Annotated in this window: 47 protein-coding genes (2 of these 47 only partly in view); 25 read left to right on the top strand and 22 right to left on the bottom strand. The window is 39.7% G+C overall.

Going from position 1 to position 57,671, the window contains the following annotated elements:
* From ilvA to H5089_RS10395, 5 genes are all read left to right on the top strand, one after another.
* Nucleotides 1-982: the 3' portion of a threonine ammonia-lyase, biosynthetic gene (ilvA, locus tag H5089_RS10415; protein WP_182712162.1), read on the top strand. 572 nt of this gene lie to the left of the window's left edge; only the last 982 of its 1,554 coding nucleotides appear in the window; its start codon lies beyond the left edge, outside the window; it ends in the stop codon at nt 980-982.
* A gap of 97 nt (nt 983-1,079) precedes the next feature.
* Nucleotides 1,080-2,114 carry an ABC transporter substrate-binding protein gene (locus H5089_RS10410; RefSeq protein ID WP_182712161.1) on the top strand — a complete coding sequence of 345 codons (1,035 nt, stop codon included), beginning with the start codon at nt 1,080-1,082 and terminating at the stop codon, nt 2,112-2,114.
* 60 nt (nt 2,115-2,174) lie between these two features.
* Nucleotides 2,175-3,350, top strand: coding sequence for a methyltransferase (locus H5089_RS10405; RefSeq protein ID WP_182712160.1), 1,176 nt, complete (start codon nt 2,175-2,177; stop codon nt 3,348-3,350).
* 30 nt (nt 3,351-3,380) lie between these two features.
* The gene (can, locus tag H5089_RS10400) at nt 3,381-4,043 is read left to right on the top strand and encodes a carbonate dehydratase (protein ID WP_002959903.1); all 663 of its coding nucleotides are present in this window, start codon (nt 3,381-3,383) and stop codon (nt 4,041-4,043) included.
* A 4-nt stretch (nt 4,044-4,047) separates the two neighbouring features.
* The gene (locus H5089_RS10395; protein ID WP_182696387.1) at nt 4,048-4,692 is read left to right on the top strand and encodes an NAD(P)H-binding protein; all 645 of its coding nucleotides are present in this window, start codon (nt 4,048-4,050) and stop codon (nt 4,690-4,692) included.
* 217 nt (nt 4,693-4,909) lie between these two features.
* Here H5089_RS10395 and H5089_RS10390 read toward each other — a convergent pair whose 3' ends face one another.
* Nucleotides 4,910-5,173: a ubiquinone biosynthesis accessory factor UbiK gene (locus H5089_RS10390; protein WP_002959905.1), complete on the bottom strand. Its 264-nt coding sequence runs from the start codon at nt 5,171-5,173 to the stop codon at nt 4,910-4,912.
* 161 nt (nt 5,174-5,334) lie between these two features.
* Here H5089_RS10390 and rep point away from each other — a divergent pair, with 161 nt between their 5' ends.
* Nucleotides 5,335-7,353 carry a DNA helicase Rep gene (gene rep / locus H5089_RS10385; protein ID WP_182693720.1) on the top strand — a complete coding sequence of 673 codons (2,019 nt, stop codon included), beginning with the start codon at nt 5,335-5,337 and terminating at the stop codon, nt 7,351-7,353.
* Nucleotides 7,354-7,368: 15 nt separating this feature from the next.
* On the opposite strand, the gene H5089_RS10380 is transcribed toward rep, so the two are convergent.
* The 3 genes from H5089_RS10380 to elbB all read right to left on the bottom strand — a co-directional run bounded on the left by H5089_RS10380 (nt 7,369) and on the right by elbB (nt 11,374).
* A complete protein-coding gene (locus tag H5089_RS10380; protein WP_182696385.1) occupies nt 7,369-9,933 on the bottom strand; it encodes a diguanylate cyclase domain-containing protein in 2,565 nt (854 codons plus the stop codon).
* 164 nt (nt 9,934-10,097) lie between these two features.
* Nucleotides 10,098-10,493 carry a cytochrome c5 family protein gene (locus tag H5089_RS10375; protein WP_002959908.1) on the bottom strand — a complete coding sequence of 132 codons (396 nt, stop codon included), beginning with the start codon at nt 10,491-10,493 and terminating at the stop codon, nt 10,098-10,100.
* A 233-nt stretch (nt 10,494-10,726) separates the two neighbouring features.
* Nucleotides 10,727-11,374 carry an isoprenoid biosynthesis glyoxalase ElbB gene (elbB, locus tag H5089_RS10370; protein ID WP_182696384.1) on the bottom strand — a complete coding sequence of 216 codons (648 nt, stop codon included), beginning with the start codon at nt 11,372-11,374 and terminating at the stop codon, nt 10,727-10,729.
* Between the two features lie 523 nt (nt 11,375-11,897).
* Between elbB and polA the strand changes: the two genes are divergently transcribed.
* The 3 genes from polA (at nt 11,898) to H5089_RS10355 (ending at nt 16,226) form a co-directional block, all read left to right on the top strand.
* A complete protein-coding gene (polA, locus tag H5089_RS10365; RefSeq protein ID WP_138488411.1) occupies nt 11,898-14,633 on the top strand; it encodes a DNA polymerase I in 2,736 nt (911 codons plus the stop codon).
* Nucleotides 14,634-15,123: 490 nt separating this feature from the next.
* Entirely contained in the window at nt 15,124-15,711 is a 588-nt protein-coding gene (locus H5089_RS10360) for a YceI family protein (RefSeq protein WP_182694000.1), read from the top strand.
* Nucleotides 15,708-16,226, top strand: a complete 519-nt coding sequence (locus H5089_RS10355) for a DUF1285 domain-containing protein (protein ID WP_182696383.1) — start codon at nt 15,708-15,710, stop codon at nt 16,224-16,226. The genes H5089_RS10360 and H5089_RS10355 overlap by 4 nt, the downstream gene beginning before the upstream one ends.
* A 9-nt stretch (nt 16,227-16,235) precedes the next feature.
* On the opposite strand, the gene yihA is transcribed toward H5089_RS10355, so the two are convergent.
* Nucleotides 16,236-16,904 (bottom strand): ribosome biogenesis GTP-binding protein YihA/YsxC, encoded by a 669-nt coding sequence (yihA, locus tag H5089_RS10350; RefSeq protein WP_007377272.1) that lies wholly within the window; start codon nt 16,902-16,904, stop codon nt 16,236-16,238.
* Between the two features lie 281 nt (nt 16,905-17,185).
* Here yihA and H5089_RS10345 point away from each other — a divergent pair, with 281 nt between their 5' ends.
* From H5089_RS10345 to H5089_RS10335, 3 genes are all read left to right on the top strand, one after another.
* The gene (locus H5089_RS10345) at nt 17,186-17,818 is read left to right on the top strand and encodes a cytochrome c (RefSeq protein WP_182682808.1); all 633 of its coding nucleotides are present in this window, start codon (nt 17,186-17,188) and stop codon (nt 17,816-17,818) included.
* Nucleotides 17,819-18,571: 753 nt separating this feature from the next.
* Nucleotides 18,572-19,156: a Der GTPase-activating protein YihI gene (yihI, locus tag H5089_RS10340; RefSeq protein WP_002959924.1), complete on the top strand. Its 585-nt coding sequence runs from the start codon at nt 18,572-18,574 to the stop codon at nt 19,154-19,156.
* A gap of 12 nt (nt 19,157-19,168) precedes the next feature.
* On the top strand, nt 19,169-19,684 hold the full coding sequence (locus H5089_RS10335; protein WP_002959926.1) for a DUF2489 domain-containing protein: 516 nt from the start codon (nt 19,169-19,171) through the stop codon (nt 19,682-19,684).
* Nucleotides 19,685-19,760: 76 nt separating this feature from the next.
* Here H5089_RS10335 and hemN read toward each other — a convergent pair whose 3' ends face one another.
* Together hemN and yjgA are read right to left on the bottom strand one after the other, a co-directional pair.
* Nucleotides 19,761-21,134, bottom strand: coding sequence for an oxygen-independent coproporphyrinogen III oxidase (gene hemN / locus H5089_RS10330; RefSeq protein WP_182712159.1), 1,374 nt, complete (start codon nt 21,132-21,134; stop codon nt 19,761-19,763).
* A 123-nt stretch (nt 21,135-21,257) separates the two neighbouring features.
* Nucleotides 21,258-21,791 (bottom strand): ribosome biogenesis factor YjgA, encoded by a 534-nt coding sequence (gene yjgA / locus H5089_RS10325; protein ID WP_002959930.1) that lies wholly within the window; start codon nt 21,789-21,791, stop codon nt 21,258-21,260.
* Between the two features lie 144 nt (nt 21,792-21,935).
* On the opposite strand from yjgA, the gene pmbA reads away from it, so the two are divergent.
* The 3 genes from pmbA (at nt 21,936) to H5089_RS10310 (ending at nt 26,335) form a co-directional block, all read left to right on the top strand.
* Nucleotides 21,936-23,285, top strand: coding sequence for a metalloprotease PmbA (pmbA, locus tag H5089_RS10320; protein ID WP_165742846.1), 1,350 nt, complete (start codon nt 21,936-21,938; stop codon nt 23,283-23,285).
* A 72-nt stretch (nt 23,286-23,357) separates the two neighbouring features.
* On the top strand, nt 23,358-23,837 hold the full coding sequence (locus H5089_RS10315) for a DUF721 domain-containing protein (protein ID WP_002959934.1): 480 nt from the start codon (nt 23,358-23,360) through the stop codon (nt 23,835-23,837).
* Nucleotides 23,838-24,259: 422 nt separating this feature from the next.
* Nucleotides 24,260-26,335 (top strand): M13 family metallopeptidase, encoded by a 2,076-nt coding sequence (locus tag H5089_RS10310; protein ID WP_154903909.1) that lies wholly within the window; start codon nt 24,260-24,262, stop codon nt 26,333-26,335.
* 36 nt (nt 26,336-26,371) lie between these two features.
* Here the strand turns inward: H5089_RS10310 and H5089_RS10305 are convergent, their stop codons facing one another.
* The 4 genes from H5089_RS10305 to H5089_RS10290 form a co-directional block, all read right to left on the bottom strand.
* Nucleotides 26,372-27,472, bottom strand: a complete 1,101-nt coding sequence (locus H5089_RS10305) for a phosphotransferase enzyme family protein (protein WP_182712158.1) — start codon at nt 27,470-27,472, stop codon at nt 26,372-26,374.
* 22 nt (nt 27,473-27,494) lie between these two features.
* On the bottom strand, nt 27,495-27,893 hold the full coding sequence (mutT, locus tag H5089_RS10300) for an 8-oxo-dGTP diphosphatase MutT (protein WP_007377262.1): 399 nt from the start codon (nt 27,891-27,893) through the stop codon (nt 27,495-27,497).
* A 68-nt stretch (nt 27,894-27,961) separates the two neighbouring features.
* On the bottom strand, nt 27,962-30,670 hold the full coding sequence (gene secA, locus H5089_RS10295) for a preprotein translocase subunit SecA (RefSeq protein ID WP_182672761.1): 2,709 nt from the start codon (nt 30,668-30,670) through the stop codon (nt 27,962-27,964).
* A gap of 371 nt (nt 30,671-31,041) precedes the next feature.
* Nucleotides 31,042-33,069, bottom strand: a complete 2,028-nt coding sequence (locus H5089_RS10290) for a methyl-accepting chemotaxis protein (protein WP_182712157.1) — start codon at nt 33,067-33,069, stop codon at nt 31,042-31,044.
* 116 nt (nt 33,070-33,185) lie between these two features.
* Between H5089_RS10290 and H5089_RS10285 the strand changes: the two genes are divergently transcribed.
* On the top strand, nt 33,186-33,956 hold the full coding sequence (locus H5089_RS10285; RefSeq protein WP_182682814.1) for an NADP-binding protein: 771 nt from the start codon (nt 33,186-33,188) through the stop codon (nt 33,954-33,956).
* Here the strand turns inward: H5089_RS10285 and hutH are convergent.
* The 3 genes from hutH to hutC form a co-directional block, all read right to left on the bottom strand.
* On the bottom strand, nt 33,953-35,488 hold the full coding sequence (gene hutH, locus H5089_RS10280) for a histidine ammonia-lyase (protein WP_182712156.1): 1,536 nt from the start codon (nt 35,486-35,488) through the stop codon (nt 33,953-33,955). The genes H5089_RS10285 and hutH overlap by 4 nt on opposite strands.
* Before the next feature lie 2 nt (nt 35,489-35,490).
* Complete coding sequence (gene hutU, locus H5089_RS10275) at nt 35,491-37,164, bottom strand: urocanate hydratase (RefSeq protein ID WP_182712155.1); 1,674 nt, start codon at nt 37,162-37,164, stop codon at nt 35,491-35,493.
* A 66-nt stretch (nt 37,165-37,230) separates the two neighbouring features.
* Nucleotides 37,231-37,938 carry a histidine utilization repressor gene (hutC, locus tag H5089_RS10270; RefSeq protein ID WP_002959947.1) on the bottom strand — a complete coding sequence of 236 codons (708 nt, stop codon included), beginning with the start codon at nt 37,936-37,938 and terminating at the stop codon, nt 37,231-37,233.
* 119 nt (nt 37,939-38,057) lie between these two features.
* On the opposite strand from hutC, the gene hutI reads away from it, so the two are divergent.
* Nucleotides 38,058-39,305 carry an imidazolonepropionase gene (gene hutI, locus H5089_RS10265; protein WP_182696196.1) on the top strand — a complete coding sequence of 416 codons (1,248 nt, stop codon included), beginning with the start codon at nt 38,058-38,060 and terminating at the stop codon, nt 39,303-39,305.
* A 120-nt stretch (nt 39,306-39,425) separates the two neighbouring features.
* On the top strand, nt 39,426-41,090 hold the full coding sequence (locus tag H5089_RS10260; RefSeq protein WP_182712177.1) for an EAL domain-containing protein: 1,665 nt from the start codon (nt 39,426-39,428) through the stop codon (nt 41,088-41,090).
* On the opposite strand, the gene H5089_RS10255 is transcribed toward H5089_RS10260, so the two are convergent.
* The gene (locus H5089_RS10255; RefSeq protein WP_182712154.1) at nt 41,087-42,136 is read right to left on the bottom strand and encodes a formimidoylglutamase; all 1,050 of its coding nucleotides are present in this window, start codon (nt 42,134-42,136) and stop codon (nt 41,087-41,089) included. The two genes, H5089_RS10260 and H5089_RS10255, sit on opposite strands and share 4 nt — an antisense overlap.
* A gap of 1 nt (nt 42,137) precedes the next feature.
* Nucleotides 42,138-42,635, bottom strand: coding sequence for a ribonuclease E activity regulator RraA (gene rraA / locus H5089_RS10250; protein ID WP_002959955.1), 498 nt, complete (start codon nt 42,633-42,635; stop codon nt 42,138-42,140).
* 201 nt (nt 42,636-42,836) lie between these two features.
* On the opposite strand from rraA, the gene H5089_RS10245 reads away from it, so the two are divergent.
* The 3 genes from H5089_RS10245 to H5089_RS10235 all read left to right on the top strand — a co-directional run bounded on the left by H5089_RS10245 (nt 42,837) and on the right by H5089_RS10235 (nt 46,394).
* Nucleotides 42,837-43,376, top strand: coding sequence for a phosphatase PAP2 family protein (locus H5089_RS10245; RefSeq protein WP_024596307.1), 540 nt, complete (start codon nt 42,837-42,839; stop codon nt 43,374-43,376).
* Nucleotides 43,373-44,404 carry an MJ1255/VC2487 family glycosyltransferase gene (locus H5089_RS10240; protein WP_002958362.1) on the top strand — a complete coding sequence of 344 codons (1,032 nt, stop codon included), beginning with the start codon at nt 43,373-43,375 and terminating at the stop codon, nt 44,402-44,404. Before H5089_RS10245 ends, H5089_RS10240 begins: the two co-directional genes overlap by 4 nt.
* 109 nt (nt 44,405-44,513) lie before the next feature.
* Nucleotides 44,514-46,394 (top strand): methyl-accepting chemotaxis protein, encoded by a 1,881-nt coding sequence (locus H5089_RS10235; RefSeq protein ID WP_165723718.1) that lies wholly within the window; start codon nt 44,514-44,516, stop codon nt 46,392-46,394.
* A 29-nt stretch (nt 46,395-46,423) separates the two neighbouring features.
* Here the strand turns inward: H5089_RS10235 and H5089_RS10230 are convergent, their stop codons facing one another.
* From H5089_RS10230 to priA, 5 genes are all read right to left on the bottom strand, one after another.
* The gene (locus tag H5089_RS10230) at nt 46,424-46,798 is read right to left on the bottom strand and encodes a gamma-butyrobetaine hydroxylase-like domain-containing protein (RefSeq protein WP_165723719.1); all 375 of its coding nucleotides are present in this window, start codon (nt 46,796-46,798) and stop codon (nt 46,424-46,426) included.
* Nucleotides 46,799-46,860: 62 nt separating this feature from the next.
* Nucleotides 46,861-48,189, bottom strand: a complete 1,329-nt coding sequence (gene hslU, locus H5089_RS10225; RefSeq protein ID WP_002958365.1) for an HslU--HslV peptidase ATPase subunit — start codon at nt 48,187-48,189, stop codon at nt 46,861-46,863.
* A gap of 11 nt (nt 48,190-48,200) precedes the next feature.
* The gene (hslV, locus tag H5089_RS10220; RefSeq protein ID WP_002958366.1) at nt 48,201-48,719 is read right to left on the bottom strand and encodes an ATP-dependent protease subunit HslV; all 519 of its coding nucleotides are present in this window, start codon (nt 48,717-48,719) and stop codon (nt 48,201-48,203) included.
* A gap of 79 nt (nt 48,720-48,798) precedes the next feature.
* On the bottom strand, nt 48,799-49,326 hold the full coding sequence (locus H5089_RS10215) for an SPOR domain-containing protein (RefSeq protein ID WP_024596311.1): 528 nt from the start codon (nt 49,324-49,326) through the stop codon (nt 48,799-48,801).
* Between the two features lie 20 nt (nt 49,327-49,346).
* Nucleotides 49,347-51,533: a primosomal protein N' gene (gene priA / locus H5089_RS10210; RefSeq protein ID WP_182712153.1), complete on the bottom strand. Its 2,187-nt coding sequence runs from the start codon at nt 51,531-51,533 to the stop codon at nt 49,347-49,349.
* 230 nt (nt 51,534-51,763) lie between these two features.
* Here priA and rpmE point away from each other — a divergent pair, with 230 nt between their 5' ends.
* A complete protein-coding gene (rpmE, locus tag H5089_RS10205; RefSeq protein WP_002958369.1) occupies nt 51,764-51,979 on the top strand; it encodes a 50S ribosomal protein L31 in 216 nt (71 codons plus the stop codon).
* A 526-nt stretch (nt 51,980-52,505) separates the two neighbouring features.
* Complete coding sequence (locus H5089_RS10200) at nt 52,506-53,747, top strand: malic enzyme-like NAD(P)-binding protein (RefSeq protein ID WP_002958370.1); 1,242 nt, start codon at nt 52,506-52,508, stop codon at nt 53,745-53,747.
* 64 nt (nt 53,748-53,811) lie between these two features.
* On the opposite strand, the gene metJ is transcribed toward H5089_RS10200, so the two are convergent.
* Nucleotides 53,812-54,132 carry a met regulon transcriptional regulator MetJ gene (metJ, locus tag H5089_RS10195; protein ID WP_002958371.1) on the bottom strand — a complete coding sequence of 107 codons (321 nt, stop codon included), beginning with the start codon at nt 54,130-54,132 and terminating at the stop codon, nt 53,812-53,814.
* A gap of 289 nt (nt 54,133-54,421) precedes the next feature.
* On the opposite strand from metJ, the gene metB reads away from it, so the two are divergent.
* Together metB and metL are read left to right on the top strand one after the other, a co-directional pair.
* The gene (metB, locus tag H5089_RS10190; RefSeq protein WP_182712152.1) at nt 54,422-55,669 is read left to right on the top strand and encodes a cystathionine gamma-synthase; all 1,248 of its coding nucleotides are present in this window, start codon (nt 54,422-54,424) and stop codon (nt 55,667-55,669) included.
* A 169-nt stretch (nt 55,670-55,838) separates the two neighbouring features.
* Nucleotides 55,839-57,671, top strand: partial view of a bifunctional aspartate kinase/homoserine dehydrogenase II gene (gene metL, locus H5089_RS10185; RefSeq protein WP_182712151.1) — the 5' portion only. 513 nt of this gene lie beyond the right edge of the window; the window shows 1,833 of its 2,346 coding nt (coding positions 1-1,833); its start codon is at nt 55,839-55,841; the stop codon falls past the right edge of the window.

The following is a 57,671-nucleotide window of genomic DNA, read 5'->3' as shown; positions in this document are numbered from 1 at the left end:
GCTGCGTCCAGATATAAAAGTAATTGGTGTAGAAGCCGACGAAAGTGCATGTTTACAAGCGGCACTTAAAGCAGGCAAACCGGTAGAGCTTGAACGCGTTGGTAGTTTTGCTGATGGCGTAGCGGTTAAAATTATTGGCACTGAAACATTTCGCTTAGCGCAAAAGTTTTGTGATGAAGTTATAACCGTCACCAGCGACGAAATATGTGCTGCCATGCAGGATATTTTTGTATCTACCCGTGCAATAGCAGAGCCTTCAGGTGCACTTGCAACGGCAGGGCTTAAAAAGTGGAGCCAGCAGTCGGGTTTAAAAGGGTTACATTTAGCGGCTGTTTTATCCGGTGCTAATTTAAACTTTGATCGCCTGCGTTATGTTGCAGAGCGCACTGCGCTGGGTGAAAAAAACGAAGCGTTATTAGCGGTTACTATTAAAGAAGAAAAAGGCAGCTTTAAACAGTTTTGTGCTTCTTTAGGTGGCCGTGCTATTACTGAGTTTAACTACCGTTATGCAGAACCTGGTGAAGCACAAATATTTGTAGGTATTGCCCTGCGCCAAGGCGAGCAAGAGCTTAATGAGCTAAAGCAAGACTTAACAAATAATGACTACCAATTTTGCGATCTGTCGGATAACGAACTCGCTAAATTACATGTGCGCTACATGGTTGGCGGAAAAGCACCCGAGCAATTACATGAGCGCTTACTTCGCTTTGAATTTCCAGAGTATCCAGGTGCTCTTGCACGCTTTTTAGATACTTTAGGTAGTAATTGGAACATTACCTTATTTCATTATCGTAATCACGGTGGTTCGATGGGGAATGTACTGGCAGGTTTTGCTATTGAGCCGAGTCAGTATGAGATGTTTAACGAGCACTTAAATCGTTTAGGTTACAGTGTACAAGATGAAACACAAAATCCGTGCTTTAGCCAATTTTTAACATCAAAGCCCCAAGCAGAAAAAGCCGAAAAACTCGCCTCAGTATAATCCTTCTTTAAAGGCAGGCACCTAACTAGGGTGCTTGCTTTATTACACGTTTTACATATAGTTACAGGTAATCGTCATACTTTTTGAGGACACCTAGTTGCTATTTAAAGGATTAATCATTGGATTGTGCTTTTTTTGTAGCCATATCGCGGCGCAAGAATCAGTCACATTACAGCTAAAATGGACACATCAGTTTCAGTTTGCTGGCTACTATATGGCAAAGCAAAAAGGCTTTTATAATGAAGCGGGCCTTGATGTAACCATTAAACAAGCTAATCCAATGAAACCTGATACCTTTGCTCCTGTCGCCAGTGGCGAAGCGCAATTTGGAGTAGGGCACTCTGGTATTTTACAGCAACGTATTAATGGACAACCTCTTGTTGCTATGGCTGCCTTATTGCAATTTTCACCTTACTGCTGGATGGTTAAAGACACGTCTGATATTTTTCATCCACGTGACTTTGTTAATAAACGTATCACTGCGGTAAGCAAAAATGATGGTGCCGAACTACTTATTGTGCTTAAACGCAGTGGCGTTGATGTGGATAAACTCAAAGTTTACGATGGCGAAAATCCAGGCCAGGCTTGGATTGAAAACAAGCTAGATGCTATGCAAGTATATGTTACTACAGAGCCTTATTATATGACTCAACAAGGCGTAGCTCATCGACTTGTTTGCCCACAGCGTTATGGTATGGACGTATATAGCGACATTTTATTTACCAGCGAAAACATGCTTAAGAAAAATCCTCAAACGGTCGAAAAATTCTACCAAGCGAGCCTAAAAGGGTGGCGTTATGCAATGATGAACATGGATGAAGCCATTGCAGTCACCCAGCAAAACTATGCACCGGGTAAAAGCTTTTATCAGCTCGCTTTTGAGGCTGAAGTACTAAAAAGTTATATAACCCCACCCACCACCAGTTTAGGACATATGTCGATAGCAAAGTGGCGCTTAATTGCGGACTTATATGGCATACCGCAAAACGAATTTGACGAAGTAAAATCTCACTTTATTTATAAATACCAAGAACCTGAAAAGATGCAGTTATCGTGGATGCTCATGGCAGCTATTTTGGTAAGTATTATTTCAATACCTTTGTATTTACGGCTGATTTTTAGTAAAAATTAACTGCTTAGGTAATTCACGAAACTGATATAATTAATTGTCTTTTTTATTTTTTAAGCTGTTATGACTTTAGCTGAGCAATTTTTAGCACTTGATTCACTTTTAATGCGTCATCGTCAGTATTGGCAGTGCACTGCATTTGATTTTGACACTATACCTTGGCCAGAGCTACAAGGCATACTTAGCGAACTAACTGATGATCAGGTAAGCGTTCTTGATAACGATCAAAACCAGCTATACCAATTTTTTAGCCAGCACATAAGCCAACTTGATGAACTTGCAAAGTTATGCGAGTTACCTAGCTCATCCCACTCTCAAGCTGATTATCCATTTTGGATAAGTAACGGCATTAAAGGTCGTAAGTTTGCACAGTTACAAGATTTTGTATCTGCACTACCTAATACCAAACAACCTGTTTTAGAGTGGTGCGCGGGTAAAGGACACTTAGGTCGAATGCTTGCGTTTAATGGCGCAAGTAATGTACATAGTATTGAACTGCAACAAAGCTTATGCGAGCAAGGACAAAAAAGTGCACAGCAACAAGGCTTAGCAATGCACTTTAGCCAAGCAGATGTATTAAAAGACGATATCACTCAATTTTTTAATCCAGACATGCATGCTGTAGCACTTCACGCATGCGGTGGCTTACACCAAGCATTTATGCGCCAAGCAAGTTTAACGAAAGTACAGCAAATTAGCTTTTCACCTTGTTGCTACCATTTATTCACGACTAATGAGTACCGTGCAATGAGTGAGGATGCAAATAAAAGTGAGCTTAATCTAACGCATCGTGATTTAAAGCTCGCATTACAAGAAACTGTGACAGCGCCTTCTCGTCTGGAAAAAGTACGTAAAACAGAACTTGAGTGGCGACTTGGTTTTGATGCACTAAGAAAGTCAATCACTGGCGAGCAATATTACGTAAGCGTACCTTCGGTCAACAAAGCTATATTCTCAGATTCGTTTAAATCGTTTTGTGCATGGGCTGCAGATAAAAAGGCATTAAAATTACCTCAAGACACTGATTATATTGAGTATTTAGAGGTTGGGGTGGCTCGAAAAAAAATAACTGACCGAGTTGAACTGGTTCGACATGTGTTCAGAAGGGCAATTGAAGTTTGGCTTGTGCTCGATCGTGCTTTATATTTGCAACAGCAAGGTTATCAAGTAAGCGTTAAAACGTTTTGTAAAAAGCAGTTAACGCCTCGTAATATTTTGATTCTTGCTAATGTCCATTAAATTTCCGTCCTCGACTTAATAAGAGATGCAATGAGAAAGTTAAAAAATTTATTCGATAACAACAAACGTTGGGCTGCTCGTACAAGTGAAGCAGACCCTGAGTTTTTTAAAATTTTATCTATGCAACAAAATCCAGAGTATTTATGGATTGGTTGTTCAGACTCTCGTGTACCTGCAAATCAAATAGTTGATTTATTACCAGGCGAATTATTTGTACATCGTAACGTTGCTAACGTGGTTGTACACACTGACCATAACTGCTTATCGGTTATGCAGTACGCTGTAGAGGTTTTAAAAGTAAAACATATAATGGTAGTAGGTCACTATGGTTGTGGTGGCGTACAAGCCGTTTTAAACAATGCTAAATTTGGCTTTATTGATAATTGGCTACGCCATGTAGGAGATGTAAAAGAAAAGCATCTTGAACAACTCGACGCAATGCCAGAAAGCGAACGCTTAAGCCGCCTTATTGAGCTAAATGTAATTGAGCAAGTACGTAATGTGTGTCGTACTAACATTGTGCAAGATGCCTGGGAGCGAGGCCAAGAACTAAGCGTTCATGGTTGGGTTTATGGTTTAGAAAACGGCCATCTTCATGATTTAGAATCTGTAGTAACGTGCGCGAGTGAAGAAACGCAAAGCTACAAAAAAGCAGTGCAACACGTATTTAAAAAAGTGGGTGAAAATAAATAAATCCATGACTAAAACGGCGGTGTTAATAGGTGCTACAGGCTTGGTCGGTAATGAGTTGCTCCATAAGTTACTTAATAGCGATCGTTATACAAAAGTAGTTACGTTAAGCCGTCGAGCTCTGCCTGTCACACATGCAAAGCTAGTTAATCACGTTATTGATTTTGAAGAATTAACTCAATATGTTGAGCTTTTTAAAGGTGATGTATTGTTTTCGTGTTTGGGCACAACCCGTAAACGAGCGGGCTCGATACACGCTCAGCGTAAAGTTGATTTTGATTATCAGTTTATAGCGGCGCAGTTAGCGGCATGTAATGGCGTTACGCATTATTGCTTAGTGTCATCAAGCGGGGCGAATACGCACAGTAATAGTGCTTATTTGAAAATGAAGGGAGAGCTTGAGCAACATATTAAAGCACTCCCTTTTGATAAAATAAGTATTTTACAACCATCTTTATTATTAGGCGATCGTGAGCAATTTAGAGTGGCAGAAAAGATAGGCAGTATTATTTTTCCTGTTATTACACGATTTGCGTTTTTAAAGCGTTACAAACCAATAACTGGCGAACAAGTTGCGCAAAAAATGCTGAGTGTGAGTTTAGCTCAGCGGGCTAAGTTGTCTTATTATGTACTTGATGAGCTATTTGAATAAACTGAGTAAAACGCAAAAGGCAGCCTAAGCTGCCTTTTTTGTACATTAAATTAATACCAATTTTATTAAAAAAATTATCATTCTAGTGTATTAGATAACTCACGAACTACGTTAAAAATTATTTATATAGAACAACTATGTACCATAATTTTAGCCTTGTTATTGAGCTATTTTCTTATCGCTGTAATAGAACACTAATTTAATGCAATTGGTATAATTATTCAGCGTCAGTTTTAGCGCTAAGTTGTTGCTCAAGCAATGAAACTTTAGCTTCGAGTTCGGTTAACTTTTCGCGAGTACGAATAAGTACTTGGCTTTGCACATCAAATTCTTCACGGCTCACAAAGTCCATCTCAGCAAGCTTGTTTTGTAGAACTTGCTTTGTTTTACCTTCGAGTGTGTCTGCTAGGTTTTTTACACCTTGTGGCATATTGCTAGTAATTTGCTTAGCAATTTCTTCAAGTTTTGCTGGGTTGATCATATTTGTCCCTTCGGCATTGCCTAAATGATAATAACTAATATTACCTTATACCCACGGTATTTAACACATGATCATCTTTACCTTAATTAATTAAGGCAATTGCTATGCTCGCTGTAATGGTTACGTTAAAATTGCGCGTCTTTTAAATTTCTTTGGTCGTTATGAAACTCAATCCTAAACAAGATGAAGCCGTAAAATATATTAGTGGTCCCTGCTTAGTACTCGCGGGCGCAGGCTCTGGTAAAACCCGTGTTATTACGAATAAAATCGCTTATTTAGTGAAAAAATGTGAGTACAAAGCGCGAAATATAGCCGCCGTTACTTTTACCAATAAAGCAGCCAAAGAAATGCGTGAGCGAGTACTGCAAACGCTCGGTAAGCAAGACGCTAAAGGTTTATGGGTATCAACGTTTCATACACTCGGTTTAGAAATAATAAAAAAAGAGTTGAGTACATTAGGGTTTAAACCCGGCTTTTCGTTATTTGATGATCAAGATACCAATCAGCTTCTTAGTGAACTCACCGAAGACGAGCTCAAAAAAGACAAGGACTTACTTAAACTACTTAAAATGGAAATTGGTAGTTGGAAAAACGAATTAGTACTGCCAGAGCAAGCAATACGCGAAGCGCGTGATGCGCAAAAAGCATTGTTTGCGCAGTTATATGGGCGCTATCAAAACCAGCTGCGTGCTTATAATGCACTGGATTTTGATGATTTAATTATGATCCCTACTTTGTTACTTACTAATAACGCCACATCTCGTGAGCGCTGGCAGCAACGCTTTAAATACTTGCTGGTGGATGAGTATCAAGATACCAATACAAGCCAATATCAACTTGTTAAATTGCTAGTAGGCGAGCGTGCCCGTTTTACTGTGGTAGGTGATGACGATCAATCAATTTACTCATGGCGTGGTGCTCGCCCGCAAAACTTAGTGTTATTAGGTAAAGACTACCCAGGGCTTAGACTTATAAAGCTTGAACAAAACTATCGAAGTGCAGGGCGAATACTAAAAGCGGCTAACATTTTAATTGCGAATAACCCACATGACATAGAGAAAAAGTTATTTAGTGAACTAGGTTATGGTGAGCCGATTAAAGTAATAGGGTGCCGCGATGAAGAGCATGAATCTGAGCGTGTGGTTGCTGAAATAATTTCACATAAGTTTATGAAGCGAACCAGCTATAAAGATTACGCGATTTTATATCGTGGTAATCATCAAGCACGTGGCTTTGAAAAATCACTAATGAGTAACCGTATCCCTTATAAAATTAGTGGCGGTATGTCGTTTTTCGCTCGCTCAGAAATTAAAGATATTATGGCGTACTTACGCCTATTAGTTAATCAAGATGATGACAATGCGTTTTTACGTATCGTAAATACACCGCGACGCGAAATAGGCACGGTTACCCTTGAAAAGCTTGGTACGCTTGCTAATGAAAAGCACGCGAGCTTGTTTGCTACCTGTTTTGATAACGATTTAGGCTACAGACTAAAAGGGCGTGGCTTTAATGCGCTTGCTGGATTTGCACGCTGGGTTGTTGAGCTATCTGATAACGCAGTACGCGGTGATACGCTCGAAGCTGTTAAAGACTTAGTGCGTAATATTAATTACGAGGCATATTTGTACGAGTCGTCACCGAGTGCAAAAGCGGCTGAAATGCGTATGAAAAACGTATCAGAGCTGTATCGTTGGATAACAGATATGTTGACCGGTGATGCCGACAACGAACCAATGACATTAGCCGAGGTTGTTAGCAAGCTAACCCTTCGCGATATGCTTGAGCGTAACGAAGAAGAAGATGAAACCGATGCAGTGCACTTATCAACACTACATGCATCAAAGGGCTTAGAGTACCCGTACGTATTTATGGTGGGTATGGAAGAGGGTTTACTTCCGCATCAGGTAAGTATTGATGAGGACAACGTAGATGAAGAACGTCGCTTAGCTTATGTTGGTATTACTCGCGCACAGCAGGAGTTAACACTTACTTATGCAAAGATACGTCGTCAATTTGGTGAAACCTCACAAACTGAATTAAGCCGATTTGTACAAGAGTTACCGCAGGACGATCTTGCGTTCGAAAACAAAAAAGCGCCAAATACCCAAGCAGAGCGCATGGAAAAAGGCCAAGCAAGAGTCGCTAACTTACGAGCGATGTTTAAAAAGCCTGAGTAATACCTCAGGCTAACTTTATAAAGACTGGGTTGCTTGCACTTCAGGTAACTCAGAGCATACTAAAGCGTGTTGTTTACCTACAAAAAATGCCAAACCGTGTTTATCTAATAAAGCTCTAAAATTAAGTATTGATGGGCCTTTAGCAATGACCTTCATTGCTTTGAGCTTTGTAATTGCAAGCACGCCCTGTAGCTGAAAATCGTAACTTTCTTGTTGTAAAACACGTTTACTAAAGGTCGAGCTAAGTAGTAAATAATCAAAATTAATATCGGTTAGTAAATTAAGTTCGCACCTGTCTTTAGCAAAATTGTTTAAACCAATTGAATAACCAAGTTGCGATAGCGTTTTGAGGTTTTTTATTTGCGTTGCACATGCGTGGCGAATTTCTTGTTCATCAAATAATAAACAGAGTTGGCTTTGTCCTTGTTGTTTATTTAGCGTATCTGTAAATAAAACAAATTCGTGTTCCTCAAGTAGCAAACCAGAGCAAGGAACCAATGCCATAGCTACATTTGCAGTAATTGCTTGTGCATAGGCGCGTTGTAATAGTTGTAACTCTACTTGCAGATGCTGCTCTTTATCTGATGCAAACTTTTTCAAAATATCAAAGCTAGTAAAGCCAAGTATTGGGTGTTCACCAAATGCTTCAAATAAAGATTCAGACTGTTGTTGCTCATCAAGCGTAATTATTTCTGAGCTTCTAAAACTCATAGGTAATATATCAAGGTGATGTTGTGCTTTTAGAGTCTGCGCAGGTATTGATTGCGTTAATAGCGGATGAAATAACTCGTAACGATTTTTTCCTGAGTTTTTGGCGTGATACATGGCGGCATCGGCATCACGAATAATTTCATCTGTATGCGTATAGCTTTTCTTTGAGTAGGTTATCCCTATACTTGCGCCACTTTGTAAAGACTCACCTTTGAGATAAAAGGGTTTTTTCATTAAATCTATAATACGATTTGCAACATCTTCTGCTTGTTGAGGCTCAGTTAAATGGGTTAATAAAATAACAAATTCATCCCCGCCTAAACGTGCTAGTAAATCATGCTCGCGTATACATTGGGCAAATAACTCACTTACGTTAATTAAAAATTGATCGCCTGCATGGTGGCCAAGCTGATCGTTAATATCTTTAAATTTATCTAAATCGATAAACAAAACAGCAAAGTGGTGCTCAGGAAAACGTTGATAATGTTGTAGCGTTTTTTCGAGCTGAGTTAAAAATAGACTACGATTAGGCAAGCTCGTAAGTGAATCGTGATGTGCATCATGATAAAGCTGCTGCTCTATTTTTTTTCGCTCATCTATTTGCATTTGTAAGTGCAGATTAGTTTGACGCAATTCTTTGGTTTTTTCGTTTACTCTAAATTCGAGTTCTTGATGGCTTTTTGCAATTGCTTGATTGACGAGCTTTGTTTGTAAAACAGCTGCAATTTGATGCGATACAAAGGTAATTAACTCGCAATCATCTCGGCTGAAAATATGTTTGTTATCGTAGGCTTGGCAAACAATAAGGCCGATAACACCTTGAGCTGTTTTAAGTGGAGCGCCTAACCAGCTAGTGGCCATTTGCTCTTTTGGTACAGGTGCTGAACGTTGTACCACACCGCTTACTATTAATTCTTTTGCTCTACATGGGTGTATTAGTTGTGTTTCTTCGGTGCTTATTACCAGTTCGCTATAACCTTTAGCAAAGCGTCTTGGCTGTGTATTTTCTTTAAATTCATCTACGCAATAAGGAAAACTAATCCACCCTGTTTCTTTATCATAAAGCGCAATATATAAGTTTTCTGCGTAGGTAATTGTTTTTATTATTTCGTGTATCTTAAAATAAGCGTCATCAAGGTTTTTAGCTTGTGTTGCTATCTCAGATATTTTAAATAGAATTTGTTGGCGTTGAAGTGCGCGTTTACGCTGCTCTATTTCAAGGTTTAGTGCATCGTTACTTTGAGTGAGTGCGCGGGTGCGAATTTTAACTTCTGACTCAAGAAGCTCTCGTTTTTTTACACGCTCTATTGCTGTTGCCAAATAAAGCGACATAAACTCAAGTAGTTGTATTTGCTGTGAGCTATAGCCTTGTTTTGTATCGTAACTTTGCGCTGCTAAAACACCGATAATATTATGTTCTTGGTAAACAGGTACGCCTACCCAATGTTCGGCAGGAGTGCCTAATGCTTTAAATAAACCTTCTGCTGCAGCATCTTGCATTTGCTGCTTGGTAAAACATGTGGTTTTACCCTGTTTAAATACATAACCCGTGGCGCCTTCATCAAAGCTATTTGATTGGTTAAGGGCGACGGCAATACCATCTTTTTCATCTGAAAAGTAAGAAAGCTCTAGTGATTGGCTGTATTGATTTAGCAGCACCACATAAAAACTTTTACTAGGTACGTACTTTTGTAAAATGTCATGGATGGCGGGGTATAGCAGGGTTAGCTCGGCCACAGTACTTGCCTGCTCTGATAATTGGATCAGGGCATTTTGTAAGTGATGTGATTGTTTGTATTTTTCGAGAAGCGCTCTAAGGCGTTTATTTTGATACGCCAATTTACTCGATACTGATAGTTTATCTTCCAATGATCTAACCGGCTATTTTTATTGTATAGTTATTAGCCTTATACTTTCACTTTTAGTGCTTATCGTCAAGTTGATATTCCTACTAAAGCAGTAGCTAGACACACTATTTTAGGCATTAAAAAAGGCTTACAGAAGTAAACCTTTTTTGTATATTTCAATCGAGCTTATTTAGATGTCATAAAGTCGATAGCAGCGCTAATCTCATCATCAGAACAATCCATACACGTGCCTTTTGGAGGCATAGCATTAAAGCCATTTAGTGCATGCTCAAGTAAAGTGTCTTTACCTTTAGCAATACGTGGAGCCCAATCGTCAGCCGATTTAGGCGCGCCTAGTGCACCAGTGCCGTGACATGCAAAACATGCACCTTGATATACTTGCTCACCAGAGCGAGGACCGGTAGGCGCCGCTGCAACTGCAGCTTTATCGCCTTCAAGGTATACAGCACCAACCGGCGCGAGACGTGCTTTAATTGCATCTTCAGTCATAGAGTTATCATATGGCTGTGCGTATGCAGTGGTTGCTAGCAATAATAATGCTGCAGCTGTTAATTTTTTCATTTTGCCTTGCTCACTTCGATTTGAACGTGATCAATCACGATTAAAGATGACGGAAATTAAACCGATTATAACTCTCTGGGCCAATTTATAAAATGCTAAGAGCCGTTTTTATTAATAAAACTGACTACTTTTTGCGTTAACGCAATAAAATTTAATTATTTACTGTTTTTTGTTAAGCAATTTAATAAGCGTAATCAGTCATACAATTAACTTTTTAGATCCTAAGATCAAAATCAATTTATTGATAATACGCTACTAACTAGTTTTGCGATCCCTGCGTCGGCTTCAAGAATCGATTCTGCCAACATGTAAGCAGGGGTGGTAACTAACTTATTTGGTTCATCGATAACTACACCGTCAACCGCACAATCTATATGTTTAGCGCCTAATGTGCTTAGCGCTTGTGCTGTCTCTACATCGTTACCAATAGTAAGTGCGGCGTTATCGTAAATAAATGGGATCAATGCGGGTGCAATACACATATAACCTGCAGGCTTATTTGCTTTTGCAAATGATTTACAAGCATTAAGGACGTCCTGATTGATATTTGCTTTTGCGCCTTTAATTGCAAAATCGCATAAGTTTTTTGCAGCACCGAAACCGCCAGGTACAATTAATGCGTCAAACTGAGTCACGTCTAGTTCAATCAGCGATTTAATGTCACCTCGTGCAATGCGAGCAGCTTCTGTTAATACATTGCGTTTATCAGGCATTACTTCACCTGTTAAATGGTTAATGGTATGAAGTTGTTCAATATCTGGTGCAAAACACTGATACGTTGCGCCATTTTTGGCTATATGTAATAAAGTTAAAATTGCTTCATTAATTTCACTACCATCGTACACACCAGACCCTGCTAATATTACTGCTACGTTTTTCATGCTTTTGTCCCCTAAAGTCTTTTTTATAAGTCGATCGGATGAAGTTTAACATGCTCAAAATTTCTCGCGAAAATAAATTTTTAGTACAAAAATCATTCGCAGTGCAAGTCGTTTTGCGGTTTATGCCATTTGCGATCACTTTGCCTTTAAAAAAATTATAAAGGATCGCTATGATCTTCGATCCATTGTGCTAGAATACTCCTCCGGTTATTTAAATGGACGCGAATAATCAAAGTGAATAACAACAGAAGCAGTCGTTAGAAAACCTTTTTCCACATTGGTTTAAAATAATAAAAAAAGAACCTCGTATTATCTTTTTTAAATTAAAACATACAGTTAAAGTATTTTCTAGGCATTTTATAATGCTTTGGAAGAATAGCTCGTGGCTGTTATCTACACACTTATCCACAGCTTGCTCTAGTTTTAATAACACGATAAACAGTAATTCACAGTCGTTTTATTTACTACCTTATGGCATGCTTATAATTACCTTAATTTTTTGCATTTAGGATCCAAATTCACCATGGCTCAGATCCCCGAAAACCCACTTATTTTAGTTGATGGCTCGTCATATTTATTTCGTGCTTATCATTCTCCGCCGCATTTAACTAATTCTAAAGGTGAGGCTACGGGCGCTATTTATGGCGTGATCAACATGCTTAAAAGCTTGATCAGACAATATGATCCCTCACACATGGTGGTTATATTTGATGCTAAAGGCAAAACGTTCCGTAACGATATGTATAGCGAATATAAGGCAAATCGCCCGCCGATGCCGGATGACTTACGTACGCAAATAGCACCAATACATAGCATTATCAAAGCGATGGGTTTTCCGCTAATTAGTATCGAAGGCGTTGAAGCTGATGATGTTATTGGCACATTTGCACGCATTGCAACTGAGCAAAAACGGCATGTCCTTGTCTCCACTGGTGATAAAGATATGGCGCAACTTGTAAATGAACACGTTACATTAATAAACACGATGACCGACAGTATTTCAGATCCTGTTACCGTAGTGGAAAAGTTTGGTGTAGGCCCCGAACTTATTATCGATTACTTGGCACTAATGGGCGATAAGGTCGACAATATCCCAGGTGTTGAAGGCTGTGGTCCAAAAACGGCCGTTAAGTGGTTAGAGAAATATGGCTCGTTGCAAGGTGTAATGGATCACGCAAGTGAGATTAAGGGTAAAATAGGTGAAAAGTTAGCTGCAGCTCTCGATCATCTGCCTTTAAGCTACGAGCTTGCAACAATTAAGTGCGATGTTGAAGTCGAATCAGATCTTGATACGTTCAAATTACAAGAGCCAAATAAAGACGAATTAATTGCACTATATGGTGAGTGTGAATTTCGTCGTTGGTTAGCTGAGTTACTAGATAACCCCAAAGATGCAGAAACACATCTAGCTGTACCTACCGAAGCCACTGAATTACCAAAAGTAGAAGATGCCCATTACGAAACTATTTTAACGCAAGCGCAATTTGATACGTTAATAGAGCAATTAAATAGTGCCGAGTTATTTGCATTTGATACAGAAACTACCAGCCTTGATTACATGAAAGCGCAATTAGTGGGTATGAGTTTTGCCGTAAAAGCGGGTGAAGCTGTGTATTTACCTCTAGCGCATGACTACCCGGGTGCGCCTGAGCAATTAAGTCTGGAATTTGTAATGCAAAAGCTAGGTCCAATTTTGGCCGATGAAAACAAAGCTAAAGTAGGGCAAAACCTTAAATACGACAAAAGTGTATTAGCGAATGCAGGTTTTGCGCTAAATGGTATTAAGTTTGACACCATGCTTGAGTCATACGTATTTAATAGTGTGGGTACACGCCACGATATGGACTCGCTAGCACTTAAATATCTAGGTCATAAAAATATTAGCTTTGAAGATATTGCTGGCAAAGGTAAAAAGCAACTTACCTTTAACCAAATTGAACTTGAAAAAGCTGCGCCTTACGCTGCAGAAGATGCCGATATTACTTTACGCCTACATGAAGTGCTTTGGCCAAAAATAGCGGCTGATGAAAAGCTAAAATCTGTATTCGAAGATATAGAAATGCCACTTGTTAGTGTGATTTCTGATATTGAACGAACCGGCGTTGCAATAGATAGCAATATGCTTGCAGCACATAGCCAACGATTAGGCGAGCGTTTAATTGAGCTTGAAAAAGAAGCATTTGAAATAGCAGGCGAACCATTTAATTTAAGCTCTCCTAAGCAACTACAAGTATTGTTGTTTGAAAAGCTTGGCCTGCCTATTATCAAAAAAACACCTAAAGGTGCACCTTCTACCGCAGAAGAAGTATTGCAAGAGCTTGCTCATGATTATCCACTACCTAAAGTAATTATAGAGCATCGTGGTTTATCAAAGCTTAAATCGACTTATACTGATAAATTACCATTAATGGTGAATGAGAAAACCCAGCGTGTACATACGTCATATCATCAGGCAATTACAGCAACGGGGCGCTTGAGTTCAACCGATCCTAATTTACAAAATATTCCTATTCGTTCAGAAGAAGGGCGTCGAATTCGTGAAGCGTTTATAGCTGCAGATGGTTACAAAATTGTCGCTGCCGATTACAGCCAAATTGAGCTGCGTATTATGGCGCACCTTTCACAAGACAAAGGTCTATTAAATGCATTTGCTAACGGCTTAGATGTACACAGTGCAACTGCCGCTGAAGTATTTGGTGTAGAGCTTGATGATGTAACTACCGATATGCGCCGCAAGGCGAAAGCAGTAAACTTTGGCTTAATTTACGGTATGTCTGCATTTGGTTTAGCACGTCAACTAGATGTGCCGCGCCACGAAGCGCAGCATTACATAGATAAATACTTTGAGCGTTTTCCTGGTGTATTAGAGTACATGGAAACAACACGCGAAAAAGCAGCTGAAAATGGCTACGTTGAAACAATATTTGGTCGCCGCCTACATTTACCAGAAATAAACGCACGTAATGGCGCGCGCAGAAAAGGAGCCGAACGTGCTGCTATAAACGCACCAATGCAAGGTACTGCTGCTGATATTATTAAAAAAGCAATGCTGAGCGTTAACCGCTGGGTACACGAACAGGCGCCAAATACGATTAAGCTACTAATGCAAGTACACGATGAATTGGTATTTGAAATTAAAACAGACTGCGCACCTGAATACACAAAACATATTTGTGAGCTGATGTCGCAAGCTGCAGCGCTTGATGTGCCGCTTATTGTTGAAGCCGACGAAGGTGACAACTGGGAACAAGCCCATTAATGCAATTTGAGCATTTTAATTAAAGCGCCTTTTGGCGCTTTTTTTATGTTTAATAAAAATGGCGAATAACAGCTATTTAATTAGCTATATGCAAGCTTTAGTTAAAATAAGGTTAATTTAAGCAACTATTTGTATTAAATAGTTATATGTTCGTCAATTCGAGCTGTTTTACAGGAATATGATTGTATTTTAATGCGTGCTTTTGTTAAAGTCCCGCCTGTCCTATCCTGTAGGACATCCTGTTGATGATGCATCTGAAAGGGTGCAACAAATTGATAGCTTCTCCCCAGTTTGCTATACCGGCCTACCAACTTGTTTGGTGGGCCGTTTTTTGTTTTACGCCTAAAAATCCTATCTAATTAATTCTTTTTTGCGCTATACCAATTGTATTGTGCATTCGTCACTTCGAGGTGGTTTGGGTACATCGCAGGTGATACCATCGAAGTGCTATCATTTTTATTCTTTTCATTTTATTACTAAGGAGTGCGTTATGTTTAAAGCATTAGCTATTGCAGGTTTTTCTTTATCAAGTTTAGTTATTTCTAATGTTGCTCAGGCTAATTGGCAGCTAGTGAATGATAAAAGCCAACTAAGCTTTGTTTCAATTAAAAAAGATTCGATTGCTGAAGCTCACCATTTTACTAACCTTGAAGGTATGCTTTCTGATAAAGGTGAGTTTAGCGTTAATGTTGATTTAACATCAGCCGAAACTCTAATCCCTATTCGTAATGAGCGTTTAGCTACGTTTTTATTCGAAGCGGCTAAATTCCCCAATGCTGTTTTAACTGCAAATTTAACTAAAGAGCTAAGTAATATCAAAAAGCCTGGTCAATATGTATTGAAGGGTATTACAGCTGAGCTTGATTTTCATGGTAATAAAAAACCATTGGCAATTGATGTACTCGTTAACAGCACGCAAAGTGGTGATTTAACGGTATCATCATTAACACCTATTATTATTAATAGTGATGATTTTGGTGTAACCGAAGGCGTTAAAAAGCTGCAAGAGTTAGCGGGCTTGCCTTCAATTGCAACAGCTGTGCCTGTTACATTTGCAATAACACTTAAAAAACAGTGATTTCTTTAAGTGAGCTTAGCAAGCGATTAAGCGAGCCAAGCAAACCTTTTGATAGTTGGCAGCCTAACCATTGTGGGGAGCTGCCAATTGTTATTAATAATGAAGGGAAATGGTTTTACGATGGCAGCGAAATAACACGCCCAGCCATGGTGAAGCTGTTTGCTTCTGTATTGTGTAAAGAAGGTGAGCAATTTTATTTAAAAACCCCTGTCGAAAAAATAACAATAACGGTTGAAGATGCGCCGTTTATTATTGTTGATTGGCGCTTTGAAAATACAGCGCAAGGGCAAGTGTTGTGTTGTATTGATAATTTAGCTAGGCAGTGGTTAGTGAGCGCTCAGCAGCCCTTGCATATAAAAGACTACAACGGTTCAAAGGTGCCTTATTTAAAGCTACCGTATGGTTGTAGTGCGCGAGTTTCACGCAGTGTATTTTATCAGTGGGCTGAAAAAGCCGAGTCTGATAAGCTCGGCTATTTTATTAAATCTGCAGGAAAGCAGTTTTATTTATCGTAACGCCAGCGTTTAAGCCTCTGGGTTTGTTTCGTCTGTGATTGTTTCATCGGTAGGTGGTACAGCAATAACAGGACCTAAAAACCATTCATCTAGCTTTTTAGCTACTTCTGGTAAACCGGTGCCCTTTAATGATGAAAACGCATGAACTGTAATATCCCCATCAAGCGTGCTTAATTCACGGCGAACTTGCAGTACTTGTGATTTACGAGGGCCTTGCTTTAGTTTGTCGGCTTTAGTTAATAGTGCCAATACTGGAATCTCACTACCAATTGCCCAGTTAATTAAATCACGGTCTAAATCTTTTAATGGATGACGAATATCCATTAAAATAACAATACCTTTTAAGCTTTGACGCTTTTGCAGATATTCACCTAACGACTTTTGCCATTTCTTTTTCATTTCGATTGGTACTTTAGCAAAGCCATAGCCTGGTAAATCGATAAGGCGCATATCGTCAACATCCGCTAAATCGAATGTATTGATTAGCTGAGTACGTCCAGGTGTTTTACTTGTACGTGCTAGCTTCTGATCGGTTAATGCATTTAATGCACTCGACTTACCTGCATTGGAGCGACCGGCAAACGCAACTTCAATTCCCGTATCAGCAGGTAATTTAGTAATGTCGGGAGCGCTTGTTACGAAAGACGCAGTATTATATTTGATACGAGATTTGAGCACAGGCTCTCCTAAAACTTAAAAAAATAACATTGAGTAAACCAAATTCACTCAGGGCGCGTATTTTATACTATAAAGGATGTATTAAAAAGCGTATTTAACCACCTAAAAACAGCACCTATGGTACATTTAAAACATGTTAAAGCTTAATCTAAGTCAAAACCCTGTAAATTATAAGCTTAATATGTGTAGAAAACGTGCCAGAGAATTTATTATCGTGTAGAATATATGTATTACAACATCACGATTGTAGATGATACAGGGTCGGAAACAGAGAATTCACCATGAAAAAAATAGCACTATCTTTAACAATATTGCTTGGTGCGTTGTCAGCAAGCAACGCAACAGCATTTGATGGCGATGTAAACGCAGGTAAAGAAAAATCAGCAACGTGTGCGGCTTGTCACGGCCCAGACGGTAATGCGCCGGTTAATATTTACCCTAAAATTGCAGGTCAACATCCAGATTATATCCTTAAGCAACTTCAGGATTTAAAATTAGGTATGACGTCAGGCGGCAAAGAAGGGCGTATGGATCCAGTAATGAGCGCTATGGCTATGCCACTTAGCGAGCAAGACATGAAAGATCTAGCTGCTTATTTTTCTTCAATCAACATGACTGAAGGTGCTACACCTAAAGATGTTGTTGAAGTTGGCGAAATGCTCTTTAAAGCAGGCGATGCGGAGCGTGGGATTCCATCATGTGCAGCATGTCATGGTCCACGTGGTAACGGTTCATCACTTGCTAAGTTTCCAAAAATTTCTTTTCAGCATCCTGGATATATCAAGTCTCAACTTGAAAAATTCCGTGATGGAACTCGTCACAATGACTTAAATGGCATGATGGGCGATATAGCGAAGAAATTAACAGATAAAGATATTGAAGTACTTTCTCAGTACTTAGGTGGTTTACACTAAAGTCGTATTTATTTAGCAATTAATAATAAATACACTACAATGTTTTACAAAAAGCAGCCCAAGCTGCTTTTTTTGTGTGCAAAATTAACGATATCACCCGTTTAAATGTAAGACATTGACCATGCGTTAGTGTGAGAAAAGTCTTCTTTTTATTTCTTATTCATCATTAACCTATTGTATTTTATTGTTTATTTTGTTTTAAAATGTAATAAGTATAATAAAAGTTATATAAACCAGTTGTAACAAAATCATTAACGAGTAAATTAACCACTGTCGCAAAAGAACAATAACAAAACGGAAACAAGCTATAAGGAAAGTGGCGCGGCATGACTACATAGCACAAGATTGGTGCTACTAAAGGAAATAATAAAAAAGTGTCACGATGACCGAAAATAATAAAATACTCATGGAAGTTTAATAACAAAAACAAAATGGAATGTAACAAGGAACGTAAAAATAATAACAATACGGACTGATAATAATAAAAATAATAAAGACTAAAAAAAGTCGAAGGGAGAAGTGTCCAGATAATGGCGCTCAGATTAGCAGGCGGTAGAGATGTTTTCTCTACCGCCTTTTTATTTGTCCTGTTACAATACCCACCGTTTAAAATTAGCGATTAATTAGCTAAGGCGCTTTTAAATGAGAAACCCAACCTCTATAGCGCAAACTGAATTCTTCTGGCTAGGCCAGCACTGCGATGCCCATTAATTTGCGCTTCGCTCAAAACCTCTTAAGTGAGATGATCAAGATATGAGTAGAACTAAAAAGTCACGCAAAAGCCCAGCAAACGGACCTGTTCGTTTAAGCCAAGATAAGCTTAAAGAAATGCGCGCATTAAAAGAGCAGCGAGTTAAAAAAACCAAAGGCGCAAAGCCCGGTTCTCGTAATGCGCCAGATTTACTAGATAGCGAAAGCCAAAATAGTAATCACGCGCCTAAAGATAAGCGTGTAGGCAGTAAAAAGCCTGTGCCGTTAATCGCAACCGCGCCAGAGCCTAAAGTTGAAATGAAACGCAACTTAAAGCCAACTATTGAGCTGAAAAAAGTAATCGAGCCTGAATTTACACCTGAACAAGAGCTAGAAGCACTTGAGAATGATGAACGTTTACTTAAATTAGTAGAGCGTCATGAAAAAGGTGAAATGCTAACAGGTAAAGATGCTAAGTACTTTAATAGTCGCATTGCCCGTCATCAGGCGTTATGTGAAATTCTTGGTATTGAAGATGAGGACGAAGACGAGTTTGAAGATGACCTTGAAAGCCAAGGCAATTCTGATTTCGATCAATACTTATCTGATGATTTAGCCAACGAATGGTTAGATGAAGACGACAAATAGTAAGGATAAATAATGAGTACCTCGGTAATTTTAGCCTTACTTTTAGGCGCTGCTATCATAGCTGGTTTGGCATTTTATGCGGGTCAGTTGCTGTATAAGTTAAATGCGCAAAAAAAGTTAATTGCTAAAACGCAGGCTGAACAAAAGCAAAAGCTTGAAAAGTCGCGTTTAAAGCGAAACGCAAAACTAGCCGATAGTATTCATTTAATCGCACGTGCAATGAATGAAGAGCAGTGTGAGTTTTCTGAAGGCTGTTTACGTATTTGGGTACTTATGTCTCAGTATGCCTTTGAAAGCGAGCGTGATTTAACGACGCAGTATCCTGGTATTTATAAAATGTATCAGGTAGTTAAAGAAATGCCGACGCACGATGCACGTAAAAAATACTCTAAAAAAGAGATTTTTAAGCTAGATAAGGCTCGCTGGCAAGCTGAAAAAACACTTAAAGATGAAGTTAAAGCGGATTGCGCTAAAATTATTATCGAGTTTAAAGCCGCTCCAGGTAGCGATAAAGTCGTTTTTAATTAAAGCTACAACTTAAATACAAAAAGCAGACCTAGGTCTGCTTTTTTTGTGCCGATGTATTTATTATCCAGAGTTCAGGCTAAATCACCCTTGAAAAGCGCGTTGCGTTAATTTGTTTTTGTAAGTGAGCATCGAAGCACATACAAATAATACGAATGAATAAGTTACCGCGTGGTGTTACGCTAATTTTATTATCAACTATAGTGACTAGTTCATCTTTTATAAGTGGCGCCAGCGCTACTAATGCATCCTCAAAGTAGTCATTAAATATAAGCGCGTGTTTTTCACTAAAGTCTTGTATATCTAATTCAAATTGGCAAATGAGCTGTTTAATTGCATCAGCACGAATTACATCATCATGTGTTAAGTGCATTCCTTTATTAAGAGCACTACCGCTTTGTGTTTCTACGTTGTGGTAATAATGTTTTAATTCTTTTTGATTTTGTAAAATGGCGGTGCCAATTTGTGAAATTGATGACACGCCTAAACCTAATAAATCACAATTTCCATGGGTTGTATAACCTTGAAAGTTACGATGTAACTTGCCTTCATTTTGCGCAACAGCTAGTTCATTATCAGTTTTTGCAAAATGGTCCATACCAATAAATTGATAGCCTGCTTGCGTCATCTGCTCCAGCGTATTTTTAAACATGGTGAGCTTATTATGAGCACTGGGTAAATCTGCATCTTTAATCTTACGCTGTGCAGCAAAGCGCTCTGGTAAATGCGCGTAGTTAAACACTGATACTCTGTCAGGGCTTAACTCAATAAGTTGCTCTATAGTTTTCTTAAAGCTCTCTGGCGTTTGCAGAGGTAGCCCGTAAATCATATCTGCATTAATAGATTGAAATCCTAGCTCGCGAGCTTGTGTAATTAATTGCTTAACGGTATCTGCATTTTGCGGGCGATTAACAGCAAGTTGCACGTCGTCGTTAAAGTCTTGAATCCCAAATGAGACACGGTTAAAGCCAAGCATTCTTAAATCAACAAGCATATTATCGGCAAGTGAGCGTGGGTCTATTTCAATACCGCGCTCTGTTGTGCGTGTAAAATTAAAGTGTTGTTCTAAAAGTTTAATTAAACGGGTCATTTGTTTTGCGGTTAAAAAGGTGGGAGTACCGCCACCTAAATGCAATTGCTCAACCGTGTAGCTTTTAAATAAAGGCGCTTGGGCAGTAATTTCTTTTGCTAAAAAGTCGAGATACGTATCTGCCTTAGATTGATGACGGGTAATTATTTTATTACAGCCACAGTAGTAGCAAAGCTGACTACAAAACGGGATGTGAATATATAAAGAAAGAGAGCGACTTGTTGACGATTCTATAGCGCTTAGTAGGTCTTGTTGCTGATATCCGTCACGCAGTGATAAAGCCGTGGGATAAGAGGTATAACGCGGACCAGACACATTATATTTGTTTATTAGGGTTTCATCCCATTGTGGAAGTTTAATCATCACGCACACCTAAGTATTTATTTATTGGGGATTATAAAAAAGTACTCAGGAAGGCGGTTTGATCTATAACAAAAAAGGTGCCGAAGCACCTTGTTTAATAAAATATAACTTAATACGACCTAATTAATACGTAATAGTATGAGCATCTTTAAGGTATTGAAATAATTCTTTATAACCTTTACCCGGCTTTTCAGCTTTCGCTTCTTTTGCCGCATTTCGAACCAATTGGCGCATTTGTTGACGATCAAGAGATGGAAACTGCTCAATAGTCTCATTGATAAGGTCATCACCTTGCTCAATTAAATCTGAACGTAATTGCTCAATTTTTTTGACCAATACTTCAGCTTGGTTATTTTTATTAAGCATCACATCGATAATCGCTTTAATATCATCAATGTTTTCTACAGTACGCAGTGTTTTAGCGATGTAATTTAAGTGGCGGCGATACGCGTCGCTTTTGTTACTTATTTTATCAGCAACAACCATCGCTTCTTTTAAATCGTCATTTAATGGCAGGCGTTCGCGCTGTTTTTTACCCATTTTGGCAATTTCAGTACCTAACTGATGAAACTCTTGCGCTTCGCGTTTAAGCTCCGTTCTTGATACATATTCAATTTCTTCTTCAATTTCAGCAGGCTTGCCTTTTTTCTTTGCCATGGGGTGCTCTTAAATAAAAATAACTTTTGCCATTATACATGAATATGATACTTAGGAATATTAGCTGATGTGATGCATTGAGTGTGTTAGCATTTAAATATAAGAAATGCGTGCATTATGCCTCTAAGGCTCAGGACTTAATTTATGAAAAGCCAACAAAACGATCCAATTTATTCTCAAATATCGCAAGTTAAAGATGCGGTAGCAGAAGTACTCGAACATGCTAAAAAATTAGGCGCTACAGCTGCAGAAGCTGCGATGTCTAGCACGTCTGGTTTATCGGTTAGTACACGAATGGGTGAAGTAGAAACCATTGAGTTCAACCAAGACGGCGGCTTAGGCATTAGTGTATATGTTGGTAATAATAAAGGCTCGGCGTCAACTGCTGACTTAAATCCAAAAACATTGCGCACGGTAGTCGAAAAAGCGATTGATATAGCCAAATTTACATCTGATGATCCATTTAACGGCGTTGCTGATAAAGAGTTACTTGAATTTAATCCTAAAGATTTAGATTTATATCATCCTTGGGATGTAAGTCCTGAGGAAGGCATTGAGCTTTGTCATGCTGCTGAGCAAGCTGCATTAAATGCAGATGAGCGTATTGTTAACTCTGATGGTGCGAGTTTTTCATCGCATCAGGGATTACGTGTTTATGGTAACAGCCACGGTTTAATTGCAGGCTTTCCGCGCACTCGTCATAGTATTAGTACTATGGTAATAGGTAAAGATGGCGAACACATGCAGCGCGACTCTGCTTATACAGTTGCTCGCGATCAGGCTGGTTTAAATGATGCGGCGGCAGTGGGTCTTGAAGCGGCAGCTGAAACCTTAGCTAAATTAAACAGCCAAAAGTTAGGCACAATGAAAGTGCCTGTTATTTTTAGAGCCGATATTGCAAATTCATTGTTTGGTCACTTGGTGTCGGCAATTGGTGGTGGCGCGCTTTATCGTAAATCAAGTTTTTTACTTGATAGCTTAGGTACTCAGGTATTTAGTCATTGTGTGAATATTGCTGAGCGCCCACATATTTTAAAAGGGTTGGCATCGTCACCGTTTGATAGCGAAGGTGTTAAAACATTCGATAGAGAAATAATTCAAGGTGGCGAGTTACAAACCTATTTATTAGCAAGTTATGCCGCACGCAAAATGAATATGACGCCAACAGGGCATGCTGGCGGTATACATAACTGGCTCGTTGAGCAAACTCATAACGATTTAACTGCACTATTAAAAACCATGGGTACTGGCTTATTAGTTACAGAGCTAATGGGGCAGGGCGTAAATACCGTAACGGGTGACTACTCTCGTGGTGCTGCAGGTTTTTGGGTTGAGAATGGTGAAATTCAATATCCGGTAAGTGAAATTACTATTGCTGGTAATTTAAAAGACATGTTTAAAGGTATTTCCGCCATTGGTGGTGATATAGAACGCCGTGGTGGTATTCAAACAGGCTCAGTATTAATCGAGCAAATGCAAATAGCCGGCGCGTAGTATTAATACGCAGTGTATACTTAGACCCAGAGTATTATCTTTGGGTCTAAGTGAGTTTTTACGAGGTGTAAAATGGCTAAAGATAGATATGCACCAAAACCGCTAACCGATATTATGGCGGGGTTAAATAATCGTTTATCGGCTTATGCAGGCAAAAGCCAAGCACTTGATACACAGCAAACCTTATTAAAAGATTTTTTAGGCCCTAAATTGGGTGATAAATGCCGAGTTAGTAATTACCGAGACGGCACGCTAATGATAGAGGCGGTATCTGCGCCTATCGCGCTTAGGCTTAATTATTTAAAAATGGATATGCTTTCACACTTTAGAGCAGCTGGAATGGCAGAGCTTGGACAAATAAAAATAACTGCAAATCCTCAAGCAACTCAGCGATTAAGTACCGCGAATAAATCGGGCAGCCCTACAGTTACCAACTCTCGGAAAATGAGTGAGCAAACCGCTAATTACTTAAATGCGATAGCGGCTTCTGCCCCCCCTTCATTAAAAGAAAAACTAGAGCGTTTAGCGCTCCACGGGAAGAATAAAAGTTAGCCTTAGCCACCCGCTATATTGTTATTGGTAGGGCTATTTTTGCAGCTCACCGCATTCAAAATACTTTGTTACATATTCCATTTTATTGTTGGTCTAATGAGGTTTATGATACTGCGTGGTGTGCTTTATTATTTAAAGCTCCCTTGATACCCATTCCATTAAGTAAAAGCGTACAGGCAGTGCTATTTTTACTCCTGCTATATTCAAGAATTTAATGGAGTTGGTATGTGATACCAACCTGCATAAATCTTTGATCAATTTAACGAATTAAATTGCACTATAACGTCGTTAAAAATTTTTTATTTAGAACAACTAGATACAAAAACTTTTGCTTAGTTCTAGCGTAATTTTCTTAACGTTAATTAGACCCCATACATAAGCAGATTGGTATGATTTAATTCTAACTAACAAACGGAATCATTATGAATAAAGTAACAATGGCCGCTGCGAGCATAGCGCTTGCACTTGGTCTAGTAGGTTGTGGTGAAAAACAACAAGAAGCTAAAGTAACCGACACTCCTGTAGTAACAGCACCCGCTGAAAAGCCACTAGAGCTTGGTATTGAACTAGCGAATATGGATAGTTCAGTACGCGCACAAGACGATTTTTATTATCATGTAAATGGACAGTGGTTAGCAAAAACTGAAATACCAGGTGATAAGTCTAACTACGGTTCTTTTTCGCAGCTATATGATGAGTCACAAAAAGCGATGAAAATTGCCCTTGAAAACGCAGCCGCGAATAAGGCCGCTAAAAAAGGCAGTGATGAGTATAAAATTGGCGCATTTTATAAAAGCTACATGAATCAATCTGCGCGTAATGAGCTAGGTATTACGCCATTACAACCGTCATTAGATACAATTGATAGCGTTAAATCTAAAGCTGACTTAGTGGGTTTAATGGCTAAAATTCAAAAACAAGGCGGTACTTTACCGTTTGGTTGGTTTGTAAATAACGATGCTAAAAACTCGAGCGAGTATGCATTGTATTTATCTCAGTCGGGCCTAGGTTTACCAGATCGTGATTATTACTTAAACGATGACGAAAAATTCACTAAAATTCGCGCTTCTTACGAGCAATACATCACAGATGTTTTAGCAAAATCAGGCGTTAAAAATGCAGCAGAAGCTGCCAAGAGCGTACTTGCATTTGAAAAAACACTAGCTGATGCTCAATGGAGCCGTGTGCAAAGCCGTGACGCAACTAAATCTTACAACAAGATGACAGTAGCAGACGCAAGCAAGTTGATGGGGGAGCTTGATTTAGCTGCATTCTTTAAAGATGCAGGTGTGAGTGCAAGTGATATTATTGTACGTCAACCAAGCTACTTAGAAGCACTTGCTACTATTTATAAAGATACTGATTTAGCGACGTGGAAAAACTACTTAAAATTTCATTTTGTAAGTGGTTATGCAGAGCTACTTAGCGAAGATTTAGTTAACCTTAACTTTGACTTTTACAGCACAACACTTCGTGGCGTAGAAGAACAAGCACCTCTTTGGAAGCAAGCGGTTGATGCATCTAACAGTGTACTAGGTGAGATTTTAGGTAAGGTATACGTTAAAGATAACTTCCCCCCAGAAGCTAAAGCACGCATGGAAGAGTTAGTTGATAACGTAATTAAAGGTTATGGCGTTGCTATCGAAAATCTTGAGTGGATGAGCCCTGAAACAAAGCTTGCAGCGAAAGAAAAATTAGATAAATTTACGCCTAAGATTGGTTACCCAGACACGTGGAAAGATTACTCAGAGCTAGAGATTAACTCAGATGAGCTAGTAGGTAATTACATCCGTTATAGCGAATGGGCATACGCAGATATGATTGCTAAATTGGGTAAACCAGTTGATCGCTCTGAATGGCACATGACTCCGCAAACAGTCAATGCTTATTACAACCCAGTAAACAACGAAATTGTATTTCCAGCCGCTATATTACAACCACCATTCTTTAATTTAGAAGCGGATGATGCTGTAAACTACGGCGCAATTGGCGCGGTAATTGGGCATGAGCTTGGCCACGGTTTTGACGACCAAGGTGCTAAATACGACGGTGACGGTAACTTACGTAACTGGTGGAGTGAGACTGACCTTAAGCAATTTGAAGAGCGTACAGCGGCTTTAGTTGCACAGTATAACGAATATAAACCATTTGAAGATGCAAGTGTTAATGGTGAGCTAACGCTTGGCGAAAACATTGGTGACTTAGGTGGGTTAACCGTTGCGCATAAAGCGTATATGCTATCTTTAGGTGATAAAAAAGCACCCGTGATAGATGGTTACACAGGCGATCAACGTTTCTTTATGGGTTGGTCACAAATCTGGCGTCGTAACTACCGCGATGAAGAGTTACGTAATCGTTTATTAACAGACCCTCATTCACCAAGCCACTACCGTGTAATCGGTATCTTGTCGAACATGCCTGAGTTTTACGAAGCGTTTGACGTAAAAGAAGGTGATAAAATGTATATCAAACCAGAAGATCGCGTAAAAATCTGGTAATTGCATTGCTATAAATAACAAAAAACCAGTAAGTTTTTAGCTTACTGGTTTTTTTGTATCTTGAATTTGTTCATCGACTAAGCACGCGTGCATCCATTCTTCGTTACTCAGTATGCTTTTATAAAGCGCGAGTTGGTTTTGTGCTCGCTCTAAATTATGCTCTGCATGAGATACTTTAAAGTACACATCGTTATTTAAGTAATCAGTTAAAAAGCGCACACTTAACATGAGCGGCATTATTTTAGCGCCTAATAATAAGCTTTCTTGCTCTAGTATACTCATGCTATTTTTTAATGGCGTTACATAGCCTTTTACAATGGCTGAAAATATATCTTTTCGAATAACAACGTTGTGTAAGTTTGTTGAATCCTCGGCTTCGGGGGAGCAAAATGTACGTACCATGTCGCCAAAGTCATAAAGCCAAAATCCTGCCATGCAGGTGTCTAAATCAATAACTGCTTTTGCTTTGTGAGTTGTATTACAAAACAGCATATTATTTATTTTTGTATCGTTATGACACACTCTAAGCGGTATGTGTTTAGCTACCTGACTAAGCTCAGTAATTAAATGCTGCTGCGTTAAGCAATATTCTATTTCGTCAGCGCAGTGCTTTACTCTATTAACTACGTTGTTAGTGATTGCGGTATTTAATTGCTCAAAGCGCATCGCTAAGTTATGAAAATCAGGGATTACAGTGTGTAGCTGTTGCGCATCAAAATCTTGTAATGCATGAGCAAATACGCCAAAGGCGTAAGCCGCTTGCTCGCTCTGCTGGGTATTTTTAACAACGTCTTCGCTGTAGCTATCGCTAATATAGTTAAGGACGCGATAATACGCATTATCAATTTTTATTAAGTGTTCATCGTTTTGTGTAGCTATATGTTTGATTATTTCAAGCGGGTAATTATTTTGCAGTTGTTTAGCATTTAAATGCTGCTCAATCAGTTTTGCATTACTCACTAACTGAGCAGGGTTTTTAAATACCTCAGTATTAAGTTTTTGCACAATAAATTGTTTATCAATACTTGTAAGTAGCCATGTACTATTTATATGACCGCTACCAATCGCACTAACTTGAGTTAACTCAGGGGGCAGTGCTAACAGTTCGCTTAGCTTATTTTGTATTGAGATATTCATTGTGCTCACTTATGCCCTTTTTTTATGCGTATCGGGCAACTATTTTTTCGATAATTTCAGCATTCGCTTCAGGAAAATCATAATTTTCTAATTCAGTAATTGCTACCCATTCGCTAGGTTGCCCTTCAGCGCCATGTGCTTCACCGCTAAAGTTACTTACTACGTGTACATCTAATTTAACGCATTTATCGCCGTAGTCATGTTCAATCACCATCAATTGGCTAGAGCTGTGAATGGTTAGTCCAACTTCTTCAATAAGCTCGCGTTTAAGTGCAACAAACACACTTTCTCCAGCTTCAACTTTACCACCAGGAAATTCCCATAAACCGCCTTGATGTTGTTCATCTGCACGTTTACAAATGAATATAGCGTTATTTTTCTTAATAACACCAACAGCTACATGTACAATTTCTATAGTCATTACTTTAAAACTCCATAAAAAAAAGCGACGCTAGCGCCGCTTTTTAATAAGCTACTGACAATATTGGGTTACTTTAATTTACCGCAACACTGTTTGAATTTTTGACCTGATTTACAAGGACAAGGGTCATTACGACCTACTTTTGGTTCTGTACGAGCCATTACTGTCGCTGTTTCTGGCGCTTCGCCACCTACGTGCTCAGCTTCTTCATGTTGGTATTCGCGAGGAGCATTTTCACTTTTACGGTGTTGCTCTTCTACTTTTTCAACATCTTCTTCTGCGCGTACTTGTACTTTACTTAGAATGCTTACAACATCTACTTTCAAGTTTTCAAGCATTTCGGAGAACAGCTCAAACGATTCACGCTTGTACTCTTGCTTAGGATTCTTTTGCGCGTAACCACGTAAATGAATACCTTGGCGTAAATGATCCATTGCAGCAAGGTGATCTTTCCAATGCTGATCAAGACTCTGTAGCATAATCGCTTTTTCGAATTGACGTAAAACAGAATCGCCAACTTGCTCTTCTTTTTGCTTGTATGAATGCTCAACCGCCTGCTCAATACGCTCACGAAGCTTTTCTTCGTATAGTTTATTGTCATCTGCTAACCACTGAGTAATAGGTAACTCAATTAAGAAGTCTTGTTTTAAACGCTCTTCAAGGCCAGGAATGTCCCACATTTCAGCAAGGCTTTGCGGTGCAATGTACTGATCAATTGTATTGCTAAGTACGTCACCACGAATTGCAGTAATAGTTTCTGAAATATCACCTTCTTCAAGTAGTTCGTTACGCTGAGAGTAAACAACACGACGTTGATCGTTTGCTACATCATCGTACTCAAGTAGTTGCTTACGAACGTCGAAGTTACGTGCTTCTACTTTACGCTGTGCATTTTCAATCGCACGGTTTACCCATGGATGTTCAATTGCTTCACCGCGTTGCATGCCTAATTTACGCATCATGTTAGTCATGCGCTCACCGGCAAATATACGCATTAGCGCATCGTCCATCGATAAGTAAAAACGGCTTGAACCAGCATCACCTTGACGACCAGAACGACCACGTAATTGGTTGTCTATACGACGAGATTCGTGACGTTCAGTACCAATGATATGTAAACCGCCGGCATCAATTACTGCATCATGGCGAATTTTCCAAGCTGCTTTAATTTCAGCAATTTGCTCATCAGTTGGGTTTTCAAGTTTTTCAACTTCACTGTTCCAGTTACCACCTAACACGATATCGGTACCACGACCGGCCATGTTTGTTGCAATTGTTACTGTTCCTGGTAGGCCAGCATCTGAAACGATGTCAGCTTCTTGCGCATGAAATTTAGCATTAAGTACGTTGTGCTTAATTTTTTCTTTGCGTAAAAACTGCGATAAATACTCAGAGCTTTCAATTGAAATAGTACCAACAAGCACCGGTTGTCCACGGTCTTGGCAGTCTTTAATATCAATTAAAATAGCTTCGTATTTTTCTTCTTGCGTTAGGTAAACTAAATCGGCGCGATCATCACGAATCATCGGCTTATTAGTTGGCATAACAACAGTATCTAGGCCATAAATTGACTGAAACTCAAATGCTTCAGTATCGGCTGTACCTGTCATACCTGCTAACGTTTCGTATAAACGGAAGTAGTTTTGGAACGTAATAGAGGCAAGTGTTTGGTTCTCGTTTTGAATTTTTACACCTTCTTTTGCTTCAACAGCTTGGTGTAAACCTTCTGACCAACGACGACCTTCCATTGAACGACCAGTATGCTCATCGATAATAATTACTTCGTTTTCTTTTACAACGTAATCAACATCTTTTTGGTATAGCTTATGAGCACGAAGGGCGGCATAAACATGGCTTAGTAGCGTAATGCTTGCTGCTGAATAAAGCGAATCGCCTTCTTCAATTAAGCCGCGCTCAGTAAGTAGCTCTTCTACTTTAATTTGACCACGTTCTGTTAAATGAACTTGCTTAGATTTTTCATCGATAGTGTAATCGCCGTCACCTTCAATGCCTTCTTCGTCTTCTTTTTCTTGAAGCTCAAGTAAAGGAACGATGGTGTTTATTTCAGTGTATAGCTCAGAGCTATCCTCAGCTGGGCCTGAAATAATCAGCGGGGTACGTGCTTCATCTATTAAGATTGAATCCACTTCATCGACTACAGCATAGAATAATGGACGTTGAACTCGTTCATCAATGCTAAAAGCCATGTTGTCACGAAGGTAGTCAAAACCAAATTCGTTATTAGTACCGTATGTAATGTCGGCAGTATAAGCGAGCTTCTTTTGCTGCGGCATCATACCTGGTACGTTACAGCCTACTGTAAGGCCTAAAAATTCAAATAACGCACGGTTGGTTTCAGCATCACGTTTAGCAAGGTAGTCATTCACGGTAATTACGTGAACACCTTTGCCTGTTAAGCCGTTTAGATAAGCTGGTAGAGTAGCTGTAAGTGTTTTACCTTCACCGGTACGCATTTCTGCAATGCGACCTTGATGTAAAACCATACCACCTAATAACTGCACGTCGAAATGACGCATGCCATTTACACGCTTTGACGCTTCACGTACCACAGCAAAAGCCTCTGGTAGAATGTCGTCAAGGCTTTGTCCGTTATCGTAACGTTCTCTAAACTCAGCTGTTTTAGCTCTTAAATCTTCATCAGAAAGCGCTTCAAGTTGCGTTTCTAGCGCATTGATTAGCGCGACCGTCTTTCTTAAGTTTTTAATAGTGCGGTCATTGCGACTACCAAAAAGCTTGGTAAATAAATTAGATATCATGATAAAACCGTTACAATGTATTCTTTGTCAGCCGAGTATCGGCTAACCCATTTTTAACAATTGGTAATTAATATGTGCTTTTAAGTAACACTTAGAACATATTAATTAGCAATTTTGTATTAAACCGTTCAAAAAGCACTGTTTATTACGTGCGCTACTATACCAGACTCTGCCAAACAACAAACTATCTCAATAAAAAGATCGGTGTATAAAATCGAAAAATTTGATCTGGTTCGTAAAAATCACTTTGTATTACTCAATTACAGTAAAAATAGCAGCGAACTGTAAAGATATGGTGCTAAATAAATTAAAAACAAGGGTTATAGTTGTGCTTAAGTTTTACGCTTAAACACAACTATTAAATACATGTTTTATAATTTAAATTGATTAACCGTTTTGTTAAGCGCCGCAGCTAAATCACTTAAGTCACGAGCTTCGTCAGCGAGGATGTGCGCATGGTCAGCGGTACTGTTCACTAAGTTATTAATTGCCGAAAGGCTCGTATTAATATCCTCAGCAACAACAGTTTGCTCCTCGGTAGATGTGGCTATTTGATGACTTTGGTCTTGTACTTTAGTAACCGACTGCGCAATATTGTGAAGTGAGCTAAGCACTTCTTTAGTTTGAAGCACTGAGCCCTCGGTTTGATCTTGTCCTTGTTGCATCATTACTGAGGCTTGTTGAGCTATTTGCTGCAAGCGCGAAATCATATTTCGAATATCGTCTGTTGATTCTTGTGTGCGACTTGCTAGTGAACGTACTTCATCAGCAACAACGGCAAAGCCTCTACCGTGTTCACCGGCACGAGCAGCCTCTATGGCCGCATTAAGTGCAAGTAAGTTGGTTTGATCAGCAATGGAATTAATTACATCGACTAATGCACCAATGTTATTACTTTCTTGCTCAAGACCTGCAACCACTTTAGATGCTTCGCCAATATGTAATGCCAGTTCAGTCATTACTGTTTGCGCCTGTGTAGAACGGCTAGCTCCTTCAGCTGTAATTGCTTGTACTTCTTCAGCTGCGTTATTTGTGTGTTGTGCGTTACGTGATATTTCAAGCACAGTAGTCGCCATTTCAGTTACCGCTGCGCTCACGCTATCAACTTGCTGCTTCTCTTGCTGAATTTCAGAATTTGTTTTCTCAGAAACACTTCTTAGCTGGGCCGCTGCATTACTTAGTTGTTCTGCTTGCGCTGCGGTATCAAGCATCATGGCGTGCAACTTATCAATAAAAGTGTTCATGTGGTTGGCCAGCTGTCCCACTTCATCTTGACTATTAATATAAATTTTTTGAGTAAGATCGCCTTCGCCCGATGCTATATCACGCATAATGTGCGTAAGCGTTGTAATGGGTTTTGAAATCATGTGGGTAGCCCATAAAATCATGGCTAATATAATGATTAAGATAATAATTACCGCCGTTGTTGTAGCGGTTACTGCAGCATTTACGGGCTCTTCAATCATAGTAGTTGGGATAAGTAGACCTACATACCAATCTATATAAGGCTGCTCTAGCTGCAGACGATGGTAAACCACATAAAACTGCTCACCTTTAAAAGTAACCATTTGGCTGCCTTCAAGGTTATTTCGCATTTGTGTATTTAACTCTTTAAAGCCTGCTGTATTTGTAAATTGTTGCTCAAGCGCATCGAGCCCTTCTTTACCGTTTGCACCTTCATCTGTAATTGAAAGTTTATGCCCAGTGGCCTTTGAAAAATGAACTACTTTTTGATTACCATCGAGTAAAAATCCATAACCTTGGCCGTTAAAGCGAATATTTTCGACCATGTCGTTAATTTTGTTTAATTGTAAATCAACACCGCCCATACCAATGAGTTTTCGCTGAGCGTTATAAACAGGTTGTTGTACTACTGCGGATGCTACGCCTGTGGTTAAATCAACAGAGATTGGACCTACGTAAAGCTTGTTAACTTGCATGGCTTCTTGCCACCACCCACGCTTGTAAGCGTAATAAGGCTGGCCGTTGTAGTGACTTGTACGCTCGTTTTCTTTAAAGTATTCACCGGTGGTTGCTGAGGCAAAAAAGGCCGATAAAATGTTTTCGTCATTTGAGCTTAAACGCACAAAGTCTTGGTTTACTTCGTTGTAACCTGGCGCGCTTTCGAGTGCTTGATCGCGTGTATCCCAATTTTCAAAAAAGTTGATTAAATGTGGGTTATTAACAAAGGTTGATACCATTTTACCGTACATCGCGAAGTAACTTTGCATTGAAAGTTGCTCGGTCTGTAGATAACTTTGTGCTTCGTTTTCTATGTTTTCTCTAGAGAGATTGGCAATGTGTTTAACAAAAAATGTTGAGGCGATAATTAGTAAAACGGTAATTGTTCCACCAATCAATAATAATATTTTCTTCCGTAATGATAAATTATTTAGCATGAGTACACATATTTTTATTATTTATGAAATTATATCTAATCATATCTTACTTAAAATCTCTATAAAGTTAGATAGAAAGAACTAATTATGCGTTTAAAATAAAGGCTTATACAAAAATGACAAATAAAAGTAATAAATTAGTAGTATTAGGTGCAGGCTGGTTAGGACATGCTTTATGCGTAAGTGCACAAAAAGCTGACTGGCAAGTACAAGGAACGCATAGAACAGATATACACGAGTTTGACTTTGAGCGTCAGTTTACACTTGAAGATGGACAATTAAGGCATCAAGTTGATTTACAAGGTGCTTATTGGGTATGTGCTATTCCACCACGTAGCAGGCACAGTGAAAGTAATTATCCTGAAACACTCACCGCAGCGCTTAAGCTTTCAAAGGAGCTAAACGCAAAGGGCTTTTTATTGTGCTCATCAACCGGGGTGTACGATCAAGAGCCTGGTGTATATAGTGAAAGTAGCGATATTTCATGCACAAACGAGCGCCAAATAAAGCTTTACGAAGCTGAAGAGCAAGTGCTTGAACAAGATGGCAAAATACTTCGTTTAGCTGGCTTACTAGGGCCTAATAGAGAACCGGGGCGTTTTGTGGCAGGTAAAGAGCTCAATACATCAAGTGAGCAAGTGGTAAATATGGTGCATCAACAAGATGTAATTAATGCTATTTTTGCGGTGATAGAGCACTGGCAAGTAGGGCAAAATATTTATAATGTGGTTAATCCTGCGCACCCCACAAAAGCTGAATACTACGCTATGAAGTGTCAGCAACATGGTGGTGAAATGCCAACGTTTACAGGAACTGATTCGGCTGAGCGAAAAATATTAGGCTCAGCCATTGAAGCCTTAGGGTTTAGCTATCAGCACGGTATTTAATATGCTGAAGGCAGGGGACTGCTCTCTATAAAGTCGCATAGCTTACCTTCACTTAGTAATGTATTAGCAGCTTCGATATCGGGAGCAAAGTAGCGGTCTTTATCATAATAACTTACATGCTCGCGTAACAATGCTTTAGCGCTTTGCACTTTATCTGATGGTTCAAGCGGCTTTCTAAATTCTAGCCCTTGAACCGATGCTAACCATTCTATTGCCAAAACACCTTGGGTATTATTGGCCATTTCATCTAAGCGCCTTGCTGCAAAGGTTGCCATAGAAACATGATCTTCTTGATTTGCAGATGTAGGCAAGCTATCAACCGAAGCCGGATGCGCTAATGATTTGTTTTCTGATGCAAGCGCTGCTGCGGTAACTTGGGCAATCATAAATCCTGAATTTACCCCGCCGTTTTCAACTAAAAATGGCGGTAATTTGGATAGGTTTGAATCAATAAGTAATGCAATTCGCCTTTCTGCTAATGCGCCAATTTCTGCAATTGCGATTGCTAAGTTGTCAGCGGCCATTGCAACGGGCTCTGCATGAAAGTTTCCTCCCGATATTATGTCGCCTACATCGGCAAAAACTAGCGGATTATCGGTTACACCGTTTGACTCGCATAGTAACACTTCTGCAGCTTGGCGTATCTGAGTTAGGCAAGCACCTAGCACTTGAGGCTGGCAGCGAAGGCAGTATGGATCTTGTACTTTTTCACAATTGACGTGGGAGTTACTAATCTGAGAGTGCGTATCGAGTAGCTCTCTAAATACTTGAGCGGTATCTATTTGTCCGCGCTGTCCGCGAATTTCATGAATACGTGCATCAAATGGCGCGCGACTGCCCATTGCGGCTTCTATACTTATCGAGCCGATAACGCAGCTTTGTGCATATAGGTTCTCGCTTCTAAATAGGCCTTGTAGTGCAAACGCAGTCGACGCTTGTGTGCCATTTAATAATGCTAAGCCTTCTTTGGCTGCAAGGGTAAGGGGTTCAAGTCCCGCTATTTTTAACCCTTGTGCTGCGCTAATTATTTCTCCTTTATGTCGCATTTGACCTTCAGCTAATAAAGGTAGACACATATGCGCAAGAGGGGCTAAATCTCCCGATGCCCCCACGGAGCCTTTTTTAGGCACGCATGGATATACTTCGCTACTAAGCAGCTGCATAAAAAATTGGATTACTTGCAGGCGAATGCCCGAATAGCCACGTGAAAGCGAGTTTACTTTTAAGGTGATCATTAACCTTACTGTGCTGTCATCCATGTATTCGCCAATACCTGCAGCGTGTGAAAGCACAATGGAGCGCTGTAATAATTCAAGTTGGTCGTCGGCAATTTTAGTATTGGCTAATAATCCAAAGCCGGTGTTAATTCCATATACAGTGCGGTGTTCATTAATAACATTTTGAACGGTTTGCGCGCTGGCTGCTATTTGCGACTCGGCATGCTTTGCAAGGCTCAGCTTTACCGGTGAATTATTAATTTTTCTTAGTGTGTTTAAATCAAGTGATCCGGGTGTGATAGTAAGTTCGAACATGATCATTCCTCGTTTAACATAGGTAGGTCTAAATTTTGTTCTTTAGCGCAGTTTTTTGCTATGTCGTATCCGGCATCAGCATGGCGCATTACACCTGTTGCAGGGTCGTTCCACAGTACGCGAGCAATACGCTCTTTAGCTTCATCAGTACCATCGGCAACAATAACTACACCAGAGTGCTGACTAAATCCCATTCCTACACCGCCACCATGATGAAGCGACACCCAAGTAGCGCCACTTGCGGTATTAAGCAGTGCGTTGAGTAATGGCCAATCTGATACTGCATCTGAGCCATCTTTCATGCTCTCTGTTTCGCGGTTAGGGCTGGCAACTGAGCCAGAGTCGAGGTGATCGCGACCAATAACTATAGGGGCTTTAAGTTCGCCATTTTTAACCATTTCATTAAAGGCCAGTGCAAGGCGTGCTCTATCTTTTAGGCCAACCCAGCAAATGCGTGCAGGTAAACCTTGGAATTGTATGCGTTCCCGCGCCATATCAAGCCAGTTATGTAAATGTGCATCATCAGGAATAAGCTCTTTTACTTTAGCGTCGGTTTTATATATATCTTCAGGGTCGCCTGATAATGCTACCCATCTAAATGGTCCAATCCCTTCACAAAATAAAGGGCGAATATAGGCAGGCACAAATCCAGGAAAATCAAACGCGTTGGTAACACCCTCATCAAACGCCATTTGACGAATATTATTACCGTAATCAGTAGTGGCGGCACCGGCTTTTTGTAGTGCTAGCATAGCTTTAACTTGGACTGCCATTGATTGTTTAGCGGCTTTTACTACGGCTTTTGGATCTTGCTCACGCATTTTTGCTGCGTACTCCATTGTCCAGCCTTGTGGTAAGTAACCATTTAATGGATCGTGAGCAGATGTTTGATCTGTGACTACATCAGGGGTAATGCCTGTTTTAACCAGTGTACTAAATACATCGGCAGCGTTACCTAGTAAACCCACTGAGAGGGCTTTACCTTTAACACATGCATCGGTTATTAATTGCAGTGCGTGTTCAAGATTTGTTGCTTTTACATCAACGTAGCCTGTTTTTATACGAAAATCGATACGGCTTTCATCACATTCAACAACCAGTGCACTAAACCCAGCCATTGTAGCTGCAAGTGGTTGCGCACCGCCCATACCACCAAGACCACCTGTTAATACCCATTTACCACTAGCGCTACCTGCAAAATGTTGCTTTGCCATAGCTACAAAGGTTTCGTAAGTTCCTTGTACTATGCCTTGCGAGCCAATATAGATCCAAGAACCCGCCGTCATTTGCCCGTACATCATCAAGCCTTTTTTATCGAGCTCGTTAAAGTGCTCCCAATTTGCCCAGTGTGGAACAAGATTTGAGTTAGCAATAAGCACGCGAGGCGCATTACTGTGGGTTTTAAATACACCAACGGGTTTTCCTGATTGTACAAGCAGGGTTTCGTCGCTTTCGAGCCTATCGAGGGTTTCTATAATTTTGTCATAACTTGGCCAATCACGAGCTGCTCGGCCAATACCACCATATACAACAAGTGCATGAGGATGCTCTGCAACTTCAGGGTCTAAATTATTCATTAGCATGCGCTTAGCAGCTTCTGTTTGCCAGCTTTTAGCACTTATTTTATCTCCATGAGGTGCACGTATTACGCGACTTGTGTCGAGTCGGTTGTTCATGTTTTGCTCCTGTTGTATATACAAGGTGATTTGTTATAAAAAAAGCGCAGTAAGCGCTATTGTTTGTTATTTTTTAAATGTTAAGTGGCCACCTAAGCGATATTTACTGCCTGGTGATACAAGGCGCGCAAAGCTTACAATGCCTTTAACAGACCAGGTGCGTCGGATTACTTGTAAGCATGGCTCTTCATTATATAAGTTTAACCATTGGCACATTTCGCTGTTTGGCATAATGGCCTCTACTGTATGCCTTGCTTGGGTAAGTGGGGCAACACTAGATAGATATTCATGTGGTGTAAGCATGCTAAAGTCTTGTTGTAAGTAGCCAGTCGCAAGGGCAGGATTTACAAAACGCTCTTCTAGCTGCAAAGGGCTGTCGTTTTCGTTATGCACAAGTACACTTCGATATACAACACTGTCAACCTCAACACCAAGTGCAATGGCAATAGGTGCGACTGCATTTATTGATTCGAGTATGAGTACGCTACAGGTGTAGTTGCCGTTACGCTCTTTTACTTCATCAGCAATATTTTTTATTTCAAGTAACGATGACTGCGATTTAAATGTAGCTACAAATGTACCTAACCCTTGGCTGCGGGTTAAAATACCTGCCTCGGTTAATTCGCTTAGTGCTCTGCGGGCTGTCATCCTGCTTACACTAAATTGACTACTTAGTTCGTTTTCAGAGGGAACACGTTGGTTTTCTTGCCACGTACCGCTGCGTATTTTATCAACAATGAATTGTTTTATTTGCGCAAATTTAGGTGTCGTCATTAAATTTATGGTTACATTAAAAATAAACTATATAAATAAGATGACACAATTACCTTGTATATACAAGATGGGTTGTTAGACTATATTTTCATCACTCTGGGCGTAAAAAGGGCTAAAAAATGCAAAGCACAACACAAAATTATGAGTTAGAAGAAATCGACTTACTTTTAACTGATGCCAATATTGCCACTATGGATAGCAATATAAATGCCCCTTATGGCGCAATCGAAAATGCTGCTATAGCCATTAAAAATGGTAAAATTGCGTGGATTGGAGAGCAATCAACATTGCCTAGTTTTGATGTGTTTGCAACGCCGACATTGAGTGTAAAAGGACAGTGGTTAACGCCGGGCTTAGTAGATTGCCATACTCACTTAGTATTTGCAGGTTCAAGATCGCAAGAGTTTGAACAGCGTTTGCAAGGCGTAAGCTATGAGCAAATCGCAGCACAAGGCGGTGGCATAGCAAGCACGGTTAAAGCCACAAGAGCAGCCGACCGTGAACAATTGTTTGTTGATGCAAAAGATCGCTTAAATACGTTATTAAAAGAAGGTGTAACCACCGTTGAAATAAAGTCTGGTTATGGGCTAGATACTGAAAATGAGATAAAAATATTAGAAGTCGCTCGTTTATTAGGTCAACATCACCCTATTGATATTAAAACTACTTTTTTAGGGGCGCATGCTCTACCGCCTGAATACAAAGGCCGTGCTGATGAATATATTGATTTAGTGTGTACTGACATGCTTGATCAGGTAGTGGCTAATAATCTTGCTGATGCAGTCGATGTATTTTGTGAAAATGTTGGGTTTAGTTATTCGCAAACCAAACGTGTTTTCCAGGCGGCTAAAAAGCATAACCTCCCAGTAAAATGCCATGCTGAGCAGCTATCTAATCAACAGGGTGCTAAGCTGGTGGCGCAGTTTAATGGCCTTTCGGCGGATCATATTGAGCATCTAGATGAAGAGGGTGTAAAAGCCATGGCAGACGCTGGGACGGTAGCGGTATTATTGCCAGGTGCATTTTATTTTTTAAGAGAAACTAAATTCCCACCTATTGAATTACTTAATCAATATAAAGTACCTATAGCTATTGCGAGTGATTTTAACCCAGGTACTTCACCACTATGCTCAGTGCACTTGATGATGAACATGGCATGCACATTGTTTAGATTAACACCTGAGCAAGCATTAGCTGGTGTTACTCGAAATGCAGCTAAAGCACTAGGTTTAGACGACCGTGGTATTTTAAAGGTTGGCGCAAGAGCTGATATTGCGCATTGGCAAATAAGTCATCCATCACAATTAAGTTACCAATTTGGCGTAAATAAACTGTTAAATTTATGGATTTTGGGTAGAATTAATTAGTTTGTATTATTTTTACCCACATATAACTTGGTTTAAACTTTTTTAGCGAATACGGATGCCGTTAATTTGAACATACTAACCGACAGTAATTTCCCAATATTTTTTAGTGGTGCACTATTAATGGCGATGATCGCCACTTTATTTGCTGTTAAAAATACCAGTATTAAATTTAGTTATTTATGCACAGCTGCTGTTGGTTTAGCTATCTTAAGCAGCGGTGCGGCTTGGCTTGCTATTTTACTAGCCTTTGGGTTTTGTTTTCACTTATGGCAAGCATTTGAGCGAAATAATTGGAGCATGATAATTACCAGCTCAATGGCTGGTCTTTTATTTGTTGTTCTATTTTCAGCTCATTTATTATTGGAAGTTCCGCTATTTTGGGTTGTGTTAGCAATATTATTATTAGCTATTGTAGGTTTTTTAAATGATGAAAGCGCTGAAATAGAAGTCGTTATAGAGCCAGAACCTGAAGGTGATACATTTGTTGAAGAGTCTCCGCTTTCAGTTTTTGCAGATAGAAAACAGTTACGCCAAGGTTACTATGCATGGTGCGACAACAAACAAATAAGCGCAGCGTTAATCGTTATTCGCCTTGAAGGCTTTGAGCAAGTTAACCAGCATATTGGACGCGACTTTGGCGATATACTGTTAGCGCAATCGGCTAATCGAATAAAAGAGCTACTTTCAAGTGACGAAATAGTGACTTTAACTGGACAAGAAAAGCTAGCCCACTTAGGGGGTCTTAACTTTGCATTTATTTGTAGTTTCGCGAATCAAAAACACTTACATGAATTAGTTATTGACCAAATACTGGGTGCAACGCTTAAGCCATTTAATGTTGCTAACTGCACTGTAGAAGTAAAAGCGAGAGCGAGTTATGTTGATTGTAATGAGCAAGATAACAACTTTGATAATTTAATATCGTACGCATATCTGGCACTCGATAGCCACCCAGATCGCAAGGTTGTGCCTTATCATCAACAAATGATGATTGAATTGCGAGAGCAACAAGCGCGACTAAAGGAATTAGCAAATATTGATTTTTCGAGCGAGTTAGAGCTTTATTTTCAGCCTATTATTTGTAACGAAAACGGTCAAATTGAGTTTTTAGAATTACTACTGCGTTGGCAGCACCCTAAGCAAGGGATTTTATCCGCTAACAGGTTTATCGACGACATTAGAATTGCAGGGCTTGGTTATCCACTCGCTAAATTTGTAATAGAGAGAGCTGCTGAGCTTGCAATGGCGCTTAGAATAGAAGGTATTTCTATACCGCTTAGCATTAACGTATTTGGTCCTGAAATGCTTAACGAAGAGTTTATTGAATTTGTTGATGTTGTTTTAAGTGAGCATCACTTGGAAGCTGGCGATTTAATTGTTGAATGCCCTTTGCATATTTTTACGGGACTAGATGATAAAGGCAGAGGCATGATCGCAAGGCTTAATAACATAGGCTTAAAAGTATGTGTTGATGGACTTGGTGATAACCCGGTACTGCTTTCTAAGTTACCAAGCTTAGCGGTAGAGTATATTAAGGTTTCACCTTCACTCACTGCTGACTTTAGTAATCAAAACAATATACGCAGTTTAGTTAGCGGAATGGTTGAAATGCATAACCAACAAAAAACAAAAGTGATTTTTGAAGGGGTAGAAACACTTGAGCAACTTAAGTTTGTAAAAAGCTTAAAAGGTTATGCTGCCCAAGGTTATTACTTTGGTCACCCGCTAAGTAGTATTGGTTTAATGAGCTGGCTAAAAGAGTGGCGATTAGTTCAACAGCGCTAAGTGTTTTCTTTGGCTTGTAGATAGCTATTCACAAGTGCACTGATCACTTGTCCTACATGGGCAGCACCGGCCTCAACTCCGTTAGGGTGCTGGCTAGGCGCTGCTTCACATAAATGTAAGTACTTAGAGTCGCGATGGTTTGCTGCTAAATGCACAAAGTGCTCAGTGTCATTCACACTAAATCCGCAACATGTGTACGCACTCACCGACATGTAAGTAATACTATCTAAATCAACTTCAATACCCAGTGGTAAATCGTTAAAATTACTTAATGCGTTTTCAATTGCCTGCGTGAGTGTAGTTTTTCGCTTAACTTGTATTGATTGATAGCTATCAAACGTAAAGTTAGCTTCACTCATTGCATCTATAATTGCTTGATTGTTTTTTATCTCATGTAAGCCAATAACGTGGTAATTACTTAGATGTTGCTCGTTATAAGCGTAGCGAAAGCCATTGCCGCTATGGCGACCTTCACATTCTCTAAAGTCGGCATGAGGGTCAAAGTTGATAGCATTAATAGGTGTATTTTTTGACTTACTCAGGGCACGGATAATTCCCAAGCAATTGTTATGACCTCCGCCAATAACGATTGGCTCAAGCCCCGCTTTAAAAATAAGGCTCAATACCGACTCTACGCGTTCATCAAGCTGTTGGCATAAATCTCGTAATTGAGTTAACTGCTGGCCTTGCTGATTATTAAGCTGGTTGCTTTGCGCCATTAAATCATCAGTATTAACTTCACCCAATAAAAGCACTTTTTGAGTGGCAATAAATTGATTGTGAGGTTGGTTTAAAAAGCGTTTTAAAAAAGCCGGCCATGCTTCGTTTGCACCGCCATTTCCTAAGTTTGCTTTTGGGCCGATATCTTCGCAAATACCCAGAAGTACATAGCGGATACCAAATTGAGCAGCGTCAACAAGTGCTTGTTGCAGGTTTACTTGGGTGTCGAGCAAGGCCATTGATTGCCATGCTTTTTTCTCATTTGCGCGGGTAGAGCAAAGTGTTCTAACCGCGCTTTCATCATATACTTTTAAATGGGAAGTCACGTTATACTTCTACAACTTCCAACTCTAATTCTTCTGCAGATAAAACAATGCCTGTGCTATCAGCATAAATAAAGTCGTCATCAAAAAATGATACCCCAGCAAAGTTAACGCCTATAGCATCTTCACCAGCACCTTCGCTGTCGGCTGCAACAGGGATTGAAGCAATTGCTTGAATGCCTAAATCAAGCTCTTCAAGCTCATCAACGTGGCGTACTGCGCCGTAAACAACAATACCATTCCAGTTGTTTTCAAGTGCTAGCTCAGCCAGTTCAATGTCGATTAGTGCGCGACGAGTTGAGCCGCCACCATCAATAAGAAGTACTAGGTCTGTACCATCTTGAGAAAGTAATTCGCGGATGAGTTCATTATTTTCAAAACATTTAACCGTTTTAATGCGGCCACCAAAGCTGTGTCGACCACCAAAGTTGATGAACATAGGCTCTAGCACGTCAACCACGTCAGCAAAGTGGTCGCATAAATCAGAAGTGCTGTAATCCATTATTTTATCCTCAAAAGGTACATTAATTTATATCTCAGTATACCCTCCTTATAAGCAATAACAACGACTTAATCGCAGTAAATTTAGGCAAAATAAGCGCTAAATCATTAATCGCAATAATAGTGTATTAAAAGCGTCACTCAATTGTTATTTACAACACATAAGCTAAATCGGTGTTCATATGTTATGCGATGAGGGATGGTGATGAATAATAATATGCTTAAAAAGGTAACTCAGATAGATGAGCAATTATTTTTAACTTTGTTTAATTGCAATTCACCGAGGTGGTTTAAAACAATGGCCTTTGGTTTGTCTAAAAGCGGTGATGGTGGGCTTTATATATTAATATGCTTAGCAGTGTGGTGGCTTAGTAATAATGAACAGCACCAATTATTGCCTGTCACTATATTAATTGGTTTTGCTATAGAAAGACCTATTTACCTACTAGCTAAAAATAGATTTGCTCGGATCCGTCCATGCGACTGCTTAGTAACAAATGCCTATATAGTACCAAGCGATAAATTTAGTTTACCATCGGGTCACAGTGCTGCAGCCTTTTTAGTGGCAATTATATTAAGCCATTTTTTCCCAGAATATGCATTACTACTATTTAGTTGGGCTACCGGCGTTGCTATGTCTCGTGTGGTATTGGGTGTGCACTTTCCTGCTGATATTATAATAGGCGCAACGATTGGTAGTTTTTGTGGTTTATTTGCGTTAGCACTCGTGGTGCCTGCATGAAAATATTGTATGGAGTACAAGGTACCGGTAATGGTCATATAACGCGCGCTCGGGTTATGGCAAGCTGCTTTAATAAGCTCGGTATTGATGTTGATTATGTGTTTTCAGGGCGCGCAAATAAAGATTACTTTGATATGCACGAATTCTCAGATTATAAAGCGTATCGTGGTTTGTCGTTTAGCACTGAAAATGGGCAAGTTAAAAATTTAAAAACACTTAAAAACATGCGAATTTGTAAGTTGGTGAGTGATATAAAATCGCTTGAGATAAAACAGTACGATTTTGTACTTAACGACTTTGAGCCTGTGACAGCATGGGCTGCAAAACGGGCAGGTATACCCGTTATTGGCATTAGTCACCAAGCAGCATTTTTGTCAGATAACGTACCTATGTTTGGTCGTGGCGTACTGAGAAAATCACTTATCAAGCATTATGCACCAGCGACTACCTACTTAGGCGTGCACTGGCAACCATTTGCAAATAATATAATACCGCCTTTTATTGCTCATCATAATCACGACAACCCTGTAGCAGTAATGAACAAGGTATTGGTATATTTACCTTTCGAAAACTTAGATAGCGTTGTTGATTATTTAAAAGACTTTCCCGAAAAAGAATTTTATTGCTATCACCCAAATGCCAGCAATCAGTCTTTTGGACATATACATTTACGAGCCCCTTCACGTTCTGGCTTTTTAAACGACTTAGCAAACACAAGTGGCGTTATTGGTAATGCGGGATTTGAGCTTGCCAGTGAAGCGCTTAAGTTAGGTAAAAAGTTACTATTAAAGCCTTTAGATGGTCAGTTTGAGCAAGCAGCAAATGCACAAACTTTATTTGCCATGGGCATGGCGCATGTTATGAACTATTTAAACCCACAAGCCCTTGATGATTGGAATAGCGCGCCGCAAAACAAGCAAATAAATTACCCCAGCGATCCCGCGCCTTTAATTGATTGGTTGGTTAAACAACAATGGAATAACACACAATCGTTACATAAAGGTTTGTGGGATAGTGTCGCCTTATAGCCATCACATTTAAACTGTTTAGAATTACCAATAATAAAAAGTTAAATTAATTAGTCGCTGTTGATCTATTAGCTATAATACAAATGCATATTTAAAAAAGGCGTTAGCGATGAATTTTTTACAAAACTTAACAATTAAACGACGTTTACAACTAAACGCAGTCGTTGTTGGTTTAGCAATGGTGGTCCTTTTATGCGTGATTATTTTTGAATCACGTACAACCTTGAGCTTAAACAAGACTATTCAATTAGCAGAAGAGCTCAACGTACATGCATTAGCATTGCGTAAACATGAAAAAAACTTTTTGTTTTATAAACAAGAAGACGCGTTAACTGCATTTGAAACGGATTTTGAGCAGTTAAGTGATAAAGTAAAAAAGTTACAACAGTTAATGGCTAACCAAAGTATCGCACAGGAGCAGGTCCAGCGCTTTGAGCAACTAATAAATAGCTATAATAATGATTTTGAAACTGTTGTTAAGCTTCAAAAAGAGATTGGTTTAACCCCGACCGACGGGTTATATGGCAAGCTTAGAAGCTCGGTTCATGAAGTTGAGCAACTATTAAAAGAGCAGCAAAATTACCAACTGCTGTCGTCAATGCTGCAACTAAGACGCTCAGAAAAAGATTTCATGCTGAGATTTGATATTAAGTACCTAGGGCGTTTTAATGAGGGAATTAATACATTTAAGCAGCAGGTAGCTGCAGCACAGCTGCCAAGCGACTATAAAGCACAAATTAATCCTTTGATTGATATATACCAAAGCGAATTTCAAACACTTGTGCAGGCGCAAACTAAGCTAGGGCTAGATCTTGAGTCAGGCGCACTTGGAGTAATGCGTGACAGTGTAGATAAAAGCGACGCCATTGTTTCTAAAATCGTTAAAGACACTAAGTTACAAGTAGAGCAAAGTGTAGAGCAGGCTCAATTTTTAGCTATTTTGGTATTTGTGATTGCAGGTGTGATTGTATTAGCACTCGTTTATTTTACAAGCCACTCCATTATTGTACCTATTGAGCGGGTTTATCACACCATTAACGATATTCGTCGTAATAATGATTTGAGCGTGATGATAGAGCAAACTGGTAAAGACGAAATTACCACCATGACGGTCGACTTTAATAGCTTAATAGGCGATTTTAAGAACTTAATTAACGAAGTTAATGGTGCTTTAAACACGCTTAATGTAGCAACAGAGCATTTATCACAAAGTACCGCAGCAACAAGCTCTGGTATGCAAGAGCAACTACATGAAGCCGACATGGTTGCAACGGCAGCCACCGAAATGCAGGCGACGATTCAGGATATTTCACATAATACTGAGGCGGCTGCGAAAAAAGCAGAGTCAACAAATTTAAGTGCACAACAAGGGCGTAGTGAAGTAGATTCTACCGTTAAGCACATTAGGGCCCTATCTGATTCGCTGGGGAATGCATCAAATGTAGTGTCGCAACTTGAAAAAGATGGTGAAACAATTGGTTCAGTGCTTGATGTAATTCGAGGAATTGCAGATCAAACAAATTTACTTGCACTTAATGCGGCAATAGAAGCGGCCCGTGCTGGTGAGTATGGTCGTGGTTTTGCTGTTGTTGCAGATGAGGTTCGTTCATTAGCAAAGCGTACTCAAGAGTCTACAAGTGAGATTGAAGGTATTATAAGTACCTTACAGCAGCGTACTCAAGAAGTGGTGAGTATTATGCACAAATGTCGCTCTCAAGGTGATGAAAGTGCCTCGCAAGCAATTAAAGCAGGTGAGCTATTAGGCGCAATTACTGAAGATGTACAAACAATAATGGAAATGAGCTCTCAAATAGCAGTTGCTATTGATGAGCAAAGCCAAGTGGCATCAGAGGTTAATAAAAATGTAGTAAGAATTCGCGATATTGCACAAGACGCAACTGAACATGCTGCTAACAATGCGCAAACAAGTGAAGAGGTCTCTGAGCAGGCTCGCGTTCTGTTCACTGCAATTGATAAATTTAAGGTTTAATAACGCTTAATAGAACGGGCCTATAAAGTTTAAGGAACAAATTTTATAGGCACGCTATCTTTACTTTTTTCGTGTTCAGTTACCCGCGCTAAATATTCACTCCACAATGTATCTTGTTGCTGTTGTAGTTTTTCAAAGTAGCGCCAGCTAAATAGTCCGCTGTTATGGCCATCGTCAAAATCTAAACGAAGTGCGTAATGCCCAACAGGTACAATACTTTTTATTCCTACAGCTTGCTTATTAAGTACTAGCTTCATTGGGCCAGAGCCATGGCCCTGCACTTCAGCTGAAGGGGAGTGTACACGTAAAAACTCACAGCCAAATACAGCTTTACTGTCATCATCAAAGTAAACATCTAGATTTTTACTTACACTGTGGTAATGCACTTTTGTTACGTGTTTCATTTAATATATCCCATTAAAAAGCCCCCAATCTGGAGGCTTTTAGTATAACGTTTATATTCGTTTTATAGAATAAAGCGGCTTAAGTCTTCATCTTCAACAAGTGCACCTAAGTGTTTTTCAACGTAAGCGGCGTCGATTACTAATGACGAGCCGGCTTTTTCAGAAGCATCGTATGAAATTTCTTCCATCAATCTTTCCATTACAGTGTGTAGACGACGAGCACCGATGTTTTCGGTTTTCTCGTTAACTTGCCAAGCTGCTTTGGCAATACGCTCAATTGCATCGTCGCTAAACTCAATCGATACCTGCTCAGTTTTAAGCAGCTCTCGTTGTTGCTCGGTAAGCGATGCATGAGGCTCTGTAAGGATGCGTTTAAAGTCATCTGCAGTAAGTGCTTCAAGTTCTACTCGAATCGGTAAGCGGCCCTGTAGCTCTGGGATCATATCTGATGGCTTTGCCATCTGAAACGCACCAGAGGCAATAAACAGCATATGGTCAGTTTTAACCATTCCGTGCTTAGTATTTACAGTTGAACCTTCAATTAGCGGTAGTAAGTCGCGCTGAACACCTTCTCGGCTCACATCTGGACCTGAAGAATCGCCGCGCTTACAAATTTTGTCTATTTCATCAATAAACACAATACCGTTTTGCTCTACTGCAAAAATAGCTTGTTCTTTTAGCTCTTCAGGATTTACTAATTTAGCGGCTTCTTCTTCCGTTAATAGTTTGAAGGCTTCTTTGATTTTTAGTTTACGCTTAGTGCGCTTATCGCCGCCCATGTTTTGAAACATGCTTTGTAGCTGGTTGGTCATATCTTCCATACCAGGAGGCGCCATAATTTCTACGTTTGGTTGTGCTTGTGCTAAATCGATTTCAATTTCTTTATCATCTAGCTGACCTTCACGTAGCTTTTTACGGAACGCTTGGCGAGTTGATGAGTTATCATCACGCTGCGTTTCGCCGTATTGATCTTTCGCTGGTGGTAAAAGGGCATCTAAAATGCGCTCTTCTGCTGCTTCTTCGGCGCGATGTTTAAATTTCTTAGTCTGCTGTTCGCGAGTCATTTTAATTGATACATCGACTAAATCGCGGATGATAGTCTCAACTTCTTTACCAACATAGCCAACTTCAGTGAACTTAGTCGCTTCTACTTTAATAAAGGGTGCGTTAGCAAGTTTTGCTAATCGGCGGGCAATTTCTGTTTTACCTACACCGGTTGGACCAATCATTAAAATGTTTTTTGGTGTTACTTCGCTGCGTAAATCTTCTTTGAGTTGCATGCGGCGCCAGCGGTTACGAAGTGCGATAGCCACTGCTTTTTTTGCTTTAGCCTGACCTATAATGTGCTGATCTAGCTCGTGAACAATTTCTCTTGGGGTCATATCAGACATGATAGTTCCTATTATAATTCTTCGATTGTTTGGAAGTTATTAGTAAATACGCAGATGTTGCCTGCAATAGTTAAGCTTTTCTCTACTATTTCACGAGCGCTTAAATCTGTATTTTCTAAAAGGGCGGTTGCAGCTGATTGTGCAAAGTTACCACCACTGCCAATTGCAATTAGGTCGTTTTCAGGTTGAACCACATCGCCATTACCGGTAATAATTAAAGAGGCTGTTTCGTCTGCTACAGCGAGCAGCGCTTCGAGTTTTCGAAGTGCACGGTCGCTGCGCCAATCTTTAGCCATTTCTACTGCGGCTTTAGTTAGGTTTCCTTGGTGCATTTCTAATTTGCTTTCAAAGCGTTCGAAAAGAGTGAAGGCATCAGCAGTACCGCCGGCAAAACCAGCGATTACTTTGCCATTATAAAGACGTCGAACTTTACGGGCGTTGCCCTTCATTACGGTATTACCAAGAGACACTTGGCCATCGCCGCCAATTACAACCTTGTCGCCACGGCGTACACTTACGATAGTAGTCATGTTATTCCTCATCATCGAGCTGCAGAGGCAACTCGTAAAAAACGATTATGAAGAGGTTATATGGGTGAATGGTTTATTTTCAAGTCCAGCCCCAAATTCCGCAGCCGACTATTTTTACACGTTTAAGTTTGTTTTTATCACTTTCGGCTTGGCGTTTGGTTTTATATGGGCCTAAGCGCACTTTATACCAAGTACCATTGCTGCCTTCAGCCTGTTTTATTTCAGAAATGAGGCCTGCAAATGCTATTTTAGCTTTTAGCGATTCCGCTTGTGCGTGGGTTTTAAACGAACCACACTGCATAACGTAAGGACCTTTTTGCTCAAGTTCTTTCACTTCAACTTGAATCTCGTGGTTTCTAATTTCTTTAATAAACTCTGGTGTGCGTGGAATAACCACTTCTACTTTTGCGGGCGCAGTGGGGTTTGCTTGTTTTTCGACAAGTTTTGGATCTGCATTACTTTTTATAAACCATAATGTATAAGCAAAACCACCGACGAGTAAGATGGCTATGACAGCTAAAAGAATAGGAAATGGTTTTTTAGCGGGTGCGTTTTTTTTACTGTTTCTGCCTGCAGGCTTTTTGTTAATGTAATCGTGCTGTGCCATGGTGTTATTTTGGCCTTAACCTAAATCATGTCTATAGGGTCTACGTCTAAGCTCCAGCGTACTTTTTGTGCAAGTTTACTTGAACTTAAATAATCAACCATTTGCGCAAGGTACTGATGTAATATGCGGCGATCTTGCGCTTGAATATGTAATTGAAAACGATACATACCTGCGACTTTTTCAAGTGGAGCAGGGATCGGACCGAGCAATTGTATACCAGATACCCCATTCACAGGAACCAAATCCGTCAAAAAATCGACGACTAGCTTAATGCTGTGTCCTTGTGCACGGACAATAGCCATATTTGTAATGGGTGGTAAGTCTGCATCATCGCGTTCACTCAGTGCAAAGCGAGCAAAGTCTTGGTAACCATTATTAACTAAGTCTTGTAAAAGCGGGTGTTCTGGAAAGTGTGTTTGTAATAATACTTGGCCAGGTTCCCCTGAACGCCCAGCTCGCCCCGCGACCTGAGTAACTAACTGTGCTAAATGCTCTGTCGCCCTAAAGTCGCATGAGTATAAACCGCTATCTACGTCTAAAATTATAACAAGGCTTACATCTGCAAAGTGATGGCCTTTGGCAAGCATTTGTGTGCCAACTAAAATGCGTGCACCGCCTAGGTTTATTTCATCTAGTGCTTTTTCAAGGCTGCCTTTACGGCGAGTTGAATCGCGGTCTATGCGAGTAACGGGTGTATCTGGAAACTCGGTCGATAAAAACTCTTCAATTTGCTCTGTACCTTTGCCATTTGGAAATATTTGCGTACTTCCACAATCAGGACATTGGTGAGGAACAGGGTATTGATCGCCACAGTGATGACAAATCATTTGCCCAATCGCTTTATGAAATGTGGCGCTGGTACTGCAGCGTTTACATTCACTTAGCCAGCCACATTCATGGCAAATAAGAGTGGGTGAAAAACCTCGGCGATTTAAAAAAACCATAACCTGTTTACCGCGATTTAAGTGTTGGCGCATAGTTGCAAGGCTTGCATGTGCAATACCTGCTTGGTCGGGTTGGCCTTTCATATCGAGTAACTTAAATTGGTTATCTGTCGCAGTTTGCGCGCGCTCGGTTAAACTTAGTAGCTGATATTTGTTATTAATTGCTTTGTGAAGTGTTTCAAGTGCGGGTGTAGCACTGCCTAATATAAGTGGTATTTTATGCTGAAAAGCTCTGTATGCGGCCAAATCACGAGCATGGTAACGAAGGGTATCTTGTTGCTTAAATGATGAATCGTGCTCTTCATCGACAACTATCATACCGAGTTTTAAAAATGGCAGAAAAATACTCGAACGTGTGCCTATAACTATTGCACAACTGCCTTTTTCGCAAAAACGCCATGTTTGCAATCGCTCGTTGTCGGTAAGGGCTGAATGCCAAAGCATAATGGGTGTATCAGGAAAGCGGCGACGAAAACGGTTTACAGTTTGTGGCGTTAAGCCTATTTCTGGCACTAATACTAATGCTTGCTCGCCACGTTTTAATACTTCTTCTAGGCACTGTAAATACACTTCTGTTTTACCACTGCCAGTTACGCCCTCTAATAAAAAGCTGCTAAATCCATTGCTTTGATTTATTGCTGTACAGGCAACCGCTTGTTCTTTATTAAGTACAGGTTTACTACCGACAGTTGGTGCAACGCTTTGCCATTGGTTATCGTGTTCAATAGTTTGCGTAATGAGTTCTTTATCTATTAGGCTATCTATTGTTTTTTTACTAAAGCCAAGAGCTTTTAATTCGGTTAACGATGATTTCCCCGATTGCGACAACTGCTTTAATAAATTGAGTTGTGTTTTGGCTTTTAATGACGGTACTTTTGAGCCTTTTTCTGTCAGAGCAACCATGTTAATACTGGTTTTATCTGGCGATTCACCTTGGCGAAGTGCACTCGGTAGCGCTATGTGAATAGTTTCGCCTAAGGGATAGCAATAATAGCGGGCAGTAAAGCTAAGGAGTTCTAAATGTTGGGCACTTAAAATAGGGGTGTCGTCTATTACCTCTATAATATTCTTAATTTTATTTAAAGGGACGTCGGTACTGTTTTTAATGCCCAGAACAACAGCCACTTTTTTTTGATTACCAAAAGGCACTAAAACCCGCATGCCCGGAAGTATTGGGGTTGATAAGCCACTGAGCTGCTCTTCTATTTTATAATCAAAGGTGCGTGGAAGCGGGACTTTAATAGCAACTTCAACAAAACTCATAACAACTCAACCCGTAAAATTAATGCTGTAATGTACTAAAAATACCGCTAAAAACCTACTAGCAATAGTACTTGAGAAAGAGATTGTTCACTTTTTTAGCGAAAAGATAAATAAATACTTGTGCAGGGGAAGGTTGTTGGATAAAATCCGCCACCAACAAATTTGTTTTAACGACGTATGGTGCCAGACTTCGGGTTTGGAGAGCGATGCGGCCTTAACTAGAGGTTCCTATGAAAGAAGGTATTCACCCTAAGTACGAAGTAATTTCTGCAACATGTTCATGCGGAAACAAATTCGAAACTAGCTCAACTCTTTGTAAAGACATTCACTTAGACGTATGTTCTGCGTGTCACCCGTTTTACACTGGTAAGCAAAAGATTTTAGACACTGGCGGCCGTGTTGATCGCTTCAACAAGCGCTTCGGTGCACTTAGCAGCAAGAAGTAATTATTGCTGTTTAGTTAAAAAAAGCACCTTAGGGTGCTTTTTTTGTGTCTAAAATTTACCACTTCTTATCTTATTTAGCTTGCTCGAGCTACATCACACCTTGCATAACTATTTCCTATTCTTATTCTGAGTATGCATAAACCTTTACAGACAAATCGATAGATATTCTCTATATTTTAAATAGTACAAATTTTAACTAGGTTGATAAAAGTAGCTAACGTGGGCTTATCTGTTTTTAAAGTAGTGTAGTAGGCTGTTATTTTAAGTTTATGATGATCCGTTAAACATACATTTTTTTAATATTGTAATAGACATAAACGCACCTCAAAACTTACTTTTTTGATGAATTTTTATTTATCAAATGTTTATATAATCCTGCAAAGTTACTGAAAAACCTCTTAAAATTAAAGGATATAGCATATAACAGGATAGACCTGATATTGCTTGGAATTTAAAAATAATAAGGGTATCGTACCCCAAGACTCCACCTCTCACTTTAACTTAAATTGCAGGATACCATCGCGTTATGTCTGACTTTCGTGAACAAGCACTACATTATCACTCACATCCCGTACCTGGTAAAATTAGCATTGAGCTAACAAAACCAGCTGAAACAGTTCAAGACTTAGCCCTAGCTTATAGCCCAGGTGTCGCTGAGCCTGTACGTGAAATTGCCGCAGATCCTGCAAATGCATATAAATATACCGGTAAAGGTAACATGGTTGCGGTTATCACTAATGGTACTGCAATTTTGGGCTTGGGTAATTTAGGTCCTTTAGCGTCTAAACCCGTAATGGAAGGCAAGGCGTTATTGTTTAAACGTTTTGCAGGGCTTGATTCTATTGATATTGAAGTAAAGCACAAAACAACAGAAGACTTTATTAACACGGTGGCCAATATTGCTGACACATTCGGTGGTATTAACCTTGAAGATATTAAAGCACCAGAGTGTTTTGAAATTGAAAAAGCATTAATAGAGCGTTGTAGCATTCCTGTTTTTCATGACGACCAACACGGCACCGCCATTGTTACGGCTGCCGGCATGTTAAATGCGCTAGAAGTACAAGGTAAATCAATTGAAGATGCAATAATTGTATGTTTAGGTGCAGGCGCTGCTGCAGTTGCGTGTATGGAACTGTTAATTAAGTGTGGTGCACTGCGTGAACACATTTATATGCTTGACCGCAAAGGTGTTATTCATACTCGTCGCGATGATTTAAACGAATATAAACAGCTTTTTGCTAACAATACCGATAAACGCACATTGCAAGATGTAATTGCAGATGCTGATGTGTTTGTTGGTGTTTCGGGTCCTAACTTGTTAGCTGCCGAAGATTTAAAACTAATGGCAGAAAAGCCGGTCGTGTTTGCATGTTCAAACCCAGATCCAGAGATCGATCCTGCACTTGCACACGGCGCACGCAATGATTTAATTATGGCAACAGGGCGCTCTGATTACCCTAACCAAGTAAATAATGTTTTATGTTTTCCGTTTATTTTCCGTGGTGCACTTGATGTACGTGCAAGCGCGATTAACGATGAAATGAAAATTGCTGCAGTTGAGGCTATTCGTAGTATTGCCAAAGAGCCTGTACCTGCAGAAGTTTTAAAAGCCGCAGGCGTAGATAAGCTAGAGTTTGGTGCGCAGTATATTATTCCAAAACCAATGGATCCGCGTTTACTACCGCGTATAGCTAAAGCTGTAGCACTTGCTGCGGTAGAGTCGGGTGTTGCGCAAATTGACTTGCCTGAAAACTATATGGCGTAATATATAACGCTTAAACAAAAAAACCTCAGCAATGCTGAGGTTTTTTGATTAAAAAGGTAATGATTTATTCTTCGTTTAAAATAGGCACTTCTAAACCCATTTCTTGCATTATCTTTTTAACTTCTTCTGGTACTTTTTCTGCGTTGTCTTTACGTAGGTCATCGTCATTTGGTAAAGGTTGACCAGTAAATGCATGCAAAAACGCCTCACATAGCAATTCACTATTTGTTGCATGGCGAAGGTTGTTGATTTGACGACGCGTACGCTCATCCGTTAAAACTTTTAATACATTTAGTGGGATCGAAACGGTGATCTTTTTAACTTGCTCTGATTTTTTCCCGTGTTCTGCGTATGGGTGAATATACTCACCATTCCATTTAGCCATAAGATGTATCGTTGCCTCAGATTATTAATTTCTCACACGGTATAAAAAGCGTGTAAATATGCGTGAAATTCTATCGATTTAAAAAAGATAGTCAAATAATAGATACCGATCTATCTTAATAAGCCTATTTGGAATGTAAAAATAAGCTCACTTTTGTGAGCTAAAATGTGATACTAGCAAACGCCTTACCTAACTTTAGCCATCTAGAGCTTTAAAATACTTTGACTTATTAAAACGGATAACTTACTCTTTTAGACGTCTAAACATCCAAATTAATCAGGTGACGAATATGAGCGAAAAAAACAAAGCGACCATTGCTGTACGTAACGGCGTTGATGCTGATAAACATCATGGTGCAGTGGTGCCGCCAATTTATTTATCAACGACTTATTCGTTTGCCGACTTTGATACTAAGCGTGAGTATGATTATGGCCGCAGTGGTAACCCTAATCGTGATATTTTAGCAGAGACGCTTGCTAAGCTTGAAGGTGGCGCTCGTGGCATAATTACGGCCACTGGTATGGCTGCCGTGCATTTAGCTACTCAGCTACTTAACAGTGACGACACGTTAGTAATTCCACATGATTGTTATGGTGGAAGCTATCGTTTATTTACATCGTTACAAAAACGCGGACTATTGAAGCTTGAAGTATTAGATTTAACAAAAGAAGAAAGCCTTCAACAAATTTTAGCAATTAAACCTAAGCTTATTTGGATAGAGACTCCAAGTAACCCAGTACTTCGTTTAACCGATATTAAAGCGGTTACCGATGTTGCTAAGCAATGCGGTGCATTGGTTGCCGCAGATAACACGTTTTTGTCTCCTGCCTTACAAAACCCTATTAAGTTTGGTGTAGATATTGTGGTGCATTCAACTACTAAATATATTAACGGGCACTCAGATGTAGTGGGCGGCGCTGTTATTGCTGCAACACAAGAGCTTGGTGATGAGCTTGCTTGGTGGGCAAATAATATTGGTATTACGGGCGCCCCTTTTGATAGTTATTTAACGCTTCGTGGTCTACGTACTTTAAATGTGCGCTTAAGGCAGCACCAAGAAAATGCGCTAGCAATAGCTGAGTACCTTGAAAGTTCCAATTTTGTAAGCCAAGTTTACTATCCTGGACTTGAGTCGCATCCTCAACATGAACTTGCTAAAGCACAACAACTTGGCTTTGGTGGCATGGTTAGTTTTGATATTAAAGGCGATATAAACGACGCGGCAGAATTTTTAACTAGCCTTAAAACGTTTAGTTTAGCTGAGTCACTAGGTGGCGTAGAGAGCTTAATTTGTCACCCTGCAACTATGACGCACGCAGGTATGGAGGCAAAGGCACGTTTAGAAGCGGGTGTGGGCGATACGCTTATTCGTATTTCGGTTGGGATTGAAGATATACACGATTTAATAGCTGACTTTAAACGAGTATTTGAACTTGTAAAACCAGGGCAAAATAAAAATGTTGGCCGTGTAGGCAAAGGTGCTGGCACTTCTGGTGGAAACGTTAAATTAAGTGCAGCCCGTCCAGCGCTTTGGTAATTAATACCAATCCGCAATAATACCTAATCAATTTGAGGGATTAAACCGCACGATAACATCGTTAAAAATTCCTAATATAGAACAACTAAATAACGAAATTTTTGCCTTGTTATCGATACGGTTTTCTTACCTCAAAATAGACAACTTAATTAAGCGAATTGGTATAAATATGGTCAATTGTGTACATAAATTTGGTGGTTCAAGCTTAAGCTCTAGTGAGCGCTATCAAAGCGTAGCTAAAATAATTATTGGGCATACTCAGCCGGGCGACTGTGTTGTGGTATCTGCTGCAGGTAAAACTACAGATACACTTGTGTCGTTGTGGCAAAGTTATCAACTGCAAGACACGCAAGCTGTCGCTGATATTTTACTGCAGTTAAATAACCATCAAAGCGATTTAATTGAGCAGTTATTACAAGCTGATTTAAAGCGCTGCGCACTTAGAACACTAAATACCGAGCTTAGTAATATTGCAGAACTTGCTCAAGCTGAGCAGCTAAAAGAGGCTGCGTTACTTGCGCATGGGGAACTGTGGTCAGCACGTTTACTCGCTACTTATTTACAGCAGCTAAATATTGAGGCGTGTGCTCAAGATGCCCGTAGTCTTTTTACCTTAAACGATGGTGAATTAATGCATGCGCAAAATGCGCAGCAATGTCGACAGTCAATTTTACCTAATAAGATAAATATTGTTACTGGGTTTATTGCCGCCGATACGAAAGGTGAGACCGTAACACTTGGACGCAACGGTAGCGATTATAGTGCAACACTACTTGCAAATTACTGTGATGCTAAGCAGGTATGTATTTGGACCGATACACAGGGTGTGTTTAGCACTGATCCTCGAAAGGTAAAAAAGGCGATTAAGTACGGCAAAATTTGTCGCGGACAAGCTAATTTATTAGCTCGTTTGGGTAACCCTGTATTACATGCAAAAACACTATCGCCACTTAAAAACAGCGATATTAAGCTAGCTGTTCGTAGTAGTTTTGATGTGCAAGCAAGCCCAACAGATATAGTAAAAGAAGGTTCAGCAAAGAAAAAGCGCTTTATAACCACGCTGCAAAATGTTGATTTGTTAATGGTTGAAGGATTAAGTGAAGGTGAGGTCGCAAGCGTTAGTCAGCTTATTCAGCATAGCCTTCATCATTTTAACCATAATGGTGAAGTGTATTTAGTAGTACCGGCTGCACAAACATATCAAGTTATTAATTACTTTGCTGGTAGAGCTAATATTAGTGAGTCAAATTTAAATGGCTGTGCAATTGTTGCCCCTGAGCAAGACGTTAGCGTACTAAAACTGCAAGCTTTAGAGGTATTAGCTGAGCAGACTATAAAACCGCGTTTTGTGCATCAAGATAATGGTTATGTTTTATTACTAACAGACCAATTTATAGATAGCGATATACAAAGCGTCTTACACGATAAGCTAATCAATAAAGGCCAAGAAATAGCCGTTATAGTTGCGGGCCTTGGCAATGTAGGCGATGCTTTTATTGAGCAGTTATCGGCACAATTTGAGCGTTTATCAGGCGACTTTAGTATTAAATTGGTAGCGCTGGTTCGCTCTAAACATATGTTATTTAATGCAAGTGGCATAAATATATCGCAATGGAAAACTCAATGGCAGCATGAGGCGAATAGCTATGAAACTGCGGATTTACTTAATGCGATAAGCGAGCTTGACTACGAACATAAAGTGTTAATTGATATTACTGCAAGTGAGCAGTTTAGCTTTTTATATACAGATTTTGTAGACAGAGATTGTCATTTAATTAGTGCTAACAAATATGCAGGTACAGCACCGACTTCTTGGTATAAAGCACTTCGTAGTAACCTTGGCGAACGTAATTTACATTGGCGATATAATACAAGTGTAGGCGCAGGCTTACCTATCAATTTTGCTTTGGCTGATTTGCAAAATAGTGGTGATAAAATTACGCGTATTGAAGGCGTGTTCTCGGGTACGCTTTCGTGGTTATGTAGTAAGTATGATGGTACC

Origin of the sequence: Pseudoalteromonas sp. SR45-1, assembly GCF_014163655.1 — a bacterium.
GTDB lineage: Bacteria > Pseudomonadota > Gammaproteobacteria > Enterobacterales > Alteromonadaceae > Pseudoalteromonas > Pseudoalteromonas distincta.
This window is presented reverse-complemented; position numbering and strand designations above follow the sequence as displayed.

Bases quoted from the DNA above. Each gene is read 5' to 3' on its own strand.
- H5089_RS10215 (WP_024596311.1), bottom strand. From the start codon at position 49,326: ATGGCACAGCACGATTACATTAACAAAAAGCCTGCAGGCAGAAACAGT.
- rraA (WP_002959955.1), bottom strand. From the start codon at position 42,635: ATGGATTACAGCACTTCTGATTTATGCGACCACTTTGCTGACGTGGTT.
- H5089_RS10345 (WP_182682808.1), top strand. From the start codon at position 17,186: ATGAAAAAAATAGCACTATCTTTAACAATATTGCTTGGTGCGTTGTCA.
- H5089_RS10305 (WP_182712158.1), bottom strand. From the start codon at position 27,472: ATGAATATCTCAATACAAAATAAGCTAAGCGAACTGTTAGCACTGCCC.
- hutC (WP_002959947.1), bottom strand. From the start codon at position 37,938: ATGACGACACCTAAATTTGCGCAAATAAAACAATTCATTGTTGATAAA.
- hutH (WP_182712156.1), bottom strand. From the start codon at position 35,488: ATGTTCGAACTTACTATCACACCCGGATCACTTGATTTAAACACACTA.
- H5089_RS10375 (WP_002959908.1), bottom strand. From the start codon at position 10,493: ATGAAAAAATTAACAGCTGCAGCATTATTATTGCTAGCAACCACTGCA.
- yjgA (WP_002959930.1), bottom strand. From the start codon at position 21,791: ATGGCAAAGAAAAAAGGCAAGCCTGCTGAAATTGAAGAAGAAATTGAA.
- hutU (WP_182712155.1), bottom strand. From the start codon at position 37,164: ATGAACAACCGACTCGACACAAGTCGCGTAATACGTGCACCTCATGGA.
- H5089_RS10200 (WP_002958370.1), top strand. From the start codon at position 52,506: ATGTCTGACTTTCGTGAACAAGCACTACATTATCACTCACATCCCGTA.
- H5089_RS10390 (WP_002959905.1), bottom strand. From the start codon at position 5,173: ATGATCAACCCAGCAAAACTTGAAGAAATTGCTAAGCAAATTACTAGC.
- pmbA (WP_165742846.1), top strand. From the start codon at position 21,936: ATGAAAAGCCAACAAAACGATCCAATTTATTCTCAAATATCGCAAGTT.
- H5089_RS10315 (WP_002959934.1), top strand. From the start codon at position 23,358: ATGGCTAAAGATAGATATGCACCAAAACCGCTAACCGATATTATGGCG.
- priA (WP_182712153.1), bottom strand. From the start codon at position 51,533: ATGAGTTTTGTTGAAGTTGCTATTAAAGTCCCGCTTCCACGCACCTTT.
- elbB (WP_182696384.1), bottom strand. From the start codon at position 11,374: ATGAAAAACGTAGCAGTAATATTAGCAGGGTCTGGTGTGTACGATGGT.
- H5089_RS10360 (WP_182694000.1), top strand. From the start codon at position 15,124: ATGTTTAAAGCATTAGCTATTGCAGGTTTTTCTTTATCAAGTTTAGTT.
- can (WP_002959903.1), top strand. From the start codon at position 3,381: ATGAGAAAGTTAAAAAATTTATTCGATAACAACAAACGTTGGGCTGCT.
- hutI (WP_182696196.1), top strand. From the start codon at position 38,058: ATGCAAAGCACAACACAAAATTATGAGTTAGAAGAAATCGACTTACTT.
- H5089_RS10240 (WP_002958362.1), top strand. From the start codon at position 43,373: ATGAAAATATTGTATGGAGTACAAGGTACCGGTAATGGTCATATAACG.
- H5089_RS10230 (WP_165723719.1), bottom strand. From the start codon at position 46,798: ATGAAACACGTAACAAAAGTGCATTACCACAGTGTAAGTAAAAATCTA.
- mutT (WP_007377262.1), bottom strand. From the start codon at position 27,893: ATGACTATAGAAATTGTACATGTAGCTGTTGGTGTTATTAAGAAAAAT.
- hslU (WP_002958365.1), bottom strand. From the start codon at position 48,189: ATGTCTGATATGACCCCAAGAGAAATTGTTCACGAGCTAGATCAGCAC.
- yihI (WP_002959924.1), top strand. From the start codon at position 18,572: ATGAGTAGAACTAAAAAGTCACGCAAAAGCCCAGCAAACGGACCTGTT.
- polA (WP_138488411.1), top strand. From the start codon at position 11,898: ATGGCTCAGATCCCCGAAAACCCACTTATTTTAGTTGATGGCTCGTCA.
- rpmE (WP_002958369.1), top strand. From the start codon at position 51,764: ATGAAAGAAGGTATTCACCCTAAGTACGAAGTAATTTCTGCAACATGT.
- metJ (WP_002958371.1), bottom strand. From the start codon at position 54,132: ATGGCTAAATGGAATGGTGAGTATATTCACCCATACGCAGAACACGGG.
- metB (WP_182712152.1), top strand. From the start codon at position 54,422: ATGAGCGAAAAAAACAAAGCGACCATTGCTGTACGTAACGGCGTTGAT.
- H5089_RS10310 (WP_154903909.1), top strand. From the start codon at position 24,260: ATGAATAAAGTAACAATGGCCGCTGCGAGCATAGCGCTTGCACTTGGT.
- rep (WP_182693720.1), top strand. From the start codon at position 5,335: ATGAAACTCAATCCTAAACAAGATGAAGCCGTAAAATATATTAGTGGT.
- hslV (WP_002958366.1), bottom strand. From the start codon at position 48,719: ATGACTACTATCGTAAGTGTACGCCGTGGCGACAAGGTTGTAATTGGC.
- H5089_RS10395 (WP_182696387.1), top strand. From the start codon at position 4,048: ATGACTAAAACGGCGGTGTTAATAGGTGCTACAGGCTTGGTCGGTAAT.
- H5089_RS10405 (WP_182712160.1), top strand. From the start codon at position 2,175: ATGACTTTAGCTGAGCAATTTTTAGCACTTGATTCACTTTTAATGCGT.
- H5089_RS10335 (WP_002959926.1), top strand. From the start codon at position 19,169: ATGAGTACCTCGGTAATTTTAGCCTTACTTTTAGGCGCTGCTATCATA.
- H5089_RS10290 (WP_182712157.1), bottom strand. From the start codon at position 33,069: ATGCTAAATAATTTATCATTACGGAAGAAAATATTATTATTGATTGGT.
- hemN (WP_182712159.1), bottom strand. From the start codon at position 21,134: ATGATTAAACTTCCACAATGGGATGAAACCCTAATAAACAAATATAAT.
- H5089_RS10285 (WP_182682814.1), top strand. From the start codon at position 33,186: ATGACAAATAAAAGTAATAAATTAGTAGTATTAGGTGCAGGCTGGTTA.
- H5089_RS10235 (WP_165723718.1), top strand. From the start codon at position 44,514: ATGAATTTTTTACAAAACTTAACAATTAAACGACGTTTACAACTAAAC.
- secA (WP_182672761.1), bottom strand. From the start codon at position 30,670: ATGATATCTAATTTATTTACCAAGCTTTTTGGTAGTCGCAATGACCGC.
- H5089_RS10260 (WP_182712177.1), top strand. From the start codon at position 39,426: ATGGCGATGATCGCCACTTTATTTGCTGTTAAAAATACCAGTATTAAA.